59 protein-coding genes and 1 pseudogene (1 of these 60 only partly in view) are annotated in these 56934 nt (G+C 41.9%); 49 read left to right on the top strand and 11 right to left on the bottom strand.

Features of this window, described 5'->3' with window-relative positions; translation table 11 throughout:
* The 13 genes from HMPREF2704_RS09910 to HMPREF2704_RS09850 all read left to right on the top strand — a co-directional run.
* Positions 1 to 274 carry the end of a pyrimidine-nucleoside phosphorylase gene (locus HMPREF2704_RS09910; RefSeq protein ID WP_061590810.1) on the top strand. 1004 nt of this gene lie to the left of the window's left edge, so the window shows 274 of its 1278 coding nt (coding positions 1005–1278); its start codon lies beyond the left edge, outside the window; it ends in the stop codon at positions 272 to 274.
* 17 nt (positions 275 to 291) lie between these two features.
* Positions 292 to 954: a deoxyribose-phosphate aldolase gene (gene deoC / locus HMPREF2704_RS09905; protein ID WP_003001619.1), complete on the top strand. Its 663-nt coding sequence runs from the start codon at positions 292 to 294 to the stop codon at positions 952 to 954.
* Complete coding sequence (locus HMPREF2704_RS09900) at positions 941 to 1330, top strand: cytidine deaminase (protein WP_031573704.1); 390 nt, start codon at positions 941 to 943, stop codon at positions 1328 to 1330. The genes deoC and HMPREF2704_RS09900 overlap by 14 nt, the downstream gene beginning before the upstream one ends.
* Positions 1331 to 1405: 75 nt before the next feature.
* Positions 1406 to 2467 carry a BMP family lipoprotein gene (locus HMPREF2704_RS09895; protein WP_031573707.1) on the top strand — a complete coding sequence of 354 codons (1062 nt, stop codon included), beginning with the start codon at positions 1406 to 1408 and terminating at the stop codon, positions 2465 to 2467.
* A gap of 134 nt (positions 2468 to 2601) precedes the next feature.
* The gene (locus tag HMPREF2704_RS09890) at positions 2602 to 4137 is read left to right on the top strand and encodes an ABC transporter ATP-binding protein (RefSeq protein WP_070846523.1); all 1536 of its coding nucleotides are present in this window, start codon (positions 2602 to 2604) and stop codon (positions 4135 to 4137) included.
* Positions 4130 to 5191: an ABC transporter permease gene (locus HMPREF2704_RS09885; RefSeq protein WP_049485437.1), complete on the top strand. Its 1062-nt coding sequence runs from the start codon at positions 4130 to 4132 to the stop codon at positions 5189 to 5191. The genes HMPREF2704_RS09890 and HMPREF2704_RS09885 overlap by 8 nt, the downstream gene beginning before the upstream one ends.
* Positions 5191 to 6147: an ABC transporter permease gene (locus tag HMPREF2704_RS09880; protein ID WP_021153355.1), complete on the top strand. Its 957-nt coding sequence runs from the start codon at positions 5191 to 5193 to the stop codon at positions 6145 to 6147. Before HMPREF2704_RS09885 ends, HMPREF2704_RS09880 begins: the two co-directional genes overlap by 1 nt.
* A 275-nt stretch (positions 6148 to 6422) precedes the next feature.
* Entirely contained in the window at positions 6423 to 7025 is a 603-nt protein-coding gene (locus tag HMPREF2704_RS09875) for a hypothetical protein (RefSeq protein WP_070846521.1), read from the top strand.
* A gap of 21 nt (positions 7026 to 7046) precedes the next feature.
* Positions 7047 to 7682 (top strand): copper homeostasis protein CutC, encoded by a 636-nt coding sequence (locus tag HMPREF2704_RS09870; RefSeq protein ID WP_070846519.1) that lies wholly within the window; start codon positions 7047 to 7049, stop codon positions 7680 to 7682.
* Between the two features lie 103 nt (positions 7683 to 7785).
* Complete coding sequence (locus HMPREF2704_RS09865; RefSeq protein WP_070846517.1) at positions 7786 to 8451, top strand: MmcQ/YjbR family DNA-binding protein; 666 nt, start codon at positions 7786 to 7788, stop codon at positions 8449 to 8451.
* A 1-nt stretch (position 8452) separates the two neighbouring features.
* Positions 8453 to 10207, top strand: a complete 1755-nt coding sequence (locus HMPREF2704_RS09860; RefSeq protein WP_070846515.1) for an ABC transporter ATP-binding protein — start codon at positions 8453 to 8455, stop codon at positions 10205 to 10207.
* Positions 10194 to 11948 carry an ABC transporter ATP-binding protein gene (locus tag HMPREF2704_RS09855; protein WP_070846513.1) on the top strand — a complete coding sequence of 585 codons (1755 nt, stop codon included), beginning with the start codon at positions 10194 to 10196 and terminating at the stop codon, positions 11946 to 11948. Before HMPREF2704_RS09860 ends, HMPREF2704_RS09855 begins: the two co-directional genes overlap by 14 nt.
* 251 nt (positions 11949 to 12199) lie before the next feature.
* Positions 12200 to 12448 (top strand): hypothetical protein, encoded by a 249-nt coding sequence (locus HMPREF2704_RS09850; RefSeq protein WP_003001593.1) that lies wholly within the window; start codon positions 12200 to 12202, stop codon positions 12446 to 12448.
* Between the two features lie 18 nt (positions 12449 to 12466).
* On the opposite strand, the gene HMPREF2704_RS09845 is transcribed toward HMPREF2704_RS09850, so the two are convergent.
* From HMPREF2704_RS09845 to HMPREF2704_RS09835, 3 genes are all read right to left on the bottom strand, one after another.
* Positions 12467 to 13771, bottom strand: a complete 1305-nt coding sequence (locus HMPREF2704_RS09845) for an aminotransferase-like domain-containing protein (RefSeq protein WP_049485650.1) — start codon at positions 13769 to 13771, stop codon at positions 12467 to 12469.
* A 63-nt stretch (positions 13772 to 13834) separates the two neighbouring features.
* Positions 13835 to 14482 carry a PAQR family membrane homeostasis protein TrhA gene (locus tag HMPREF2704_RS09840; RefSeq protein ID WP_003011253.1) on the bottom strand — a complete coding sequence of 216 codons (648 nt, stop codon included), beginning with the start codon at positions 14480 to 14482 and terminating at the stop codon, positions 13835 to 13837.
* Positions 14457 to 14957 carry a DUF1836 domain-containing protein gene (locus tag HMPREF2704_RS09835; RefSeq protein ID WP_070846511.1) on the bottom strand — a complete coding sequence of 167 codons (501 nt, stop codon included), beginning with the start codon at positions 14955 to 14957 and terminating at the stop codon, positions 14457 to 14459. The genes HMPREF2704_RS09840 and HMPREF2704_RS09835 overlap by 26 nt, the downstream gene beginning before the upstream one ends.
* 66 nt (positions 14958 to 15023) lie before the next feature.
* On the opposite strand from HMPREF2704_RS09835, the gene yaaA reads away from it, so the two are divergent.
* Positions 15024 to 15749, top strand: a complete 726-nt coding sequence (gene yaaA, locus HMPREF2704_RS09830; protein ID WP_070846509.1) for a peroxide stress protein YaaA — start codon at positions 15024 to 15026, stop codon at positions 15747 to 15749.
* 120 nt (positions 15750 to 15869) lie between these two features.
* Here the strand turns inward: yaaA and HMPREF2704_RS09825 are convergent, their stop codons facing one another.
* Positions 15870 to 16316, bottom strand: a complete 447-nt coding sequence (locus tag HMPREF2704_RS09825) for a MarR family winged helix-turn-helix transcriptional regulator (RefSeq protein ID WP_070846507.1) — start codon at positions 16314 to 16316, stop codon at positions 15870 to 15872.
* A gap of 231 nt (positions 16317 to 16547) precedes the next feature.
* Between HMPREF2704_RS09825 and HMPREF2704_RS09820 the strand changes: the two genes are divergently transcribed.
* The 7 genes and pseudogenes from HMPREF2704_RS09820 to HMPREF2704_RS09790 all read left to right on the top strand — a co-directional run bounded on the left by HMPREF2704_RS09820 (position 16548) and on the right by HMPREF2704_RS09790 (position 25358).
* Positions 16548 to 17021, top strand: a complete 474-nt coding sequence (locus HMPREF2704_RS09820) for a cell wall elongation regulator TseB-like domain-containing protein (RefSeq protein ID WP_176745649.1) — start codon at positions 16548 to 16550, stop codon at positions 17019 to 17021.
* Positions 17022 to 17037: 16 nt separating this feature from the next.
* Positions 17038 to 18216, top strand: coding sequence for a pyridoxal phosphate-dependent aminotransferase (locus HMPREF2704_RS09815; protein WP_003007583.1), 1179 nt, complete (start codon positions 17038 to 17040; stop codon positions 18214 to 18216).
* 148 nt (positions 18217 to 18364) lie between these two features.
* Entirely contained in the window at positions 18365 to 19711 is a 1347-nt protein-coding gene (asnS, locus tag HMPREF2704_RS09810) for an asparagine--tRNA ligase (RefSeq protein ID WP_070846505.1), read from the top strand.
* Between the two features lie 68 nt (positions 19712 to 19779).
* Positions 19780 to 20517: pseudogene (locus HMPREF2704_RS09805) on the top strand (DUF1003 domain-containing protein).
* Between the two features lie 58 nt (positions 20518 to 20575).
* A complete protein-coding gene (locus tag HMPREF2704_RS09800; protein ID WP_049506464.1) occupies positions 20576 to 21775 on the top strand; it encodes an MFS transporter in 1200 nt (399 codons plus the stop codon).
* 116 nt (positions 21776 to 21891) lie between these two features.
* The gene (locus HMPREF2704_RS09795) at positions 21892 to 23619 is read left to right on the top strand and encodes an ABC transporter ATP-binding protein (RefSeq protein WP_070846504.1); all 1728 of its coding nucleotides are present in this window, start codon (positions 21892 to 21894) and stop codon (positions 23617 to 23619) included.
* Positions 23616 to 25358 carry an ABC transporter ATP-binding protein gene (locus HMPREF2704_RS09790; protein ID WP_070846501.1) on the top strand — a complete coding sequence of 581 codons (1743 nt, stop codon included), beginning with the start codon at positions 23616 to 23618 and terminating at the stop codon, positions 25356 to 25358. The genes HMPREF2704_RS09795 and HMPREF2704_RS09790 overlap by 4 nt, the downstream gene beginning before the upstream one ends.
* A gap of 339 nt (positions 25359 to 25697) precedes the next feature.
* Here HMPREF2704_RS09790 and HMPREF2704_RS09785 read toward each other — a convergent pair whose 3' ends face one another.
* Positions 25698 to 26438 (bottom strand): amino acid ABC transporter ATP-binding protein, encoded by a 741-nt coding sequence (locus HMPREF2704_RS09785; RefSeq protein ID WP_003007564.1) that lies wholly within the window; start codon positions 26436 to 26438, stop codon positions 25698 to 25700.
* Positions 26438 to 28621, bottom strand: a complete 2184-nt coding sequence (locus HMPREF2704_RS09780; RefSeq protein ID WP_070846499.1) for an amino acid ABC transporter substrate-binding protein/permease — start codon at positions 28619 to 28621, stop codon at positions 26438 to 26440. Before HMPREF2704_RS09780 ends, HMPREF2704_RS09785 begins: the two co-directional genes overlap by 1 nt.
* Positions 28622 to 28883: 262 nt before the next feature.
* On the opposite strand from HMPREF2704_RS09780, the gene HMPREF2704_RS09775 reads away from it, so the two are divergent.
* Entirely contained in the window at positions 28884 to 29822 is a 939-nt protein-coding gene (locus HMPREF2704_RS09775) for a CPBP family intramembrane glutamic endopeptidase (protein ID WP_176745648.1), read from the top strand.
* A gap of 102 nt (positions 29823 to 29924) precedes the next feature.
* On the opposite strand, the gene HMPREF2704_RS09770 is transcribed toward HMPREF2704_RS09775, so the two are convergent.
* Complete coding sequence (locus HMPREF2704_RS09770) at positions 29925 to 31001, bottom strand: sensor histidine kinase (protein WP_070846494.1); 1077 nt, start codon at positions 30999 to 31001, stop codon at positions 29925 to 29927.
* Positions 30986 to 31657 (bottom strand): response regulator transcription factor, encoded by a 672-nt coding sequence (locus HMPREF2704_RS09765; RefSeq protein ID WP_070846492.1) that lies wholly within the window; start codon positions 31655 to 31657, stop codon positions 30986 to 30988. The genes HMPREF2704_RS09770 and HMPREF2704_RS09765 overlap by 16 nt, the downstream gene beginning before the upstream one ends.
* A 158-nt stretch (positions 31658 to 31815) precedes the next feature.
* Between HMPREF2704_RS09765 and HMPREF2704_RS09760 the strand changes: the two genes are divergently transcribed.
* The 16 genes from HMPREF2704_RS09760 (at position 31816) to HMPREF2704_RS09680 (ending at position 46008) form a co-directional block, all read left to right on the top strand.
* On the top strand, positions 31816 to 32526 hold the full coding sequence (locus HMPREF2704_RS09760) for an ABC transporter ATP-binding protein (RefSeq protein ID WP_070846491.1): 711 nt from the start codon (positions 31816 to 31818) through the stop codon (positions 32524 to 32526).
* A gap of 1 nt (position 32527) precedes the next feature.
* Positions 32528 to 33361, top strand: coding sequence for a hypothetical protein (locus HMPREF2704_RS09755; RefSeq protein ID WP_070846489.1), 834 nt, complete (start codon positions 32528 to 32530; stop codon positions 33359 to 33361).
* Positions 33321 to 34010: a hypothetical protein gene (locus HMPREF2704_RS09750; RefSeq protein ID WP_070846487.1), complete on the top strand. Its 690-nt coding sequence runs from the start codon at positions 33321 to 33323 to the stop codon at positions 34008 to 34010. The genes HMPREF2704_RS09755 and HMPREF2704_RS09750 overlap by 41 nt, the downstream gene beginning before the upstream one ends.
* A gap of 253 nt (positions 34011 to 34263) precedes the next feature.
* Complete coding sequence (gene uvrB / locus HMPREF2704_RS09745; RefSeq protein WP_070846485.1) at positions 34264 to 36252, top strand: excinuclease ABC subunit UvrB; 1989 nt, start codon at positions 34264 to 34266, stop codon at positions 36250 to 36252.
* Between the two features lie 14 nt (positions 36253 to 36266).
* Positions 36267 to 36764 (top strand): GNAT family N-acetyltransferase, encoded by a 498-nt coding sequence (locus HMPREF2704_RS09740; RefSeq protein WP_070675545.1) that lies wholly within the window; start codon positions 36267 to 36269, stop codon positions 36762 to 36764.
* Between the two features lie 93 nt (positions 36765 to 36857).
* Positions 36858 to 37481: an NAD(P)H-dependent oxidoreductase gene (locus HMPREF2704_RS09735; protein WP_070675542.1), complete on the top strand. Its 624-nt coding sequence runs from the start codon at positions 36858 to 36860 to the stop codon at positions 37479 to 37481.
* A gap of 499 nt (positions 37482 to 37980) precedes the next feature.
* Positions 37981 to 38427, top strand: a complete 447-nt coding sequence (locus HMPREF2704_RS09725; RefSeq protein WP_070846482.1) for a hypothetical protein — start codon at positions 37981 to 37983, stop codon at positions 38425 to 38427.
* A gap of 11 nt (positions 38428 to 38438) precedes the next feature.
* Positions 38439 to 38906, top strand: a complete 468-nt coding sequence (locus tag HMPREF2704_RS09720) for an 8-oxo-dGTP diphosphatase (RefSeq protein ID WP_045759513.1) — start codon at positions 38439 to 38441, stop codon at positions 38904 to 38906.
* Positions 38907 to 39028: 122 nt separating this feature from the next.
* A complete protein-coding gene (locus HMPREF2704_RS09715) occupies positions 39029 to 39433 on the top strand; it encodes a PaaI family thioesterase (RefSeq protein WP_003016342.1) in 405 nt (134 codons plus the stop codon).
* Entirely contained in the window at positions 39408 to 40160 is a 753-nt protein-coding gene (locus tag HMPREF2704_RS09710; RefSeq protein ID WP_045759512.1) for an HAD family hydrolase, read from the top strand. The genes HMPREF2704_RS09715 and HMPREF2704_RS09710 overlap by 26 nt, the downstream gene beginning before the upstream one ends.
* A 128-nt stretch (positions 40161 to 40288) precedes the next feature.
* Positions 40289 to 40624, top strand: a complete 336-nt coding sequence (locus HMPREF2704_RS09705) for a zinc ribbon domain-containing protein YjdM (protein WP_003016288.1) — start codon at positions 40289 to 40291, stop codon at positions 40622 to 40624.
* Positions 40625 to 40668: 44 nt separating this feature from the next.
* A complete protein-coding gene (locus HMPREF2704_RS09700) occupies positions 40669 to 41304 on the top strand; it encodes a Pr6Pr family membrane protein (protein WP_045759511.1) in 636 nt (211 codons plus the stop codon).
* 262 nt (positions 41305 to 41566) lie between these two features.
* Positions 41567 to 42085 (top strand): bifunctional pyr operon transcriptional regulator/uracil phosphoribosyltransferase PyrR, encoded by a 519-nt coding sequence (pyrR, locus tag HMPREF2704_RS09695; protein ID WP_003001719.1) that lies wholly within the window; start codon positions 41567 to 41569, stop codon positions 42083 to 42085.
* A gap of 46 nt (positions 42086 to 42131) precedes the next feature.
* Positions 42132 to 43055 carry an aspartate carbamoyltransferase catalytic subunit gene (locus HMPREF2704_RS09690; protein ID WP_003007497.1) on the top strand — a complete coding sequence of 308 codons (924 nt, stop codon included), beginning with the start codon at positions 42132 to 42134 and terminating at the stop codon, positions 43053 to 43055.
* 125 nt (positions 43056 to 43180) lie between these two features.
* Complete coding sequence (locus HMPREF2704_RS09685) at positions 43181 to 44272, top strand: carbamoyl phosphate synthase small subunit (protein ID WP_024055662.1); 1092 nt, start codon at positions 43181 to 43183, stop codon at positions 44270 to 44272.
* Positions 44269 to 46008 (top strand): ATP-binding protein, encoded by a 1740-nt coding sequence (locus tag HMPREF2704_RS09680; RefSeq protein ID WP_070846480.1) that lies wholly within the window; start codon positions 44269 to 44271, stop codon positions 46006 to 46008. The genes HMPREF2704_RS09685 and HMPREF2704_RS09680 overlap by 4 nt, the downstream gene beginning before the upstream one ends.
* A 250-nt stretch (positions 46009 to 46258) precedes the next feature.
* Here the strand turns inward: HMPREF2704_RS09680 and pepT are convergent, their stop codons facing one another.
* Genes pepT through HMPREF2704_RS09665 form a run of 3 tightly spaced genes read right to left on the bottom strand, consistent with a single transcriptional unit; the run spans position 46259 to position 49055 of the window.
* Entirely contained in the window at positions 46259 to 47479 is a 1221-nt protein-coding gene (gene pepT / locus HMPREF2704_RS09675; protein ID WP_070466036.1) for a peptidase T, read from the bottom strand.
* A 2-nt stretch (positions 47480 to 47481) separates the two neighbouring features.
* Complete coding sequence (locus HMPREF2704_RS09670) at positions 47482 to 48303, bottom strand: Cof-type HAD-IIB family hydrolase (protein WP_070846478.1); 822 nt, start codon at positions 48301 to 48303, stop codon at positions 47482 to 47484.
* Positions 48300 to 49055: a LexA family transcriptional regulator gene (locus tag HMPREF2704_RS09665; RefSeq protein ID WP_049486142.1), complete on the bottom strand. Its 756-nt coding sequence runs from the start codon at positions 49053 to 49055 to the stop codon at positions 48300 to 48302. Before HMPREF2704_RS09665 ends, HMPREF2704_RS09670 begins: the two co-directional genes overlap by 4 nt.
* A gap of 195 nt (positions 49056 to 49250) precedes the next feature.
* Here HMPREF2704_RS09665 and HMPREF2704_RS09660 point away from each other — a divergent pair, with 195 nt between their 5' ends.
* The 11 genes from HMPREF2704_RS09660 to trmD all read left to right on the top strand — a co-directional run bounded on the left by HMPREF2704_RS09660 (position 49251) and on the right by trmD (position 56868).
* On the top strand, positions 49251 to 49688 hold the full coding sequence (locus HMPREF2704_RS09660; protein WP_070466032.1) for a GNAT family N-acetyltransferase: 438 nt from the start codon (positions 49251 to 49253) through the stop codon (positions 49686 to 49688).
* Between the two features lie 66 nt (positions 49689 to 49754).
* The gene (gene lepA, locus HMPREF2704_RS09655) at positions 49755 to 51581 is read left to right on the top strand and encodes a translation elongation factor 4 (RefSeq protein WP_070466030.1); all 1827 of its coding nucleotides are present in this window, start codon (positions 49755 to 49757) and stop codon (positions 51579 to 51581) included.
* 308 nt (positions 51582 to 51889) lie between these two features.
* Entirely contained in the window at positions 51890 to 52534 is a 645-nt protein-coding gene (locus HMPREF2704_RS09650; protein ID WP_070466028.1) for a hypothetical protein, read from the top strand.
* Positions 52535 to 52647: 113 nt separating this feature from the next.
* On the top strand, positions 52648 to 53292 hold the full coding sequence (locus tag HMPREF2704_RS09645) for a hypothetical protein (protein WP_070466026.1): 645 nt from the start codon (positions 52648 to 52650) through the stop codon (positions 53290 to 53292).
* Between the two features lie 84 nt (positions 53293 to 53376).
* On the top strand, positions 53377 to 53871 hold the full coding sequence (locus tag HMPREF2704_RS09640) for a YkgJ family cysteine cluster protein (protein ID WP_003001664.1): 495 nt from the start codon (positions 53377 to 53379) through the stop codon (positions 53869 to 53871).
* Positions 53871 to 54560, top strand: a complete 690-nt coding sequence (locus HMPREF2704_RS09635) for a pyrimidine 5'-nucleotidase PynA (protein WP_070466023.1) — start codon at positions 53871 to 53873, stop codon at positions 54558 to 54560. The genes HMPREF2704_RS09640 and HMPREF2704_RS09635 overlap by 1 nt, the downstream gene beginning before the upstream one ends.
* A gap of 123 nt (positions 54561 to 54683) precedes the next feature.
* Positions 54684 to 54956, top strand: coding sequence for a 30S ribosomal protein S16 (rpsP, locus tag HMPREF2704_RS09630; RefSeq protein WP_006596292.1), 273 nt, complete (start codon positions 54684 to 54686; stop codon positions 54954 to 54956).
* A gap of 19 nt (positions 54957 to 54975) precedes the next feature.
* Positions 54976 to 55215, top strand: a complete 240-nt coding sequence (gene kphA / locus HMPREF2704_RS09625; protein WP_003001620.1) for an RNA-binding protein KphA — start codon at positions 54976 to 54978, stop codon at positions 55213 to 55215.
* Between the two features lie 42 nt (positions 55216 to 55257).
* On the top strand, positions 55258 to 55590 hold the full coding sequence (locus HMPREF2704_RS09620; protein ID WP_049522796.1) for a MazG nucleotide pyrophosphohydrolase domain-containing protein: 333 nt from the start codon (positions 55258 to 55260) through the stop codon (positions 55588 to 55590).
* Positions 55591 to 55643: 53 nt separating this feature from the next.
* Positions 55644 to 56162, top strand: coding sequence for a ribosome maturation factor RimM (rimM, locus tag HMPREF2704_RS09615; RefSeq protein ID WP_049522797.1), 519 nt, complete (start codon positions 55644 to 55646; stop codon positions 56160 to 56162).
* A complete protein-coding gene (gene trmD / locus HMPREF2704_RS09610; protein ID WP_070846476.1) occupies positions 56152 to 56868 on the top strand; it encodes a tRNA (guanosine(37)-N1)-methyltransferase TrmD in 717 nt (238 codons plus the stop codon). The genes rimM and trmD overlap by 11 nt, the downstream gene beginning before the upstream one ends.
* Positions 56869 to 56934 lie beyond the last annotated feature (66 nt).

Raw genomic sequence — 56934 nt, 5'->3', positions numbered from 1 at the left:
AGATGGCGTCATTGCTGCTTTACCTGCCATGGAGTTTGGTTTGTTTGCTATGCGCCTGGGTGCTGGTCGTGCTGTCAAATCGGATCCCCTCGATTATGAAACAGGGATTGTGTTTGACAAAAAAGTGGGAGAGCACGTCAAAAAAGGGGAACGCATTGCTCGCATTTTCATGAATGAAAAAAATTCACAAGAAAGAGTTACAGAATTCAAAAAAAATGTTAAAATACTAGAAAGGGCTGAAAGCGTTAAAGAAATTATTGAAATAATATCTTAAGCAGCTCAGGAGATTGTATGAAGTTAAATAAATATATCGATCACACTCTTTTAAAACCAGATGCGCAACAAGAACAGATCGAAAAGCTGATCGAAGAAGCCAAGGCTTATGATTTTGCGAGTGTCTGTGTGAACCCGACATGGGTGAATTTTGCGGCTGAGGGCTTGCGCGATTCAGACGTTAAAGTTTGTACCGTCATTGGTTTTCCTTTAGGAGCAAATACACCATTTGTCAAAGCGTGTGAAACAAAAAATGCGATTCAAAATGGTGCCGATGAGATTGACATGGTCATTAATATCGGGGCTCTTAAGTCTAAGAATTTAGCACTAGTTGAGGAAGATATCCAAGCGGTAGTCGAAGCGAGCGGTGATAAGCTGGTCAAAGTCATCATTGAGACTTGTCTCTTAACCGATGATGAAAAGATCGTTGCTTGTCAAATTGCTAAGTTAGCTGGCGCAGACTTTGTGAAGACTTCAACTGGCTTCTCAACTGGAGGAGCAACGGTAGAAGATGTGGCCTTAATGCGTCAAACTGTTGGACCCGACATGGGTGTTAAGGCTTCTGGTGGTGCTCGCTCTTATGAAGATGCTCTTGCTTTTATCGAAGCTGGTGCGACCCGTATTGGGACTTCTTCTGGTGTAGCCATCATGGAAGGAAAGGTGGCTCATGGCGACTACTGAGTTGATTGACTTAGCAGTTGAAGTGAGTAAACAAGCCTATGTGCCTTACTCTCATTTCCCAATTGGAGCTGTACTGCTAACGAAGGATGGAGAAATCTATACAGGGGTCAATATAGAAAATGCCAGTTTTGGTTTAACCAACTGTGGAGAACGGACAGCCATTTTTAAAGCTGTTTCTGAAGGAGCTCGTGAGTTTCAAGAGCTCATTATCTACGGGCAAACAGAAAAGCCCATCTCTCCATGTGGTGCTTGTCGCCAGGTCATGGCTGAATTTTTTGAGCCAGACCTTCCTGTAACCTTAGTATCTAAAGATAAATCGACGGTCGTGATGACGGTCAAGGAATTACTTCCATATTCCTTTACAGACTTGACTTAATGGGTCTGTGAGGCGGTCTTTTGACCCTTTCAATACTTCGCAACAATGTTGCACAATAATTTAGGAGGTTCAGTAATGAACAAGAAACAATGGCTAGGCCTTGGTCTAGTAACTGTCGCTGCTATCGGACTTGCAGCATGTGGAAATCGTGCGTCTAAAAAAGATAGCGCTAACTCAGAATCTAAAACAGATTTGAAAGCTGCTATCATTACCGATACTGGTGGTGTGGATGACAAATCATTCAACCAATCTGCTTGGGAAGGTTTGCAAGCTTGGGGTAAAGAAAACGGTCTTTCTAAAGGGAACGGATTTGACTACTTCCAATCAACAGATGAATCTCAATATGCGACAAACCTTGATGAAGCTGTTTCTAACGACTACAAATTGATCTTTGGTGTTGGTTTTGCCTTGAGCGACTCTGTTAAAAAAGCTGCAAAAGACAACCAAGATGTGAACTATGTCATCATCGATGACCGTATTGAAGGACAAAAGAACGTAGCATCTGCTGTTTATGCCGATAACGAAGCTGGTTACCTTGCTGGTATCGCTGCTGCAAAAACTACAAAAACTAAACAAGTTGGTTTTGTAGGTGGTATGGAAAGTGAAGTTATCACTCGTTTCCGCGCTGGATTTGAAGCTGGTGTTAAATCTGTTGACCCATCTATCAAAGTTCAAGTAGACTACGCTGGTTCGTTCGGTGACTCTGCTAAAGGTAAAACAATTGCTGCTGCACAATACGCTGCAGGTGCAGACGTTATCTACCAAGTAGCTGGTGGTACTGGTGCAGGTGTCTTCTCTGAAGCTAAAGACTTGAACGAGAAGAAAAATGAAGACGAAAAAGTTTGGGTTCTTGGTGTTGACCGTGACCAAAAAGCTGAAGGTGAATACACTTCTAAAGATGGTAAAAAATCTAACTTTGTATTGGCTTCAAGCTTGAAGAAAGTCGGAGAATCTGTAAAAGACTTGGCTAAGAAAACTGCTGACGGTAAATTCCCTGGCGGTAAAGTGATTACTTATAGCTTGAAAGATGGTGGAGTTGATTTGACAACTGACAACCTTTCTGCAGATGCTAAAAAAGCAGTCGAAGATGCTAAAGCTAAAATCCTTGACGGGTCTCTTAAAGTTCCTGAAAAATAATATTTGATTGGATCGGCCCGACCTTCAAGGGCCGTTCCTTTTAATAAATTGAGACATTTTTGTCTCAGTAAAATCTATTAGCAACCCTAGTAGATTTTATTGAAATAAAAATAGATTTGAAAGGAAACACCCCCATGACACATGAATATGTCATCGAAATGCGTGAGATTACCAAAAAATTTGGTGACTTTGTAGCAAATGACAAGATTAATCTTCAGTTGCGCAAAGGTGAAATCCATGCACTTCTTGGAGAAAATGGTGCAGGGAAATCTACCCTGATGAATATGCTGGCTGGTTTGTTGGAACCAACTGGCGGAGACATCGTGGTAAATGGAAAAACTGTTAACCTAGACTCACCTTCAAAAGCAGCTTCTTTAGGAATTGGAATGGTGCACCAACACTTTATGTTGGTTGAAGCCTTCACTGTTGCTGAAAATATCATCCTTGGGTCTGAAACCACTAAACATGGTATTTTGGATCTTAAGAAAGCCAGTCAAGATATCCTTGATTTGTCTAAAAAATATGGCTTAGCAGTGGATCCAAATGCTAAAGTTGAGGATATTTCCGTCGGTGCGCAGCAACGTGTGGAAATCTTAAAGACGCTTTATCGTGGAGCCGACATCCTAATCTTCGATGAACCTACTGCAGTGTTGACACCAGCTGAAATCGAAGAATTGATGACAATCATGAAGAACTTGGCAAATGAAGGAAAATCCATTATCTTGATTACGCACAAGTTGGATGAAATCCGTGCTGTTTCTGACCGCGTCACAGTTATCCGTCGTGGTAAATCAATTGAGACAGTCGAGATTGGTGGAGCTACCAACCAAGACTTGGCCGAAATGATGGTCGGTCGTTCTGTTTCCTTTAAAACGGAGAAAGGTCCTTCTCAACCGAAAGAAGTCGTCTTGTCGATCGAAAACTTGGTTGTAAACGAAAACCGGGGAGTCCCAGCTGTTAAGAATTTGTCACTGGAACTTCGTGCTGGTGAAGTCGTCGGGATTGCAGGGATTGACGGAAATGGTCAGTCTGAGTTGATCCAAGCGATTACAGGACTACGGAAGGTAAAATCCGGTTCAATCAAGATTAAAGGCAAGGACGTTGTGGGACTTCGTCCACGTCAAATCACAGAAATGAAAGTAGGGCACGTCCCTGAAGACCGTCACCGGGATGGATTAGTCCTTGATATGATGATCTCTGAAAATATTGCCCTTCAAACCTATTATAAAGAACCTCTTAGCAAGAATGGTATTTTGAATTATCCAAATATTACCTCTTATGCTAAGAAGTTGATGGAAGAGTTTGACGTTCGTGCAGCCAGTGAAGTGGTACCTGCTAAGGCTCTCTCTGGAGGGAACCAGCAAAAAGCCATTATCGCTCGCGAAATCGATCGTGATCCGGATCTCTTGATCGTTAGCCAGCCGACTCGTGGATTGGACGTTGGAGCGATCGAATATATTCACAAACGTTTGATTCAAGAACGGGATAATGGAAAAGCTGTTCTGGTTGTCAGCTTTGAATTAGATGAAATTTTGAATGTTTCTGACCGTATTGCGGTTATTCATGATGGGAAGATCCAAGGGATCGTAACCCCTGAAACAACGAATAAGCAAGAACTTGGAATCCTCATGGCAGGTGGACAAGTAAAGGAGGGAGCATCAAATGAATAAGAATTTAAAACAAATTGCCGTTCCATTGGTGTCTGTCCTTTTAGGATTGGTCTTGGGTGCCATTATTATGTGGGCCTTCAGCTATGATGCCCTTTGGGGATATGAATTGCTGTTTAAAAAAGCCTTTGGTTCGATTAAGAGTTGGGGAAATATTTCCCGTGCTATGGGGCCACTGATTTTAGTTGCTCTTGGGTTTTCAGTAGCCAGCCGGGCCGGCTTCTTTAACGTTGGACTTCCTGGTCAGGCTTTTGCAGGATGGATCATGGCGACTTGGTTTGCCCTTTCCTTCCCAAATATGCCTCGCTTACTGATGATTCCGATGACCGTTTTGATTGCGGCTATTGCAGGTGGATTTATTGGAGCGATTCCTGGTTTCCTTCGTGCCTATCTCGGAACCAGTGAGGTCATTATCACCATTATGATGAACTACATTGTTCTCTATGGTGGGAATGCCTTGATTCATAGCTTCCCAGCTTCCTTGATGAAAAACAAGGACTCAACCATTGATGTGGGAGCCAACGCTGTCTACCAAACGGAGTGGTTGCGTAATTTGACAGACAAATCACAAATGAACATCGGGATCTTCTTTGCCATCATCGCAGTGGTGGTCATCTGGTTCTTGATGAAGAAAACAACACTTGGTTTTGAAATCCGTGCCGTTGGTCTCAATTCGAATGCGGCAGAATACGCTGGGATGTCTGCAAAACGGACCATTATCCTTTCTATGATCATTTCTGGTGCTCTTGCTGGTATTGGTGGGGTAGCAGAAGGTCTGGGTATTTACTCAAATGTCTACGTTCAAACCAGCTCGATGAGTGTTGGATTTAACGGAATGGCCGTAGCCCTTCTTGCGATGAATTCACCAATTGGTATTCCATTTGCTGCCTTCTTGTTTGGTGCACTTCAAATTGGGGGAGTTGGTATGAAGCCAGCTGCAATCCCTGAAGAAGTCGTTCAAATTGTGACAGCATCTATTATCTTCTTCGTATGTGCCCACTACATTATTGAAAAGATGATCTCGATGCGTTCAGCTAAAAAAGGAGGAGCAAACTAATGAGTATTGTAACGATTTTAAGTATTCTTGTTTCCTCTATGATTGTGTATGCAGCGCCGCTGATCTTCACAAGTATCGGAGGAGCATACTCAGAACACGCTGGGGTTGTTAACGTTGGTCTGGAAGGAATCATGGTTATGGGAGCCTTCTCAGGTATTATCTTTAACTTGACTTTTGAGCCTGAGTTAGGAAGTTTGACACCATGGTTGTCCTTGATCGTTGCTGCAGGGATTGGAGTACTCTTCTCCTTGATTCACGCGGTGGCAACCATTCATTTCCGTGCTGACCATATCGTCTCAGGTACAGTATTGAACTTGATGGCACCACCACTTGCGGTCTTCCTTGTTAAAGCGATGTATAACAAGGGACAAACTGATAATATCAAAGTTGCCTTTGGGAAAACATCGATTCCGGTCTTATCTAAAATTCCGGTCATTGGGGATATTTTCTTCAACAATGCCAGCATCATTGGTTGGGTTGCGATTCTATTTTCATTCTTTGCTTGGTTTATCATGTTCAAGACGAAGTTTGGATTGCGTCTTCGTTCAGTTGGGGAACACCCACAAGCAGCAGATACATTGGGAATCAATGTATATAGAATGCGCTACTTAGGAGTGATGATCTCTGGTGCCCTAGCAGGAATCGGAGGAGCCATTTACGCTCAGTCAGTTTCTGTTAACTTCGCCGTGACGACTATTGTAGGTCCTGGATTTATCGCCCTTGCGGCTATGATTTTCGGGAAATGGAACCCAATCGGGGCCATGCTTGCTAGTCTCTTCTTTGGAGCTTCTCAAAGTTTGGCTGTTATCGGGAATCAATTGCCTTTGCTTAAAGGGATCCCATCCATCTACTTGCAAATTGCGCCTTACGTTTTGACCATGGTTGTCTTGGCAGCCTTCTTCGGACAAGCAGTTGCGCCAAAAGCAGATGGTGTTAACTACATTAAATCGAAATAATGCACAGAGAGAGGTTGGGACAAAAGTCCTAGCCTCTCAATTGTCTTTGGATTGTCGAGCAAGACGCAGTGGTTGAGTGGGCTCTACTACGCTGATTTCATCAGCTTTTACAGCCCTACTCAACTGTGCGGAGGTGGGACGACGAAATCGAATTCTAACGAATTACCGATTTCTGTCCCACGCTCTCTTTTGCTTTGTAAAGGCCCCTCTTAGTCGCAATTTCTTTAGATTTAGGGTACAATAAGAATACAACTTTTCACGTATTGGAGGAGCAGATGTTTAAGTGGATGAAACGCCTGATTGGCATGGTGATCGTTTTATTTATTTTATTAGTGATCTTGTTGGTTCCTGGATCTATCCCTGAAGGAGAGCAACTGAGAAATGTGCAGGCAGGGAGTTCTTTGATTGAGTTGGCTCAAAATGCTGTTTCAAATGCCTCTGTGAGCACTGAAGGGCTCTCAACTGAGCTAAGTCTCAATTCAGTGCAATTGAGTCAGGTCGTAAAAACAAGTGCTGGATCCGCCCTTGACAATTCTGACTATCAAAAGATGGCATTAGGAATGGATGGCAATGACCTTCATGTCAAAGTTCCTGTATCATTAGGGCCAATCGATAGCTATCTAGATTTAACCATGACCGGTCAAGTTGAAAACAATGTCATGAATTTGACCGTGACCGGTGCTAAATTAGGGAAAATGCCCATTCCAAAATTCTTGGTTCTCAACTATTTGAAGGATCAATCCAATCAAAATGGAGGCGGCTTCACAGTGAATGGTGATCAAATCACCCTTGATATCCCTCAAGCAGGCTATAGCATCTCAAAAGCGAGAGTGGAAAATGGCAATGCTAAGGTAACTGTTAGTATATCCTTGTTTTAAGTCTTTGTAATTGGAGTTGTCATGCTTGTCTTTGAATTTTGTGCAGAGAATTTAACTTATATTGATAAGGCGATTGCTGCTGGGGCAGGTCGCATTGAACTGTGCGACAACCTGGCAGTAGGCGGGACCACACCGAGTATAGGTGTGATTAATGAAGCAATCAAACTGACAAGAGAGAAGTCCGTGGATCTATGTGTCATTATCCGGCCCCGTGGTGGCGATTTTGTCTACACTGATCTGGAAGTCCAAGCTATGCTGACGGATATTCGTGCTGCGAAAGAAATAGGGGTTACTAGTTTTGTGCTGGGTGCGCTGACGAGGGATCGAAAGTTGGATCAGAGAGTCATGCAGCTTTTACTAGCAGCCTGTGGAGAGGCAGAGGTGGTCTTTCATATGGCCTTTGATGAGTTAGCTCATACAGATCAGCTAGAAGCGATTGAGTGGCTTTCTGATCAAGGTGTGGCCCGTATTTTAACACGAGCAGGAAGTCCAGGTGACCCACTAGAGCAACGCTTTGCACACTATCATCGTTTATTAGATGCAGCTAAGGGAAAGATTCAGATCCTGCCAGGTGGGGGTGTGACCCTTGACAATCGTCAGCTCTTTTTGGAGCAATTGGGCGTTTGTCAACTGCATGGCACGCGCATCGTGTTTTAAAAAAGAAACGATCACTGCTTGAAGTAGTTTTGAGGATCCGTTATCAAGGTTGGGGACGTTGTTTCCAGCCTCTTCTAGTGCAAAAATGAATAAGGGAGAGAAAATGTTTTTAGAGCATTATTTTGACCGATACACCTTTCAGCCAGAAAAGGGATTGGCTTATGGATTTGAAAAGAGAGGGGCAGGCTATGAGTACCAGTGCCCCGTCTTATCGGACACTTTTCTCTTAAAGGTCCAGGTCTACGACCAGAAGATTTCTTTTCAGGTCTATGATCAGGATACAGGGGACGAGTATATCCAGATCCATCTGGAACAGCTACAGGGAAATTTCGTCGGCCAAGTCAGGGAAGCCTGTCAGGAAAGTCTTGAAAGGATCCGGCAAGCTTGTTTTGAGGTCGAAGAATTTCTCTATCCTCAAGCCAAGCGTCTCATGACCTATATTTCTCTGCACTATCAGGGAACGATTGAGTATTTGTGGGAGAGATCTCCGGAATCCGGTGCCATTCGCCACCGAGACACCCTCAAGTGGTATGGTGTCTTTATGACCATTGATTGGAAAAAATTGGATGCTAGCAAGTCTGGGAAAATAGAAGTTTTGAATGTCAAGTCTGATCAAGTAGCCTATTTCATCCAGCAGAAAGGGATTTATCCAGCCTTTCATATGAATAAAAAATATTGGGTGAGTATCCCCTTAGATGGAACAATTGCTGATGAGGACTTGTTTGCTCTGGTGGATAGTAGCTGGCACCACACCAAAAAGGGGAAATAAGATGAATCTGTTGAGGAAATTATCTTGGTTTTTTAATTTAGAGAAGAAGCGATACTTGATCGGGATAGGATCCTTGATCTTGGTTAGCTTTTTAAACCTCATTCCTCCAAGAATCATGGGACTTGTGATCGATTTGATCGATAAAAGAAGGCTGACACTAGGGCAGTTAGTTGTGGATATTGCCTTTTTGGTCCTCGCAGCTCTAGCCATGTATGGCCTTCGTTTTGTATGGAGACGCTATATTTTTGGGACGGCCAATAAGTTGGCTCGGATCTTGCGTTACCGTTTGTTTAAGCAATTTACGCTCATGTCTCCGTCTTTTTATCAGCGTTATCGGACAGGTGATCTCATGGCCCATGCTACTAATGATATTAATGCGGTAACCATGTTTGCTGGTGGCGGGGTTATGTCTGCAGTGGATGCTTCTGTGACCGCCTTGGTGACCCTAGTCAGCATGTTTTTCATGATTGATTGGCGCTTAACCCTCTTAGCTATTTTGCCTCTACCGGTTATGGTGGTAGTGACTTCCGCCATTGGACGCAAAAACCACAAAGCCTTCAAAGAGGCCCAAGAAGGCTTCTCAGAGCTGAACAACTTTGTTCAGGAATCAGTATCAGGGGTTAAGGTGACCAAATCCTTTGGCTTTCAGGCAGATGAGATTCAGGCTTTTGAAAAGACCAATCAAATGGTCTTTTCAAAGAATATGACTTCAGCCGGTTACAATGCTTTGTTTGATCCGACCACTCTTCTTTTTGTCGGTCTTTCCTATGTTTTGACGCTCTACTTCGGGGGGCTATTTGTTCAGGAAGGAAGCCTGACGGTTGGACAAATCGTAACCTTTATTACCTATCTAAATATGCTCGTCTGGCCCCTTCAAGCTATGGGCTTCTTGTTTAATATTAGTCAGCGTGCTAGCGTCTCCTATGATCGGATTGAGACACTTTTAGCAGAAATACCTGATATCCAAGATCCAAGTCAACCAGTCACAGACATCCAAAACGGCGATCTGGCATATGACATTAAAGAATTCGCCTATGAGAAAGAGCCTGTCCTTAAAAAGGTAGCCTTTCATTTAGAAAAAGGGCAAACCCTTGGGATTGTGGGTCCAACTGGATCTGGAAAGACCACCTTGTTGCGTCTCTTGCTTAGAGAGCACGACTTGGAGCAGGGAGATATCTTGCTCAATGGGATCTCTATTAAAGACTATCGCTTGGAAGATCTTCGAAGCCTGATCGGCTATGTCCCTCAAGATCAGATCCTCTTTGCCATGACCATTCGCGAGAATGTCGCTTTTTCAGATCCACAGATCAAGGAAGAAGAGGTGATGAAGGCTCTGAGAACTTGTGGAGTCTATGAGGATATTCTGGCCATGCCAGACCAGATGGAGACAGTGCTGGGAGAGCGAGGGGTCTCTCTTTCTGGCGGGCAAAAGCAACGGATTGCCATGAGTCGTGCTTTGGTCATGAATCCTGAGATCTTGATCTTGGATGATTCCCTGTCTGCAGTAGATGCTAAAACGGAGCACCAGATCATTGAAAATATGAAGCAGGAACGCAAGGGGAAAACAACGATCATCACAGCCCATCGCCTATCAGCGATCGTTCATGCGGATTTGATTCTGGTAATGGAGAATGGACAGATCAAGGAGCGCGGAAATCACGAGGAATTAATGGCTCAAAAAGGTTGGTACTATGAAACCTATCAAGCCCAACAATTATCAGAAGAAATGGAGGGAAAGCTGAATGAAAACATCTGAAGCTCATGTTATGAAGCGGCTCTTGACTTACATGTGGCGTTATAAATGGTTAACAGCCCTAGCCTTAGCCTTTACCTTCCTGACTAGTCTGTTATTGACAGCGATCCCTCTTGCAGCTCGCTGGTATATTGACCACCTAGTGGATCCAACAAAAGCCGGCTCTCCAGTCATGACAGCTTTTCAGTTTCTCATTCTCTACTATGGGTTATTCATTGGGCGTGTGCTGGCAACTTACCTGAGCCAGTTAACCTTTGCGCGTGTATCCAATTCCATCGTAAGAGATATCCGTCTAGATATTTTCAAAAATCTTCAAAGACTGGGTATGTCCTTTTATGACCAGACAGCAGCAGGTTCGATTGTTTCGCGTGTGACCAATGATACACAGGCAGTCGCAGATATGTTTTCTACGGTCTTTTCAAGCCTGGTTTCATCCTTTTTACTTTTTATAGTCACTCTTGTAACCATGTTTAGCTTGGACTGGCATTTGACCATTTGGATCCTGCCTTTTCTTCCCATCATTTGGTTTTCCATCCGTCTCTATCGCAAGTTATCCAATCGCTTGGTCAAGATGACCCGACAAAAATTATCAGATATCAATGTGAAATTATCGGAATCTATTGAAGGGATGCGGATCGTGCAGGCCTTTCGTCAAGAAAAGCGCTTGACGGATGAATTCGAACAGATTAATGGGGAACATTTGGATTACGCCAACCGATCTGTAGATGTCAATTCCCTCTTTTTGAGGCCAGCAATGACCCTGTTACAGGTTCTGGCTTATGCGGTTATTCTAACCTTTTTCGGCCTAAATTGGCAGTCCTCAGGCTTTACAGCCGGTCTTATCTATGCCTTTATCCAGTATGTTAGCCAGCTTTTCCAGCCCTTGATTGATGTTACGCAGAACTTTGCTACCTTGCAGACCTCAACCATTTCTGCAGGTCGTGTCTTTGAGATGATGGATCGAGACGACTACGAGCCCAAGCAAGCTGGTAGCCTGAAAGAAATTGAGCGGGGAGATATTCGTTTTGAGCATGTATCTTTTTCTTATGATGGCAAACGGGATGTTCTAAAAGATATCTCCTTTGAGGTCAAAAATGGACAAACCATCGCTTTTGTTGGTCATACTGGTTCTGGTAAATCCTCTATTATCAATCTCTTCATGCGATTTTATGAATTTGATCGTGGCCAGATCTTGATTGATGGACAGGATATCAAGGACTACAGCCAGGAAGCCTTGCGTAAGTTCATCGGTTTAGTGTTGCAGGAACCCTTCCTCTATCATGGAACCATTGCTTCTAATATCCGGATGTACCATGAAGAACTGACAGATGAGGAAATCCGACAAGCAGCTGCATTTGTGGATGTGGCAGACTTTATTGAGAGTCTACCTGGTGGTTATGATCATTCGGTAACAGAGCGGGGTTCTACCTTATCGACTGGTCAGCGTCAGCTTCTGGCTTTTGCCCGGACCATTGCTGCCCAGCCTAAGATCCTCATTTTGGATGAGGCCACTGCCAATATCGACCAAGAGACGGAAGAGATGATCCAAAATTCTCTGAAGAAGATGCGCCAAGGGCGGACAACCATTGCCATTGCCCATCGCCTTTCTACCATCCAAGATGCCGATTGCATCTATGTTCTCGATAAAGGAAAAATCATCGAATCGGGCAATCACGATCAACTCATTGCTCTAGGAGGAACGTATAAGAAAATGTATGACCTCCAGGCTGGTATGATGAAATAAGGAAAACAAGGAGAGTGGGACAGAAATCGGTAATTTGTTAGAATTCGATTTCGTCGTCCCACCTCCGCACAGTTGAGTAGGGCTGTAAAAGCTGATGAAATCAGCGTAGTAGAGCCCACTCAACCACTGCGTCTTGCTCGACAATCCAAAAACAATTGAAAGGCTAGGACTTTTGTCCCAGCCTCTTGTTTTTCTTACTTGAAAGCTGTAAAATAAAGAAAAGAAAAGAAAAGAAAAAGGGAGCATACACCATGTCAAACGATCTGATCCTGATGGGAGTTGTCATTGTCTTATTTGGACTTTATTTCACTCTTCAAGTTGAGCTCAATAAAGTCAGAAATCAATTCACTCACTATCTTCTTAAACCAGGTAGCATCTCCAAGGAACAAAGAGAGAAGTACCTCAAAGAACCAGAGATGGAAGCGATTCGCCTAATTCGCCTCGATTATCGGATCGGCCTTCAAAATGCTAAACTTATCTATGAGCAATTAAAGAAATAAGAAAGACCCTCGTATAGTCTATATGAGGGTTTCTCTTTCAAAAAAAGGCGTAAGCTTTGGTAAAACAGTGGCCACATCTGCAGATTTGATCTTGGCGAGTTGATAAGGACAAGTAGTAATGTAAGCTGCTTCAAAGAAATCAAGCGGGAGTCCACTGTGTTTTAAGGCAGCAAGGGATTGAACTTGACTGAGTTCTAGAAGGATCCCATCGTGGGTCAGGGTCAGATGAGGGAGAAGAGAAGACTGATCCATCAAGGTATTCAATCTTTCTTCTTCCTCTTTTTTTCTGGCTAGGAGTCGTTTTTTATTGGTCAGATACATACCGTTATCAATGTAGAGACTCAAAGCCTTTTGCATGATCAGATTACTATCATAGTCCAGAATCGTCTTATAGGTCAAGACCGGCTTAAGAAGGTCTTGGGGAAGGATCATGGAAGTGATGCGAAGAGCAGAAAAGAGATTGGTCGAAAAAGATTTGATATAGATGACTCGGTCCTTTTGATCCAAATAATGAAAAGATGGAGCATTGCTGCCATCAAGATCTCCAAGATAGTCATCCTCAACAAGGTAGACATCATATTGGTCAGCTAGTTGCAAGATCGCTTCTTTCTGCTTGGTCGAATAGCTATGACCAAGCGGATAGTGAAAACGAGGGATCGTGTAGAAGAATTTGATATGGCCACTTTTGAAAATCTCTTCAAGTTCCTCGAGATCAATCCCCGTTAAATTACGTTGAATGGTACGGTAGGCAAGTCGCTGCGAATCTAAGAGTTGGTTCATCCGATGATAAGTCGGTTGCTCGATCAAGATCTGCGATTTTTTATTGGGAAAGTCAATCTGGCTGAGGATATTGAGCGCCTGCTGGGTACCAGCAGTCAAAACAATCTGATCCGCAGTCGTATAAATACCTTCTTCCTTCAATAAGCCTTGAATCGATTGACGTACTTCGAGTAAGCCTGCTTGGTCCGAAAAGTTGTTGAAGAGATAATTCTCCCGTCCAATCAAGGTTTCATTGATACAGGTCCGGAAGTCCTCAAAAGCCTGGTTGCGGTCTTTCTCTAATTTTAGTGGAAGATCCTCATGTCGATTAGGTTCTTGCTCCAAAACATAGTAGCCACTTTGAGGCTTAGCATAGAGGAAGTGCTGGTAAGTCAAGTCCAGCAAGGCCCGTTGCACTGTGTCCTTACTACAAGAAAATTGACTAGCTAACTGGCGAACGGAGGGAATTTTCTCTCCAGTTTCCAGTTCTCCATCTTGAATGGCTTTTTTTAGTACATGAATAATTTGTTGGTATTTGCTCGTCTTCATCCTGACTGTCCCCATACAGTTTTTTTCTATTGTACAGAAAAAATCACAAAAAAACCACTCCGAAGAGTGGTGAGCGTATTACATAAAGTAAACGATGGCTAAATACTGAAGAGCAGAAGCTGCCAGGATGAAGAGGTGCCAAATCATGTGGAAGTATGGTTTTTTCTTAGCATAAAAGCCAGCTCCAACCGTGTAGCAAAGTCCTCCCATGAGCATGAGACCCCAGAAGATCGGATTGGTTTGGCTAACGATTTGGGGAATAATAAAGATGACCAACCAGCCCATGATCAAGTAAAGAGCGAGACTGAACTTTTCATTGACTTTTTTGGCAAAGATTTTATAGAGAATACCAAAGATGGTGGTCCCCCATTGGATCAAGATAATGCTGTAGCCCATCCAGTTGTTCATCAAGGTAAGGACAACGGGTGTGTAACTACCTGCGATCGCAATGTAGATCATGGAATGGTCGATAATACGAAGCACATACTTTTGAGGTGAATCGTAAGACATGGCATGGTAGACGGTCGAAGACAGAAACATCAAAAAGAGACTGATCACAAAGATAGAAGTCCCAAAAGCACTGAGCAGACCGTGTTGCTCAAAGCTATAGACTGCTGAGATTGGAAGCAAGATCAACATGAGGAGGGCGCCAACAGCATGGGTTACGCTATTTGCGATCTCTTCTCCAAAGGATAATTTTTTACTTAGTTTCATGGTGTAATTCATCAGTTTCTTCCTCCGTTGTTGCTGGTTGAATATAAGATAGGGTTTCAAGATAAAGTTGAACTGTCTGACAGGCAGAGCGAATGATGGGAGCGATCGGCTCTTTTTGCTCATTGAGATAAGCGACAAAGCTATTATAGAGAAGATCTGAACTCGCCTGGTCCTGCAAGAAATTTAAGGTAGAAGCGATCTCCTGAATAGAAAAGACCGTTTTTAAGGTTGTAATAGCGATCAAGCGAGCCACCTGTCTACGCTGGTATTTCTTCTTATCTGGTTTTTCGACATAGCCATGTTTTACGTAATTGTTGATCATGGCAGCCGTCAAGCCCTTGTCTGAAGAAGAGAGAACAGGTGCACAGGTTTTATTGACATAAAGTAGGACCTGATCGAGATAGAGGTCTAGCTCAGGCAGTTGCTCCCACGTTGGATAGGAAAAAGTGGACACTAAATCTTCAGCTTTCTTTAATCTAGTTTTCATAACTAGATAATAACATTAATAAAAACTCCTGTCAAGAAAATTTGAAAAATATGGTACAATAGACCTATGAAACTATTAATTCCATCCGCCAAAGAACTGAACGAACAGGCTCGTATCGTCGAGCCCCAACCCTTGTCAGAGAACACAAAAACCATCCTCCAAGCTTTGAGGGCATTCTCCCTAGAAGAATTAGCGACCTTTTACGGGATCTCAGAGGAAAGAGCTCTAGTAGAAAAGGAAAGAATTGAGGCTCTGTTAGCTGGGAGTGCCAAGACCTATCCTGCTTTGGAACTGTTTGATGGCCTTATGTATCGTAGTATTGAGCGTCAAGACTTATCCCAAAAAGAGCAGACTTATCTGCAGGAGCATTTGTTGATCACGACTGCTTTATACGGTGTGCTACCTGCCTATAAAGGGATTGCTCCCCATCGCTTGGATTTTATGATGAAGCTAAAACCAGCTGGAAAATCTCTAAAGGAATTCTGGAAAGAGGACTATGATCAGGCAGTAGAAGGTGAAGAACAGATCTTATCCCTTTTGTCTTCTGAGTTTGAACAGGTCTTTTCAAAAGCCATTCGTGAACGAATGATTCGGATCAAATTCATGGAGAATCGTGGTGGGACACTAAAGATTCACTCGACGATTTCAAAGAAAGCACGTGGGGCTATGGTGACAGCCATGATGAAGGAAGAAATCACCCATCTAGAAGATCTGAAATCACTAGAAGTAGCAGGTTTCTCTTATCGTGAGGATTTATCGCAAGAGAAAGAATGGATCTTTGTGAAAGAATAAATAAAAATATTCCTGAGAAGCGTCAGGAATATTTTTTTTGATCTGTTAGATAAAGAGAATGCACGATGAAAACTCCAAAATAGAGGATTTTGGAGTCAGAATCGACTTGAGCAGTAAGGCTTAGGCGATATGTTTGAATTTCTTCAAGAGTTCTGTCAACTCAGCTTGCTCGCCACTATTAAAGACTTGCATCAAGCGTTGAATATTTTTGATATGATCTGGAAGAGCTTCTTCGATCTTTTTACGACCGGCATCTGTAATAGATACAAGATAAGCACGGCGGTCTTCTGGATCGGTTTCGCGTGTAATCCAACTATCGCGGACCATATTGCGAATAACCACAGTCATATTTCCAGAGGTCGCAAGAATGCTATCAATCAGATCTTGAATGCGGAGATCGCCTTTGCTGTACAAGGTCTCAAGTACAGAGAATTGAGTTGGTGTCAACTGGTGCTTTTTAAAGATATGAGCCTCAGAGGCACGGATCAATCGTTCTGCCTTGTGGAAGACGATCATGGTTTTTAAATCTACGTTTGCTTCTTTGAATAATCTCTTTAAATTTTCCATATCTATATTTTATCAATAAATAGTATTTCTGCCTTTTAATTTTATTTTCAAATTAGTTACAGAATTGTGACAAATTTATTAAACTATGAACAAATGATAGTAAAGGTGTTAATTTTAGTTTGTTTATCAAACAATTTTATACTAAAACATTGTAACAGGTATGAAATATTAGTAACAATTCTTTCTTGAAAATCTATAGAATTCTAGGTGGCTTTGGTGTATAATGAGGGAGTGAAACAGAAAAATTATCTTTTTATCATATGGCAACATATAATAGGAATCTGTGTCTTAGTTCTGACGGTCCTTTTTTCTTGGCTATTTCTTGCTGAAAAAACTTCTGATCGCTTGCAGGATCAAATGGCGCAAGCAAGAAAAATAGCTCTGTCTCACTCTTCGATTGCGACCATTGAGACGGAGAGTTTCTTTCATGGCAAAGAAGCGTATCTTTCCTTTATTGGCAAGGACCAAGAGGGGCAAGAACTAGCGGTTTTGGTGGCGCAGGCGGATGATGCAGTCTATACCTACCCTTTGAAAGAAGGAGTTAGCTCCAAAGAGGCAGCTTCCGTCGTCAAAGAGAAGAGTCAGGACGCGATTGATCGTGTCACTTTTGGACGCTTTAAAGGCAAACCGATCTGGGAAGTTAAGGCTGGGAGCTCTTATTATGTGGTGGATTTCAAGACTGGAAAAGTCACCGGTGTTTTTTAAGATTTGAGGAGGAAATATGAAATTATCAAATCGTGTATTGGAAATGGAAGAAAGTGTGACCTTGGCTGCAAATGCGCGTGCCAAAGCTTTGGCAGCAGAAGGTCGTGATATCTTAAGTTTGACCCTGGGTCAACCTGACTTTGCGACTCCAAAAAATATTCAAGAAGCAGCAGTCGCATCGATCGAGGATGGTCGCGCTAGCTTTTATACGGTAGCATCTGGACTTCCAGAATTGAAGGATGCCATTAGCGACTACATGAAAGAGTTTTATGGCTATGCAGTGAATCGAAATGAGGTTGTGGTCGGTACTGGTGCTAAGTTTATCATCTATGCCTTCTTTACTTCTGTCATCAATCCAGGTGATGAAGTCATCATTCCAACCCCTTGCTGGGTTTCTTATGTAGACCAGGTGAAGATGGTAGAAGGCACACCTGTTACTTTCCAAACAACAGAAGAAAATCACTTCAAGGCAACGGTAGAGCAATTGGAAGCAGCACGGACAGACAAGACCAAGGTTGTCTTGCTGAATTCGCCATCCAATCCAACAGGAATGATCTACAGTAAAGAAGAACTCGAAGCAATCGGAAACTGGGCTGTCGAGCATGATATCTTGATTTTGGCAGACGATATCTATGGTCGATTGGTCTATAATGGCAATACCTTTACGCCCATTTCTAGCTTATCAGAAGCGATTCGCAAGCAAACCATCGTGATTAACGGAGTTTCTAAAACCTATGCTATGACTGGTTGGCGGGTTGGTTTTGCTGTAGGAGATTCTGAGATTATCGGAGCTATGGCCAAGGTGATCAGCCAAACAACTTCCAACTTAACAACCGTTTCCCAATATGCCGCAATCGAAGCCCTCACAGGAGACCAATCTTCTATTGAGATCATGCGTCAAGCTTTTGAGGAACGCTTGAATACTATTTATCCTTTGTTGAATGAAGTACCTGGTTTTGAAGCCATCAAACCTCAAGGAGCCTTCTATCTCTTCCCAAATGTCAAGAAGGCCATGGAGATGAAGGGCTATACGGATGTGACGGAATTTACCACTGCAATTTTAGAAGAAGCAGAGGTTGCTTTAGTAACGGGAGCTGGCTTTGGTGCCCCTGAAAATATTCGCTTGTCTTATGCGACAGATTTGGACACCCTGAAAGAGGCTGTTCGCCGACTCAAGGCCTTTATGGAAAAATAAAATCGCAAGATCCTTAGTAATGAGCTGAGGATCTTTTTCTTTAAAAAAAATCTGGTTTTCACAGGTAGAGCCTAGCACTGAAAGCCTTTTTATGATACAATTAAGAAGATAATGTCTTCGGACAAGTTTAACGAGAAAAGGAAGATGAATGATGACAAAACGGATTACTATCATCGAAGTAAAAGACTACGTTGGTCAAGAAGTGACCATCGGTGCTTGGGTGGCCAACAAATCAGGTAAAGGAAAAATTGCTTTCTTGCAATTGCGTGACGGTACTGCTTTTTTCCAAGGTGTGGCTTTTAAACCAAACTTTATCGAAAAATTCGGCGAAGAAGTGGGGCTTGAAAAATTTGATACCATCAAACGCTTGAGCCAAGAAACATCAGTGTTTGTGACTGGTATTGTCAAAGAAGACGAGCGTTCTAAATTTGGTTACGAATTGGATATTACAGACATCGAAGTGATCGGTGAATCTCAAGATTACCCAATCACTCCTAAAGAACACGGGACAGACTTCTTGATGGACAACCGCCACTTGTGGTTGCGTTCACGCAAACAAGTTGCCGTTATGCAAATCCGTAATGCCATTATCTATGCAACTTATGAGTTCTTTGATAAGAATGGCTTCATGAAGTTTGATAGCCCAATTCTTTCAGGAAATGCGGCGGAAGATTCAACTGAATTGTTTGAAACAGACTACTTCGGTACTCCAGCTTACTTGAGCCAATCCGGTCAGCTTTACCTTGAAGCTGGTGCTATGGCCCTTGGTCGCGTCTTTGACTTTGGTCCAGTATTCCGTGCTGAAAAATCAAAAACTCGTCGTCACTTGACTGAGTTCTGGATGATGGATGCGGAGTACTCTTACTTGACACACGATGAGTCACTTGATTTGCAAGAAGCTTATGTAAAAGCCCTTCTTCAAGGTGTTTTGGATCGTGCTCCTCAAGCCTTGGAAACCTTGGAACGTGATACAGAGCTCTTGAAACGCTATATTGCGGAGCCATTCAAACGGATCACTTATGATGAAGCCATTGATCTCTTGCAAGAGCATGAAAATGATGAAGATGCGGATTATGAGCATTTGGAACATGGAGATGACTTCGGTTCACCACATGAAACATGGATTTCAAACCACTTTGGTGTGCCAACATTTGTCATGAACTACCCAGCAGCTATCAAGGCCTTCTACATGAAGCCAGTTCCTGGGAACCCAGATCGCGTGCTTTGTGCAGACTTGCTCGCACCAGAAGGCTACGGAGAAATCATCGGTGGATCTATGCGTGAGGAAGACTACGACGCCCTTGTTGCGAAGATGGAATCTCTTGGCATGGATCGTACAGAGTATGAATTCTACCTTGACCTTCGTAAATACGGTACAGTTCCACACGGTGGATTTGGTATCGGTATCGAGCGTATGGTAACCTTCGCAGCTGGTACTAAACACATCCGTGAAGCCATTCCATTCCCACGTATGTTGCATCGTATCAAACCTTAATAGACGAAAAAACGCCATTAGGCGTTTTTCACTTTTATCTGCTTCAAAAAACTATGAAAGGAATTTCAATGCTGAAAAAAGACATCATCGATGGGAAAGAATACGAAGATGGTCAGGGGTCTTTGATCGCAGATCTAGACCATAGCATTCAACAGATGCTCAAGACCTCCTACCCGGAAAGTCAAATGGATGATTTTATCACGTATAAAAATTTGAGCCAGTATTGTATGGATTATCTTGGACAGATTATTGAGCGTGCCAATGATAAAAACGAAGCCATTAAACAGCAGGTGACAGGTGTCATGCCCGAAAGCGAGCGCCCCTTTAACGTTTAAGACCGCTTGACAGCCAGCTATACCTTCGGTCAGCGGGTAGCAGATTCGGTTGCACACTTTGGTGGGTCATGGACTTTTATCATTAGTTTTATCCTGATGATGGCTATTTGGATGCTGATCAATGTCCTGCATCCTTTTGGCTGGAATTTTGATCCTTATCCTTTCATCTTGCTGAATCTAGCACTTTCTACGATTGCGGCGATTCAAGCTCCTTTGATCATGATGAGCCAAAACAGGGCAGCAGATTATGATCGCCTGCAAGCGCGAAATGACTTTAACGTCAATATGGAGTCTGAACGGGAAATTCGTTTGTTGCATACGAAAATTGACCATATGGTGCAGCAAGACCAGACGGATTTGCTGGAAATTCAAAAGTTGCAAACCGAATTGTTGGTATCCTTGTCTAATCAAGTGAGCCAATTGCGTCAAGAACTGAATCAAGAAAGAATGAAAGAGGTGGAGAAAATGTAGGCAACTCTAAGTAAGTCTTTTAGAAACACTCAAATAATCTATTGAAAGAGGAAAAACAATGTTTAAAAGAACTTACAAACGCAATATTTCACTCCTAGCAGGTCTGGAATTGACATCTTATTTTGGAATCACCAGTTTTTGGATTCTCTTTTTTATTCAAAATGGTCTTTCTTTGCTTCAGATTGGTTTATTAGAGAGTATCTTTCATGGGACGAGTCTCTTGTGTGAGATCCCATCGGGAATGCTAGCCGATCGATTTAGCTACAAGACCAATCTCTACTTGGCTCGCTTGTCCAGTATTGGATCTTCGATCTTGATTTTATTTGGTCAGGGGAATTTTTGGATCTATGCCATTGCCATGATGGTCAATGCTTGGTCTTATAATTTTGACTCGGGGACCAGTACAGCCTTCTTATTTGATTCAGCAGTAGAAGCGGGCCAAAAGGACCGTTATCTTCAGATTTCTAGCTTTTTGTCTGGGGTGGCCGAAGTCACCCGAACGTTAGGTACAGTGGTGGCAGGCTTCTTGATTCACGGAGCATTGGCTTGGACCTATTATATTGCTATCGGGCTATCCTTGATTTCCATTCTTTTGATCTTTCTAATGAAAGAGCCAGAGAGCAAGAGTGATGAAAGAAGTCACTTGACCTTAAAGCGGATATTGGAGGTAGTGAAACAAGAATGGCAGGAAAAACCAGTCTTGTTTTACTGGATGCTCACCTATCAGTTGGTAGGGACCATCATGTGTATGTTTTATTTTTACTACCAACAGAAAATCAGTGACTTAGCCAGTTGGCAAGTTTCGCTCATCATGTTAATTGGTAGTGGATTCAATCTCCTGGCGGTTTATTTGGCCAGTCAAATCGGGAAAAAATGGAATAGTAATCAAGTCTTTCCGATTCTGGTTGCACTGACAGGGTTGGCCTTGTTTTTGGTAGGTGCGAAGACTCCATTCGCCTATTTGAGTGTCTATCTCTTAACCAATGCTCTTTATGCCGTTTATCAACCCATCTACTACAATGATTTACAAGCTTATCTGCCTTCCAGTGTGCGAGCAACCATGCTGAGTATCAATTCGATGATGTTTAGTCTATCTATGATTGTCATTTTCCCACTGACCGGTTGGTTCATTGATAGCTTTGGCTTTGTAGCAGTCTTTCTTGTATTAGGCCTTATAACGCTTTTCTCTTTCCCTCTCTTGATGTTTGGGTTGGGGAAAATGGGCAAGACCTTAAGCAAGGTAACAAAGAAGGAATAAGATTTCTGACCTTCATCTGGTCAGTATTCAACTCTCTCTGCTCTGCAGGGAGAGTTTTTTCATCTTAAGAATTTGTGGTAAAATATGTATATCCATTAAAAAAAGAATCGAGTCGTATGAAATCATTATTGAAGTATTTTAAGGGCTATCTATGGGAAACTTTTCTAGGGCCCGCGTTTAAACTTTTAGAAGCTATTTTTGAATTGTGTGTCCCCTTAATCATCGCCCACTTAGTCGATCAGGTCATTCCGAAAAAGGAAACGAGCGCAGTGGTGATGACGGTCGGTGTTTTGTTTTTATTTGCGAGCTTTGGGGTCGTCGTAGCCATTACGGCCCAGTATTTTTCTTCTAAAGCAGCTGTCGGCTTTACCCGCGAGATGACCAAAGATTTGTATGAGAAGATCTTATCGCTTCCAAAGGACAAGCGCGATAGGATCGGTACTTCTAGTTTGGTAACCCGTCTTACTTCTGATACCTATCAAATCCAGGTTGGGATCAACCAATTCTTGCGCCTCTTTTTGAGAGCACCGATTATTGTCTTTGGTTCTATCATCATGGCCTTCACCATCAGTCCTAAACTCACTCTTTGGTTCTTGGGGATGGTGGCGATTTTAACCCTGATTATTGTCATCATGTCTCGGATTGTCAATCCTCTTTTTGCCAAGATTCGTAAAATTACAGACCGAATGGTCACGGTGACGCGTCAGCAATTTCAAGGGATACGGGTGATTCGGGCCTTTGGACAAGATGCTAGTGAATTAGAAGATTTTAGAGAGGTCAATCAGGACTACAAGATCTGGCAAATTCGCGCTGGTATCTGGTCTAGTTTGGTGAGTCCCTTGACATTCCTTGTGGTCAATACGACCTTGGTTTGTGTTATTTGGCAAGGACAATTGAATATCTCTGCTGGCCTTCTAACCCAAGGGATGTTGGTCGCTTTGGTCAATTATTTATTACAAATTTTAACAGAATTGATCAAGCTGGCTATGCTGGTCACGTCTTTAAATGTCAGCTATATTTCAGCCAAGCGTGTCCAAGAGATTTTTGATTTGAAGGAAGAAGACCTCCTAGAAGCTTTGCCGGAAGAAACTGCAAGAGAGCAAGAAGCGATTAGCGCAGAGAAAGTTTCTTTCACTTATCCAACGGCTTCAAGCCCAGCTCTAGAAAATATTTCCTTTGATCTGGATCATGGACAGATGTTGGGGATTATTGGTGGTACTGGTTCTGGGAAGTCTACCCTTGTTCAGTTATTGAGTCATTTGTATGCCGTTAGTCAGGGGAAATTAGCCCTCTTTCATCAAGGTCGCTCTCCTAAAACTCTCAAGGAGTGGCGGGACTGGGTAGCTCTTGTCCCACAGAAAGCAGAGCTCTTTAGAGGGACTATCCGCTCGAATCTCTTACTTGGAATGGAAGAAAATCTATCGGATGATGATTTGTGGTGGGCGCTAGAAACAGCTCAGGCGGCTGATTTTGTCCGTGAAAAAGAAGGACAACTTGATGAACCAGTGGAAGCCTTTGGTCGAAATTTCTCAGGTGGCCAACGCCAGCGGTTGACCATTGCGCGTGCCCTTTTGAAGAAGGCTCCTTTCTTAATTTTGGATGATTCAACTTCCGCCTTGGATTATTTGACGGAAGCTCGTCTCTTAAAATCGATTAAAGAAGAATTGAGTGATACAAGTTTGATCTTAGTATCTCAACGAACCAATAGTCTCAAGTCTGCTGATCAGATTTTGGTCTTGAACAAGGGACATCAAGTAGGACTGGGAAATCATGATTTCCTCTTGTCTACCAATGAGATTTATCAAGAAATTCATTATTCACAACACGGGAGGGAGGAAGCATGAGTCAAAAACGTTCTAGTTATGTAAAACGTCTGTTTAGAGATTTTGCTCACCATCCCGTGCTCCTGATTCTAGCTAGTCTCGGAACCATCGCTCAAGTGGCCTTAACGGTTTTGTTACCGATCCTGATCGGACATGCAGTTGATTTAGTCATCAATCCTCAAGGGATGACAGTCTTATGGCCCGTTTTGATCCAAATGGTTCTGGTCATTGTGGCCAATACCCTGATCCAATGGATCAATCCTCTTGTCTACAATCAATTGGTCTATCGGTTTAGCCAAAGCCTAAGAGCAGAAGTGATGGAAAAAGTACACCGATTGCCCTTGTCTTATCTAGATAAACAAGGGAGCGGGGACTTTGTCAGTCGTCTTACGACCGATGTAGAGCAACTCAACAGCGGTCTTCTGATGGTCTTTAACCAGTTCTTTGTTGGCCTCCTAACCATTCTTGTCACCATCGTGACCATGGCAGAATTGGATTTCTTTATGATGGTGGCGGTTCTGGTCTTGACCCCTCTATCCCTGTTGATTGCTCGTTTTATTGCCAAGCGTTCTTATACGCTTTTCCAAAAACAGACCAAGGCGCGTGGTCTTCAAACTCAATTGATCGAAGAGTCTTTGACCCAGGAAAGTTTGATCCAGTCCTTTAATGCTCAGGATCAATTCCGTGAGGCTTTTAAGGGGACGAATGAAAGCTATGCCAATTATTCCCAATCCGCTGTATTTTATTCTTCAACTGTCAACCCTGCCACTCGCTTTGTGAATGCCTTGATTTATGCAGTAGTGGCTGGATTTGGTGCTGTACGCATTATTTCGGGATCTCACTTTACTGTCGGTCAATTGGTGACCTTCCTCAATTATGTCAACCAATACACCAAGCCTTTTAATGATATCTCCTCTGTCTTGTCAGAACTCCAAAGTGCCCTTGCCTGCGCAGAGCGCTTGTACAGCGTCTTGGATCAAGCTGAGGTCGAAGAGACAGGCCATCAGATTCTGGAAAGTCAGGATGTCAAAGGTGCGATTGGTTTTGAGCATGTCTCATTTGGCTATGATTTGGGGCGGACTTTGATTAAAGATCTAAGCATTCAGGTTCCAGCCGCCAGTAAGGTTGCCATTGTAGGGCCTACAGGAGCAGGAAAATCGACCTTGATTAATCTGCTCATGCGTTTCTACCCTGTTAATTCTGGAGAGATCACGATTGATGGAGTGCCAATTACGGACTACACCCGTGCTTCTTACCGCCAACAGTTTGGTATGGTTTTACAAGAAACTTGGCTTAAGGTTGGGACGATTCATGAAAATATCGCCTTTTCTCGTCCAGATGCAACTAGAGAAGAAGTCATAGAAGCAGCCAAAGCGGCCAATGCAGATTTCTTCATTCGGCAGTTGCCACAAGGGTACGATACCTATCTTTCAGATGCTGGAGAGTCTTTGTCTCAAGGACAACGCCAACTCTTAACGATTGCGCGGGTTTTCCTTTCAGTTCCTAAGATTTTGATCTTAGATGAGGCTACATCCTCCATCGATACTCGGACTGAGGTCTTGATTCAAGATGCTTTTAATCAGCTCATGAAGGGACGGACTAGCTTTATCATTGCACACCGCTTGTCGACCATTCAAAATGCTGATATGATCCTTGTAATGGTAGATGGCGATATTGTTGAGCATGGCACTCATGAAGAGCTAATGGAAGCGCAAGGTGTGTACTACAAGATGCAGACAGCTCAGCAACAGATTAGTTAGAATGTAAACAAACCATTTTTAATGTAAAATAAGTATAGTGATTCTGCAAAGAAATAAATATCTACCCAATTTGTATAACGAATTAAGAGAACATTAAAACTTTCCGCTGTGAGAAAAGTGCCTGAAACAATTTAGTTTCAGGCACTCGGAATTATTGAGACTTTAGGCTCAATAATTAGTCTTGGAACTTCGCAGATGTTCGCTGACGTCCGTACTCACCTAAGGAAAGTTTTTAATATGTCTTTATCTTCAATCTAAGCATTTTCAGGTTTGAAAATGCTTTTTTCGTCTAAAAAAACATCTAGCAAAATTGCTAGATGTTTCAGAAACTTTATCTTTTTAAACGTTTAGAACCTTATCCAAGAATTCTTTCAAGCGTGGGTGTTGGGGGTTGTCGAAGATTTGGTCTGGTTTACCGTCTTCGAGGAATTCACCGTCTGCGGTGAAGATGACGCGGTTGGCTACTTGGCGGGCAAATCCCATCTCGTGGGTAACGATGATCATGGTCATTCCTTGCTCTGCCAACTCTTTCATAACGTTCAATACATCTCCAACCATCTCAGGGTCAAGGGCAGAAGTCGGTTCGTCAAAGAGCATAATATCTGGATTCATGGCGAGTCCACGGGCAATAGCCACACGTTGTTTTTGACCACCGGAAAGGCTGTTCGGATTGGCATCGGCTTTATCTGCGAGTCCAACTTTTTCCAACAATTCCATCCCCACTTTTTGAGCTTCTTCACGGGTCATTAGTTTGTGCTCTACTGGTGCAAACATAATGTTTTCAAGGACGCTCATGTGAGGGAAGAGGTTGAAGTGTTGGAAAACCATCCCGATATTTTCACGGACCAAATCAACATTGGTTTTTGGATCGGTTAGATCATATCCATTTACGGTAATTTGACCTTTAGTAACTTCTTCGAGGAGATTGAGACTACGAAGGAAGGTCGATTTACCAGAACCGGACGGTCCGATAATACAGACCACATCCCCTTCGTAGAATTTTGTTGAGATTCCTTTTAAGACCTCATTTTCACCGTAGTATTTGTGGAGGTCATGGACATCAATTTTTAATTTAGCCATTAGTTAGCCCTCTTTTCTAATTTTTTTGCAAATCGTGTTAGCAAGGTGATAATCACGAGGTAGAAGATGGCAAGGATCGCATACATCTTGAAACTTTGGTAGTTTCGAGCGATGATGATCTTACCAGTTTGGAAGAGTTCTACCAATCCGATCGCAGAAACGATCGTCGTATCTTTCAGGGCAATGACGAATTGGTTAACAAAGTTTGGAAGCATGAGTTTGGTTGCTTGTGGCAAGATGATCTTGCGCATGGTCTTGCCATAGGAGATTCCCAGGCTTCGGCTGGCTTCCATCTGTCCAATCGGTACAGCTTGGATCCCCCCACGAACAATTTCTGCGATATAGGCAGCAGCATTGAGGGAGAGGGCGATGGTACCTGCGACAAAGTCGTTGATTGGGGATTGATGACCTGTGACCGATTCAATCAAGTTTGGAATTCCCCAGAAGATGAAAGCGGCGAGGATCATGAGTGGGATCCCACGAATAACATCGACAAAGATCTCAGCAGTCCAGCGGAGCCATTTATAAGGGCTAACACTAAACATCCCAAAGATAACACCGATCACCATAGCAATCGCGAAAGAGAGAAGCGCAAGGGCAAGAGTAACACCCAAACCACTTAACAATTGTTTGTAGTTGTTTTGAAGTAAGCCCCAGATCGTTGTTTCATCTGCTGTTGTACTTGAAGTACTTGATTTGCTATCTGATTTAAGGTATTTATCAAGAATCTTTTGGTATTGGCCACTTTTCTTCAAGTTTGCAAGCCCGTTATTGAACATTTCGATCAATTCAGGATTTTCACCTTTTTTAACGGCAAATGCTAGTTGACCACTTGGAGTACCTTCGATAGGTGTTTTGAATTTACGTCCTTGTTTAATGGCGTATTTGATAACAGGTTCGTCATCCATGATCGCTGCAACAGAACCAGAATTCAAACTGTCATACATAGAAGCTCCGTCAGAGAACGTTTTGATCTTGTAACCATATTTCTTTTGGTTTTCTTCAAGGAAGTTTTGTGAGGAAGTACCGTTTTTAACACCGACTGTCTTTCCTTTTAGATCATCATATGAATCAATCTTGCTGCTTTCTTGAACAGCTAGAATAGAATTGGCCGTGTAGTATGGTTCAGAAAAATCAAATGTTTCTTTCCGAGCATCTGTCACAGTCATCCCTGCGATCATTCCTTGCGCATGACCGGACTGGACATCACTTACCGCAGCATCAAATCCAGGATTGTCAATCTCGATAGTAAATCCTTGGTCTTTGGCAATAGCCTTGATCAAGTCCATATCAATCCCTGTGTATTTATTTTTTCCATTTTGGAAGACAAATGGTGCAAAAGATGAGTCACTTGAAATGCTATATTTTGATTTTTTAGGAGTTGCTTTTTGACCGGCAGGAGTAGTGGTTTCTGGAACGGCACTGTTACTTGATGATTGGCTTTCACCTGTCCATTTCTTGATGATCTCATCAAGTGTCCCGTCAGCTTTCATTTGAGCGAGGGCCTTGTTAAATTCAGTGATCAACTTTTCATGATTTCCACCTTTTTTAACACCAAAGGCAAAGCCACCGACTGCTTCTCCGTCCATATTGATAGCTAGGTCCTGACCCTTTTGAATGGCATATTGAATAACAGGTTGGTCATCCATCACCGCATCAACCGCACCAGCTGATAAACTGTTGTACATGAGATCGCCAGTATCAAAAGTCTTGATCTTGTATCCGTACTTGTCCTTGTTTTTATCGAGGAAGCGTTGGGCTGCAGTTCCGTTTTTGACACCGACTGTCTTCCCTTTTAATTGGCTGTACTTCGTGATTTTATCGGCTTTCGTAGTCGCGATGACAACTTTTGTATCGTAGTAAGTATCAGACATGGTGAAGACTTTTTCACGTTCTGTTGTTTTGGTCATACCGGCCATGATGGCATCCGCTTGACCAGCTTGAACTGCATTGACCGCTGCATCAAATCCTGGGAAGGATTTGTCCAAATCCCAGCCATTGATTTCAGCGACCTTGTCCAAGATCTCTACGTCAATTCCTTTATAGGTTTGATCTGAATCCTTAAATTCAAACGGTGCATATGCTGTGTCGAAAACGACCTTGATCGTTTCAGCATGAGCATGACCAGCGAATGCAACGATTGGAAATAAGAAAAGCAAACATGCTAGTAATTTTTTCTTCATTTCTGTCTCCTTTTAATTCTTTTCTCTTTGGGTATTTGACCCATGAGCACATTGACCAAAGGATGGCCTAAAAAAAACAAATCATTCATACCAAAACGAGTATGAATGGTCTTATGTTTTTCTACAAGAGCTATTATATCAGAAAAAAGTTTGCTTTGCAAGAAAAATCAGGTTTTCATGTTAGGTTTTCTAACATGAAACGATATTGCAGCTCTAGATTTTCTTTGCTACAATGGACCTATCAGATAAATGGAGGTTGATCATGAAGAAAGGAAAGATCATTCAGGATATAAAAACAAACACATCTATGCCAGTTCTTATTTCTACACTATTCTATGTATTTTTAGCCTCCCTCTTATTAGAAGGGGGACTATGGCTTGGTAGTGAATTGGTGGGACCATTTTCCTTAGTGATAGGTTTTCTGGCGGAGTTCTTTTCACCAGGAAATGGGACAGCAAGTATTCAAGATTTTTTCTACCATTATCTTCTCTATTATGAGCTTTTCAGTTTTGTAATCATACTATTTCTCTTTATTTTTTGGGTGAAGGTCATAGAGAAGAATGCTTTATCAAGCTTAGGCTTTGTAAAAAGAAATTGGCTCAAGTATCTAGTCTGGGGGATCTTGCTTTCACTACTTCAAATGGGTGTCATTGCCCTTGTCTACCAGGTAGGGGGAATCGGGTCTTTTGAGCTTAATGAATTAAGTTTAGAACCCATCCTCTTTATTCTAGGTTTATTCCCATTTTGGCTTCTTCAAGGAGGGACTGAAGAAGTGGCGACGCGAGGTTGGCTTCTGACTCGGATTGCTGCAAGAACTAATCTGCCTTTCGCAATCGCGATTTCTAGTAGTCTCTTTGGCATTCTGCATATGGGAAATGCAGGAGTGACCTTCTTATCCGTTCTGAATATCATCCTCGATGGAGTACTGGCTGGTCTGCTTTTTATCTATACGGATAGTATCTGGCTAGTGGTCGCCCAACACGGAACTTGGAACTATGTACAAGGAAATCTCCTTGGTTTTCAAGTCAGTGGCACAGGCGCAGATGCGTCTATCTTTAGTTTTACCATGGGAGATGGACCTGACTGGTTGACCGGAGGGGCATTTGGAGCAGAAGGATCAATCATCACCACCCTAGTTCTTCTTGTATCCCTAGTGATTGTATATTGCTTAGGGGAGAGGAAAGAAAAGTTTGTTGACTAATCTCTGTGTAATGTCTGAAAGTCATATATGAAAAAGACAAACACCAAAAATGACGTTTGTCTGCATTCTGAGCCGAACACATAATGATGAGTTCGGCTTTTTCTATATAATAATGGGAATGATTAGCTTGACTTGTGCACCATTATGAATATTTTCTAAATGCATAGTTCCATTATGAAGTTTCATGACGCGTTTCACGAAAGATAAACCAAGTCCAAAGTGACTTTCTTGAGAGGGTGTTCTTGCTTGGTCCTCTTTATAGAAAAGATTTCCAGCATGTTGTAAAACATTTTTTGAAAAAGTAGATTGATTATTCCATATAGTTAGAACTAATCGATTATTTTCTTGTGACATTGTTAGTTGGATCTTTGCATCATTTTCTTTTTGATGTTGTATTGCATTATTAATAATATTTGTGATTGCTCGGAAAAATAGATTGGAATGAATGGCAATTTGTGTCGATGAAGTTACTGTGTTAGTAAAAACAAAATGTGTATTTCTAGGGAGTAAAGGAGTAATATGTTCCTTCAATTGATGAGTTACTTGTTTAATTGATATGTTCTCAAGTTGAATATCCTGGTCGTAAAAGGTTTTGGAGTATTGGATAAAGTGGTTAAAATAATCGTTTAACTGAATACTTGCTTGCTCAAGATCTTTTAGACATTCCATTACTTGAGGTGTTTGTTTGGTAGATTGTAGGAATTCAGCATTTCCTCTGATGACGGTTAGAGGAGTTCGAAGATCATGTGCAGCGCTAGATACTTGAAACATGAGTTCTTTTTTTTGTTCTTTTTCATTTTCAATCCTATTTTTTATATCAGATTGCATTTTTTCGATCAGATCATTTGTTTCAATAAATTCTTTAATCTGCAAATGGTGATGTTCATTTTTTGTGAAATATAGACCACTATGATAAACCATATTCATTTCTGTTTGAATCTCAGTTAATAATCGTCTAATATTTATTACAATGATAAAAATTAAAATGATGCAAAGATAAATCCAAGAACTGACGCTAAAAAATAAAGCAAAGCGATTGACATTTTTCTCATTAATTCCAGATACAGAAGATAGAAGAGCTGGAACTATGTAAAAAAGTATCAGACATAGAAGAAATTGCCACATGATTTTAAGGTAGGTACGCTTAATGAGTTGCTTGATTGTCAATTCTTTTTCCATTTGTATCCTCCTCCCCATACTGTTTTGATGGGATCAATTTGATGAATCTTAAATTTTTGTCTGATTTGATAGATGTATTCAGTAATGGATCGTAGTTGTGCATCAGAGTCTACAGGATAGAGGTAATTGTAAAGCTCTTCTATACTAAATATTCGGTTTTCATTTTTTGCTAAAAGATAAAGTAAATCAAACTCTCGCTTAGTTAATGAAATTCTCTTTGATTGATAATAAACTTCTTGACTATCTCGATAAAAAGTTATATTTGAATCCATCTCTTCTTTAGAGGCATGATGTGATCTTTCTTCTCTACGAAGATGCATTTGAATTCTTGCAATTAATTCTTTAATGCTGAATGGTTTTGTGATGTAATCATCTGCCCCAGCTTGAATTCCTTTTAGTAAATCTTCTTCAAAATCTTTAGCGGTTAGAAATAGGATTGGAGTAGTAATTTGTGAACGAATGGAACGACAGATTTCTAAACCAGAAATAGGCATCATGACATCAAGTAAAATTAGATCAAATCCAGTAAAGTCGCAGATATTGATTTCTTCTATATATTTACGAGTTTCCACGTGGAAGTTGTTGGCTTTTAATGCATTCTCTATTAATCGTAAGATTTTTTCATCATCGTCAATGGCTAAAATTTTATACTTCATAGTTCCTCCGATTATATGTGCATATTATAGCAAATCTAGAATGCAATTTGTTAGAAATGAAGAAAATAATTATTCTGATAATTTCCTGATTTTCTCCTGTTATACTTGCTCCAAGTGAAGGTGGAATTTCACTAAAAGTTAGAAAGGAAAAAGAATGAATGATAACAATTCAAAAGCTACATAAGGAATATAATAATAAAATTGTCCTTCAAAACGTGTCTTTCAAAGCCAAAAAAGGTGAGATTACTGGATTGATTGGACCGAATGGATCTGGAAAATCAACTTTAATTAGAATTTTGCTTGGTTTAGAAAATAGTCAAATAGGAATGGCGTTGATCGATGGGAAAAAATACTCTCAATTGGGAGATAATCCTTTTTGTATTGTTGGATCATTCTTAGATAGTTGTCAACCTTATCCAACTAGAACAGGATTTCAGCATCTTCGGTGGATTGGCTTGGCTTGTGGCGTTGACAAAAATAGGTGCAACGAATGTTTAGAGTTGGTGGGGTTAAGTGAAGCTAAAAATAAAAAAGTAAAAGACTATTCATTAGGAATGAAGCAACGTCTTGGGTTAGCAACAGCCTTATTAGCAAATCCTGACATCTTAATTTTAGATGAACCAATCAATGGACTAGATCCAGAAGGAATACGCTGGGTACGCAATTTTTTGCAGTCTTTTGTCAATGAAGGTAAGACTGTCTTAATGACAAGTCATTATATGAGTGAGTTAGAATTAACTGTAGATCATTTGGTTGGTATTTCTAATGGGAAAATTGTTATTGATGCTCCTACAAAAGATATTTTGAAACAGTTTGGATCTTTTGAGGAAGCATATTTTAAGGCGCTCGAAGGGAAAGAAGGTGAATAATATGTTGAAGCGTTCCTTTTTTAGTGACCTTTATAAATATTGTAGTTTACCTACTTTTAAATTTACTTTTTTTCTTATTTTGGGAGTCAGCATATTTTTTTCAATTCAAAATATCCAGGTGATAAATGCTTTAGTGGAAGGAAATGGCCAAGCAGTTAACCTTGATCCGTCTATGTTATCATCGAATCCAGTCTATACAGTCAGGGATGCCCTCTTATCTTCACCCTACCAAGCAAGTGTTATTTTCTTACCAATCTTGGTTTCACTTGTTTATTCAACTCATTACCAATTTGGTGATGATAATTTTACTCAGTTATTGATTCCTAACTGGAAAGTTCGTCTTACTGGTTTTATTACAAGTTCGATTGTCTTATCGTTACTTGCTACTTTAGTATTTTCTATAGTAAATGCTGTTATTTTACTCATTTTTCTAGATTCAACTTTAAAGAATTATTTAGAATTGACATTGTTCTTAGATGTCACGGTAAGAGTTATGATATTTGCAATCGTTCTTACTTTATTAGCTTTACTTTTCGTAATAGTAACGAAAAAATCAATGACTTCATTAATTGCAGATGTTTTATTATTGGTAATCACTTTATCAGGTGTTCTAAGAGGACTTTCTTCTAACATAGAGAATCTATTGCCTTTGATTGGAGCAAAGTCATTTGCTTTTGGCCGAATTGAAGGGACTCAAACGAGCCAATTGTATGGATTTACACTTTTAGTAGTAGAAGGGAACTTGTTCTTGGTGTTCATAATGGTTGTAGAAAAGATTCGAATGGGGAGGAAGAATGGCAAAAGTATTTTTCAGTCTTATCGTCAAAAAATATAGTTTAAAACCCGTGAAGTACCAGATAACCATACAGTCATTTTTGATAGGTTTTGTGTGTCTCTTAAGTATTTTACCAGTTGCAATCAATGATACTGTTGTACAATTATCTATAAAGCAAGCTCTTGTTTTTGCATCAATACTCTCAGTTAGTATTGGGTGTGTTAATGCATTTGTTGAGTTACAATCACACGAAACAAAACTAGTTTATTTGGTAAGTGGAAAAAGGATCTTAAGTTCAATTCGGATCCTGTTCGTAGAATTATGTGATGTAGTACTACAATCAACCTTGTATTTCATTGTACTGCTTGTATGGTTTCATTTTTTTAGTAGCGAAAATGGTGTCAGTTTAGAACTTTTCAGTTTCTATTTGATTGGCTCCATCCAATATTTTTTAATTTCTTACTTCTTAAGTTATTTTTTCAAAAGTCCAATGGGGAGTTTAGCTATTTTGCTGCTATTTCCTATTTTGGTACAACCATTCATAGAAAGAGTAGTGGAACCATTGACTAGTTATCTATTTTATAATATTGTTGCGGATACCATTTTAGGTAGTGCTTCCAATTTGCAACTCTGTATTTACGTTGTTGGATTTGTATGTTCACTTGGGGCAACTCTCTACCTCTTGGTAAGGAATCAAGAAGTTAAGTAGTAAATAAAAATGATACTGATGAGCAAACCTTGCTAATTTTGTATATCATGGACACTGATGTTTATTACGTATTGCATTGTTTTAGAATAAAAGACAAGACTTTCGAAGTAATTGCGAGAGTCTTGTTTAGTTTTCGCTCTAATGTGTGTCCAATTAATTATTTTGTAATATGTTGTTTTCCCTTTCATTCCTCATCTCAGAGAATTCTAGTGATTTATGGTAAAATAAGGTCTATATATGTGAGGTCAAAGAGATGATTAATCGAGTAACTGAAAACAAATTTAAACTAGTATCGAAATACCAACCGTCTGGGGACCAACCGCAGGCCATTGAGCAGCTGGTGGATAACATCGAGGGTGGTGAGAAGGCGCAAATCCTGATGGGAGCGACTGGTACGGGGAAGACCTATACCATGAGCCAGGTCATTGCCCAAGTTAATAAACCGACCCTGGTTATCGCCCACAATAAAACCCTAGCAGGCCAACTTTATGGGGAGTTCAAGGAATTTTTCCCTGAAAATGCGGTTGAGTACTTCGTATCTTACTACGATTACTACCAGCCAGAAGCCTATGTGCCATCTAGTGACACCTACATCGAAAAGGACAGCTCTGTCAATGATGAAATTGATAAACTACGTCACTCCGCAACATCAGCTTTGTTGGAGCGTAACGATGTCATTGTAGTCGCATCTGTTTCTTGTATCTATGGTTTGGGTTCGCCTAAGGAATATGCCGATAGCGTAGTCAGCCTGCGTCCAGGTCTGGAGATTTCTCGTGATAAACTTCTCAATGACTTGGTAGACATTCAGTTTGAGCGCAATGACATCGACTTTCAACGGGGAAAATTCCGTGTTCGTGGGGATGTGGTCGAGATTTTCCCAGCTTCGCGTGATGAGCATGCCTTTCGAGTCGAGTTTTTCGGGGATGAGATTGAGCGGATTCGTGAGGTTGAAGCTTTGACGGGCCAAGTTCTAGGAGATGTGGACCACTTAGCCATTTTCCCAGCCACTCACTTCGTGACCAATGACGACCATATGGAAGTGGCCATTGCCAAGATTCAGGCGGAACTGGAAGAACAGTTGAAGGTCTTTGAAAAAGAAGGCAAGTTGCTAGAAGCTCAACGTCTAAAACAACGGACCGAGTATGATATTGAAATGCTGCGGGAGATGGGCTACACCAATGGGGTCGAAAACTACTCTCGTCACATGGATGGTCGGAGTGAAGGAGAGCCTCCTTACACCCTCCTTGACTTCTTCCCAGAAGATTTTCTCATCATGATCGATGAAAGCCACATGACCATGGGACAGATCAAGGGCATGTACAATGGTGACCGCTCGCGCAAGGAGATGCTGGTCAACTATGGTTTCCGTTTGCCGTCGGCCTTAGATAACCGTCCACTTCGCCGTGAGGAGTTTGAAAGCCATGTCCACCAGATTGTCTATGTGTCAGCGACACCAGGTGACTATGAGATGGAACAAACCGATACCATCATCGAGCAGATCATTCGTCCGACAGGTCTACTCGATCCTGAGGTGGAAGTGCGTCCGACCATGGGACAAATGGACGACCTCTTAGGTGAGATCAATGCGCGTGTAGAACGTGGAGAGCGGACCTTTGTTACCACCCTGACCAAGAAGATGGCAGAAGACTTGACCGACTACTTCAAGGAAATGGGGGTCAAGGTCAAATACATGCACTCGGACATTAAGACCTTGGAGCGGACGGAGATTATCCGTGATTTGCGTTTGGGCGTTTTTGATGTCTTGGTCGGTATCAACCTTCTTCGGGAAGGGATTGACGTACCGGAAGTGAGTCTAGTTGCCATTCTCGACGCGGATAAGGAAGGTTTCCTCCGTAACGAACGGGGGCTGATCCAGACCATTGGTCGTGCTGCTCGTAATAGCGAGGGTCACGTGATCATGTATGCGGACACCATGACCCAGTCTATGCAAAAAGCCATCGATGAAACAGCCCGTCGTCGGAAAATCCAGATGGCTTATAATGAAGAGCATGGTATTGTACCACAAACCATCAAGAAGGAAATCCGTGACCTGATCTCTGTTACCAAGGCGGTGGCCAAGGAAGAGGACAAGGAAGTGGATATCACTAGTCTCAACCGCCAAGAGCGCAAGGAACTGGTCAAGAAACTGCAAGGCCAAATGCAAGAAGCCGTCGAAGTGCTTGATTTCGAGCTTGCAGCGCAAATCCGCGATATGATGTTGGAAGTGAAGGCCTTGGATTAGAAAGGATAAAGCGAATGAAGATTATCATTAAAGCAATGGAAACTCCTGAAGAGATAGAAGGAAAATCTCTCGTTCATTGGCAAACGTGGAGAGAGGCTTATGACGATCTTTTACCCGCGGATTTTCAGGAGACGATGACATTAGAAAAATGTCGATTCTTTAGTCAAAAATATCCAGAAAATACCTTGATTGCGATGGATGGAAAGAAGGTCGTTGGATTTATCAGCTATGGAAATTACCGTGATGAGACCATTCAAGCTGGTGAAATCATTGCCTTATATGTTTTAAAAGATTACTATGGAAAAGGTGTGAGTAAACAGTTAATGCATGCTGCATTTGTTGCTCTTGATCCATTCTCTGAAATTTATTTATGGGTATTGAAAGATAATAAGCGAGCCATTGCTTTCTATCAAAAAATGGGTTTTACTTTTGATGGCCAAGAACAAATACTTAAACTTGGAAAACCTGTTAAGGAATTGCGGATGATGTGTTCTTCAAATAAAAATTCCTAAAGGACGTATCTATCAATCTTTGAACCATTATCAATTAATCAAGTAAAAATATAAAAGAGATAGAATGAACCAAAGAGATGAAGGAGAAGACGAATGAAAATTTTAGTCATCAATGGGCATCCCGATAAGGAAAGTTACTGTCAGGCTATTTTCCAAACCATTGTCGAAAATATTGACTCAGGTCGCCATGAACTTGAAGTCATTAACCTTAATGAAGAGGACTTTGATCCGGTTCTTCGCTATGGCTATCGAAAGCGGATGGAGGAAGATCCTTTTATTCTTCGTTCCCAAGAATTAATCCAGTGGGCAGATCACCTGATCTTTGTTTATCCCATCTGGTGGAGTAGTATGCCGAGCCTTATGAAAGGCTGGATCGACCGGGTCTTTACACCGGGGATTGCTTACTCGGCCAATGATCAGGGAAGTTTTATCTGGAATTACCTCAGAGGCAAGCAATTCAAGAAGTTGCTTAAAGGCAAAACGGCCAGTATTTATGCGACCTCCATGGCCCCCACTTGGTGGTATAAGATCTTTTCAGGCCCTCTCAACATTCCAGATAGTTATGGCATCTCTGTTTTGAAAAATGCCGTCTTGAACCACTGTGGGATTAAAACCAAGCGTGTCAGCATTTTGGGAGAAGTCGGCCGGGATGTGAATACCGCTAGCATGCGGGAACAGCATCTCCAAAAGGTAGCAGCAGAAGTGAAGAAACTTTGACCCTGTTCTTGTCTTTGTTGGACATTTCTAGACAAGCGGTTGTATTCTTAATGGATGTTGGATAAAATAGAATTAAAATCCATGGGAAATAGGGTAAATAAATATGTTTCTGTTTATGTATATGATCTATGTCATCTATTTCATTTCAAAACTGAAAAAAGAAGATAAAAGGGTCTCTCTTTTTACGAAGATTGTTGTTTATGGTTTATTGGTTTTATCATTGATTAAGATCTATTTCGGCTTAGTGGCATTTATATTTTCCCCTTTACCACTAATTGGTTCAATAGTTTCTTTTGCTCTTGGCGGTATGAGATTGGTTCTTAAAATAGTTATAGCACTTAGCTTACTTTTATTATCGCTAAGTCTATTCTTAGACAGCAAAAAAAGTGATCCGGATACGCCCCTTATAGAACATTGGCTCCGGTTAGGTTATCATATTCTGTTGATGTTACTTTAGGAGATCCAGTTTAAACCAATTAGTAAGAAAGGGAGATCAAACATGAAAGAGTATCTGAACCTGTTTCGGATCTTGTATCTTATTCTTTTACTTTTAGTTTTTGCGAACTTTTTATTAGGCTACAATGGTTACGCCTTTACTCCGCTCCTCTGGAATCCTTGGTTGTATCTAGGAGCTGTGACAGTTTTTTGTCATATCTGGTATCGCTTTTATCGAACTCACACAGTCAATTGGAAGAATGTAGTGGGGCTACTTTTTAGTTTCTTTGCTAGCTTGATCTTAGTATTATTCATTGTGTTTTTCTTTAGTTTTGATGGTCATGGTTCGGTAACGATTCACTCGGAATATTATTTAAAAGAGAAGTCAATTGTCTTTCAGAGAGGCTCTCTTTTGGATGCCTATGATGAATACCATGAGCTGGTAAATCCCTTTGTGATGAAAAAAGAGATAAAGAAAAAAGTTTATATTGATTCATTGTCAACATATTAGAAAGGAAATTTATGTCACGCGAAACATCTACCATTCTAACAAATCTATGTCTGATCGAAGACTGTTCAACGAATAAAGTAGTCCTCCAATACCGCTCACCTGAAAAGACTCACTGGGCTGGCCATGCTTTTCCAGGTGGCCATATCGAAGAAGGAGAAAGCCTTGTAGAATCCGTCATTCGTGAAGTCTACGAAGAGACAGGACTGACAATTGCAGATCCAAAACTGGTCGCAGTCAAAGACTGGGAGCCAGATGAGGGAGGCCGCTATATTGTCTTTTGCTACAAAGCGACAGAATTTACAGGCCAGCTCAGATCATCTGAAGAAGGAGAAGTTTCTTGGGTTGAGAAGGACCAATTAGAAAAGTTGGACTTGTCCTACGACATGCTTCCTCTGCTGGAAGTGATGGAAGACCCGGATTTGTCCGAGTACTATTATCGCAAACGGACAGACGACGACTGGGAAAAATTAAGATTTTAAACAAAGGGCTAGAGGTATCTAGTTCTTTTTAGCTCTAAGGAATTGCCCCTTTGCTTGTATCTGCTTCTTAATTGTAGTATGATAGAGGAGTTGAAAAGATGCTAGAAAAGGTGGCAAGTAATATGAAAGATTTTCACTTTGATGCAATTGCTGCATTTGAAAATTACGAAATCGAAAAGATGAGAGATGGCCATGTGGTGGTGACAACCAAGGTCGTGGAATCATCGCTCAATTATTATGGAAATGCGCATGGAGGCTATCTCTTTACCCTGTGTGACCAAGTCAGTGGTTTGGTCGTGGTTTCTCAAGGTGTCGATGGGGTGACCTTGCAATCCTCGATCAATTACTTGAAAGCAGGACGTCTGGGTGATGTCCTTACGATACATGGCGAATGTGTCCACAGTGGACGGACGACTCGAGTTGTGGATGTCGATATTACCAATCAAGACGGGGCCAATGTCTGCAAGGCAACCTTTACGATGTTTGTTACGGGAGTGAGAGATGAATCCGCACAAGTACGCATTTAAAAACTATATTTTTGATTTTTATGGAACCTTGGTCGACATCGAAACGGATGAGTCGAGCCCCATTTTATGGGATACCATGGCTCAGATCTACCAATCCTACGGGGCAAGCTACACAGGAGAAGGTCTGCGCCTGCGTTATAGAGAGTTGGTGCAACAAGCCGAAGAAGACTTGTCTAAGGAAAAACACGTTGCCTATCCAGAGATTGATCTGACGGTCATCTTTGTGCAATTGTATTTAGAAGGTCATCCAAGTGGGGATAGTGTTGCCCACCTCAAAGAGTGGGGACGTTTGATTGCGAGGACTTTCCGTGTCCTTTCTCGCAAGCGGTTGGAGCTCTATCCTCACACGAAAGAAGTGTTAGAGGATATGAAAGCTGCAGGTTGCCGAATCTTTCTTTTATCCAATGCCCAAGCAGATTTTACCAATCCGGAGATTGATTTGGTTGGTTTGAGAGAGCTTTTCCATGCCATTTACTTGTCGTCTGACGCAGGTATTCGCAAACCTCAGCCAGAGTTCCTCTTGGAAGTGATGAAAGAACACCAGTTGAACCCTGAGAAAACGGTCATGGTGGGGAATGACTTTACGACAGATGTCGCTGTTGCCCAAAGTATCGGGATGGAGAGCATCTTGATCAATACCTTCCCATACTCTGATGCTGAACTGCGCGAGAAGAATCAAGCAGGTGTGCGCGTGATTCGAGATATTCAAGAATTGCAGGAAGATTGAGAAATATGATCTATGTAGGGAGGCCAAGTCGCCTCCTTTTTTCTTGAAAATGCTACAGTCGAGCAGGATTTGTCAAATTTTCGCTTTCATGGTATACTATGAAAGTTAATTTGAATAAGGAGATAAAAATGAATAACTTACCAAACTGTCCAAAATGTAACTCTGAATACGTCTATGAAGATGGAGCGCTCTTGGTGTGCCCAGAGTGTGCGTATGAATGGAACCCAGCTGAGGTCGAAGAAGAAGAGGGTGTCGTAGCGATTGACGCCAACGGAAACAAATTGGCTGATGGCGATACAGTGACTTTGATCAAAGATTTGAAAGTTAAGGGTGCACCGAAAGATTTGAAACAAGGGACGCGCGTGAAAAACATCCGTATCGTTGAAGGAGACCACAACATCGATTGTAAGATTGATGGCTTTGGTGCAATGAAACTAAAATCAGAATTTGTGAAGAAAATCTAAAGAAAAGAAGGAGGGCCTTGCCTCTTTTCTTTCAGGAGAATACTATGAAATTCAAATTATTATTTAGCTATCGTTTTCTATTGTTTATCTTAAGTGTTATTGGCGTTTATCTGCAACTCACCAAGCATGGTGGCTTTGGCATGATGCTCTATTACACCATTTTATCCAACATGTTAGTCATGTTCTTTATGGGAGACATGGTTTGGCGCATGGTTCGAGGTCGTTCGACCCAGACTCAGGGTTACCTTCGTATGAAAGGCGCAGTTACCATGTCCATTATGATTACCTGTGTCATCTACCACTTTATGTTGGCGCCTCTTGCGACACCAGAGAAGTTTTATCGTTTGGAAAACTTCCTCTGTCATTACATCGTTCCTTTGATGTTCTTCTTTGATACCCTAGTGATTGATAAAGCCAAGCAATACCGTAAGCTCGATCCTTTCTTTTGGACCTTGATTCCACTGGCTTACATGCTCTTTGCTCTTCTCAATGGGTTGGTCTTGAAGTGGCCAATTCCAGGTGCAAAAGATAGTCCCTTTGCCTATTTCTTTATCAATGTGAATAAATACGGCTGGGCCTTTGTTGGAAAATGGGTGGTGATCATCTTTATCGCTTACCTCTTGGCTGGCTATGTGCTCTATGGGATTAAAAATATCAAGCGGAAATCGGCTGTTTCTTAGTAAAAACCGAACATTATTCGGATGAAAAGTCATGTTTTTAAATTTTTTTGAAAAATGTTGAGTTTTTTCTTGCATGTCGTTTGAAACTGTGATATAGTTATTTCAATTAAATAAATCCTTTAATCCTGTCCCGTGAGGCAGGCAAGGAGACTGTGAAAAACAATGGCTAGGACCATAGAGCGAGACTCTATCCTCTTAGACCATTCATTTGCTGAACCTCCTTGAAAAAGGAGGTTTTTCTTTTACAACTAAGGAGGACTGAATGAAAACCAAAGAAGTCGTTGATGATTTGACGATGAAACGGGCCATTACCCGCATCACCTACGAAATCATTGAACGAAACAAAGATTTGAGCCAGATTGTGCTGGTGGGGATCAAGACGCGTGGCGTTTACATCGCTCGCCGGATCCAAGAACGCCTCTCTCAGCTGGAACAAATCGATGTCCCTGTAGCAGAACTAGATACCAAGCCTTTCCGAGATGACATGAAGGCGACAGAAGATACAACGGTCTTACCAGTTGATATCGCTCATAGAGAAGTCATTTTGATCGATGATGTCCTCTATACAGGTCGCACAATACGCGCTGCCATTGACAATCTGGTCAGTCACGGTCGTCCTGCTCGAGTGAGTCTGGCGGTTCTAGTCGACCGTGGGCATCGGGAGTTGCCGATTCGTCCGGACTTTGTTGGGAAAAATATCCCGACAAGTAAGTCAGAGGAAATCATTGTCGAGATGGTGGAGCTAGACGGTCAAGACCGCGTCCTCATCAAAGAAGCTTAAACAAATTGTAAACTATTTGCATTCACATTATAAAAGGAGAATCAACATGTCTGAAAATCAAATCGCTCTTAAAAACCTTGTCTCAATGGAAACTCTTACCAATGAAGAAGTAATGGCATTGATCAAACGTGGGATTGAGTTCAAAAACGGAGCTAAAGCATCCTACGAAGACCAACACATCATCTCAAACCTTTTCTTTGAACCTTCAACTCGTACCCACAAAGCCTTTGAAGTGGCAGAGTTGAAATTGGGATGTGATCTCCTTGACTTTGATGTGAAGACAAGCTCTGTGAACAAAGGGGAAACACTTTACGACACAATCTTAACCATGTCAGCTCTTGGAGTAGATGTCTGCGTCATCCGTCACCCTGAAGTGGACTACTACAAAGAATTGGTTGAAAGCCCAACGATCACAGCCTCTATCGTCAATGGTGGGGATGGTTCAGGTCAACACCCAAGCCAAAGTTTGCTTGATTTGATGACTATCTACCAAGAATTCGGTCACTTTGATGGCTTGAAAGTTTGTATTGCTGGGGACTTGGATCACTCACGTGTGGCAAAATCAAATATGCAAATCTTGAAACGTTTGGGAGCAACCCTCTACTTTGCAGGTCCAGACGAATGGAGAAGTGCGGAATTTGAAGACTATGGAACCTTCGTCACTATCGATGAAGTCATTGAAGAAGTAGATGTGATGATGTTCTTGCGTGTGCAACACGAACGTCATGATTACGAATCACTCTTCTCTAAAGAAAACTACCACCGTCTTCATGGTTTGACACAAGAACGTTATGACCGTATGAAAGATACAGCAATCTTGATGCACCCAGCACCAGTCAACCGTGACGTTGAAATTGCGGACCACTTGGTAGAAGCTCCTAAATCACGCATCGTAGAACAAATGACCAACGGTGTCTTTGTCCGTATGGCCATCATTGAAGCCGTCCTTAAAGGTCGCGGTGCAAAATAAGATAACTGACAATTCATTGAAAGGAAAGAAAGAGGACAGAGTAGACAGCTACATGGAATCTGACTTTCCTTTTTTTGAGGAACTATGATAAAATTGGATTAGTGTAAAAAGAAGGGAGGGGTTCGATGAAACGATTATTGGTCCTAGAGGATGGGACTGTATTTGAAGGAGAAGCCTTTGGTGCAGACTTATATGTGACTGGTGAATTGGTCTTTACGACAGCCATGACAGGCTATCAAGAATTGATCACGGATCAGGCTTTTAGTGGCCAGATCCTCTCCTTTACCTTTCCAGTTATTGGCGCAACAGGGATCAATCGAGATGATTCTGAATCGATTACGCCCACTTGTTTAGCAGTAGTCGTTCAGCATCTAGTGGAGATGCCGAGCAATTGGCGGCAGCAGATGACCTTGGATGAATTCTTGAAGCGAAAAAAAATCCCTGGTATTGTAGGGATTGATACGAGACAGGTGGCAAAAATTGTCCGCAAGTATGGACGGATGAAGGCGACTGTCATTAACAAGGGGGATTCGATCGAGCATATCTTGGATCAGTTGCGAGCAACGGTCCTTCCCAAAGACCAAGTGCGTCAAGTTTCTACAAAAACGGCCTATGCTGTACCAGGTTTTGGAAAGAGTATTGCCTTGATTGATCTAGGGGTCAAGCACTCTGTCTTACGCCAGCTGAGTCAAAGGGACTGTAATGTGACAGTTTATCCCTATGATATCTCTTATGATGAACTGATGGAACAGCAGCCCGATGGCGTTATTTTATCCAGTGGGCCTGGCGATCCCCATCAGGTGAAAAAACTCTGCCGCTTGATCAAAAAGCTCAATGGTCAGATTCCAATCTGGGGTATGGGCTTGGGAGCACAGGTATTGGCTCAAGCTTACGGGGCTGAGCTAGCTCCCATGGAAGTTGGGCATTTCGGTTTAAATATTCCCGTCCGTGAAATTGCGACAGGGAAAATCGAGATAACGAGTCAAAATCACTTGTATAGTATCGCACGCGATAGCCTACCCCATGATTTATTGGTCACGCATGAAAACGTCAATGACCATAGTATCGAAGCTTTTCGCCATCGTTACCAACCGATTTTAGGGGTTCAATTCCAAGTGGATGCGAGTCCAGGGCCAAGGGAAAATCTCTATTTTTACGATGAATTTTTAGAATTGATTGATGCCAAAATTCACGAAAGTAGAAGGGAGAAGGAATGATGAAAGAAAACCAGAAATTGCTTCTCCTATGTGGAGATTCTTATCAGGATATTAGCCTCTTGGCTGCGGTAAAGGAAGCACAAAAACTTAATGCCAAGGATGGGAATGCTCTGGTCCTTTATCTGGGCGAAGAAAATACTATCACCCAAGAAGCTGGAAAACAGGTTGTAGTCAGTAAGCTTAAGCTGGATGCTCTTAGGACGATTCTTCTTTCTTATACTCGATCTCGCTTGCTCCTAACCTTTGCGGATAAACAGATTTTGAACCTCTTGTTTCGATTGGAAGAAACTGGATTTTTCAAAGACGCATCGATTAGAATTATCGGACCGAGCCTTCAACGCTACCGCACCTTTTATCAGCAGGCGGATCAACGACGCCTCTTTCAAGAGTTGGGCTACCAGGTACCCGCTTCCGCACTGGTTGGTTCTGTTCGAGAAGCCATTGAGTTTTCTGAAGGCATTCAATTTCCCATTATGATCTGGCCGGTAGCGAGTAAGCAAGGGCAGGGGCGAAAGATTGCTCATAATCTAGATGACTTGTGCGAAGCAGTAGAAACGGGACTTTCGGTCTCTCCAAGTCAGCAGTGTTTGCTAGAGTTTTCGACCTATGGCTTTAAGGAATTGGATTTTGTAGTCATGCGCGATCGCGAAGACAATCACTATCTGGCGGCCTCTATTGAAAGCATTGATCCTGTCGGGATCCACTCTAGTGACTCTTATCAATTTATGCCAGCGGTCACCCTGACAGACCGGGAGTTTCAAAATCTTCGTGAAGCAGCGATCCACATCAGTCGCTATTTGAAGCTGACAGGAGCCATTTCGATCAAGTTTGCTTTGGATCCGACGAGCTATGCTTTTTATATCCTAGAAGTTAATCCATTTGCTTCAGATAGTATCTCGATGGCCTCTATGGGCTTGGGCTATTCCTTGTTTGAGCAAGGCGTGCAGCTGCAATTGGGGCGCTCTCTCGAGCATTTGCCTCATCCCTTATTAAAGGATTTAAGGGCCGTTTACGAACCGAGTTTGGACTATATCTTCTTTAAGATCCCGATTTTTTCTGATGTTGCTAAAAATGCCCGCCTCAATACCCAAATTCACTCTTATGGGGCAGTTTATGGATTTGGAAAGAGAATCGATGAAGCTTATCAACAAGCCCTAGAAACCATTAAAGACAAGAACTTGCTGACCATCCTTCCTGAGGAAATGAGCGATGATGAATTAATCCAGAAAATTGCTCGTCATATGCCCCACCGGCTCTTCTATATCTTAGAAGCTTTGAAACGTGGTTTTGAGTTTGAGGAACTCTTGGATTTAAGTAAATTAGCACCGATTTATTTGCAGGTTCTAGCCAACCTTGTAGAAATGGAAAAAGTAGTAGAAGCTGAAATCAAACCAGCCTTTCTTCCAGTTGAACCATCAGCTGGTTTATATGAGGTCAAAGAGGGAGCAGCCTATTATCTGACCCAAAATGGAACCAATGAATCGTTAGGTTTGGACGCTGCTTGTGTCTTGGTGGATGATCTAGAAATCGGTGATGAGCGTTTTTACCAAAAGGTAAGAAAGCAAGTGAAAGAGCTGAAAGAAAAAGGACAACAGGTGATCTTACTCACGAATCGTCCTTTTACAGAATCTTTGGCAGATAAAGTCTATTATCTTCCTATTAATGAGACAAGCCTTCACCTGATTCAGACCATTGATCAGGTCAAAGATATTGTCAAGCTTTCTAATCTACAATAAAGGATCCGGACAATCAATCCGAATCCTTAGATTGAAAATAAAATTATATTTTAAAACTTTCCTTAGGTGAGTACGGACGTCAGCGAACTTCGAAGAAGTTCCATGACTTAGTTTTGAGCCTGAGGTCTCAAAACTCCCGAGTGCTAGAAACAAGTGTGTTTCTAGCACTTTTCTCACAGCGGAAAGTTTCGGTACATTCTCAATGATATTTAAAGGATTTGGATGTATAATCCGAATCCTTTTTTGTTTCTTATTTTTTGGTCACAATACCGATAATGGTATCAACTGCGCGTTCCATGGTTTGGAGACTTACGTATTCAAAGCGACCATGCATGTTTTCGCCACCGGCAAAGATATTAGGTGTTGGAATCCCCATAAAGGAAATTTTAGAGCCATCTGTACCACCGCGGATCGGTTCAATGATTGGAGTGATTCCAAGATCTTCCATGACTTCCTTAGCAAGGGTGATTGGTGTCATATCTTTTTCAATCACTTGCTTCATGTTGTAATACTGATCTTTGAGGGTGAGGAGAACGCGTTCGCTACCGAGCTCCGCATTCATCTGATCGGCAATAGATTTCATAAGGTCTTTGCGTTTCTCAAAGCTTTCTGTTTCAAAGTCCCGAATGATATAGCTAGCACTTGCTTCCTCGACAGTTCCATCGATGTTCATCAAGTGGTAGAAGCCTTCATAGCCTTCGGTTAATTCTGGACGTGCTCCTTCAGGGAGTTTGTTATGGAAATCAATGGCCAATTGAAGAGCGTTGATCATTTGACCTTTGGCTGTACCTGGGTGGACATTGCGTCCTTTGAAGGTGATTTCAGCCCCAGCTGCTGAGAAGGTTTCGTATTGAAGCTCTCCGAGAGGACCACCATCAACAGTATAGGCAAAGTCTACATCAAAATCCTCTGCATCAAATTGATCTGCACCGACTCCGATTTCTTCATCTGGACCAAAGCCGACACGGATTTCTCCATGTTTGATTTCAGGATGAGCTGTCAGGTATTCAATAGCTGTCATGATTTCAGCGATACCTGACTTATCGTCTGCACCCAGAAGAGTAGTACCATCCGTTGTGATCAAGGTTTGTCCCTTGTAGTTGTTCAAATGAGCAAAATCAGCTGGATCGAGTGTGAAACCAGAGTCACCAAGGGTAATGACACCGCCATCATAATTCTCAACAATTTGTGGATTGACATTTTCGGCATTGAAGTCAGCGGTATCCATGTGAGAGATAAATCCAATCTTGCGAGTAAAGCTTGGATCGTTAGCTGGAAGTGTTCCAATAGCATAGCCGTTTGGCAAATAGTAGACGTTTTGAAGACCCACGCGTTTCATTTCAGGGATCAAGACGTTTGTTGCAAAATCAACTTGTGATTGGGTACTTGGAGTGGTTGTAGAATTTTCGTCTGAACGTGTGTTAACCTTTACATAGGTAATAAAACGGTCCAACAAATTTTGGTATTTCATGATCATTCTCCTTTTTCAGTTTCAATTAATTTGTGAATAGCATGGGCCACGCCATCCTCATCATTGGTCAGGGTGATGAAATCTGCGATTTCCTTGACAGCAGCATTGCCATTTCCCATAGCGACGCTGTAACCAGCAAAACGTAGCATTTCAAGGTCATTGTTTGCATCTCCAAGAGCCATGACCTGGTCTCTCCTGTAGCCTAATGTTTGGCTTAATGCTTGAAGAGCAGAAGCTTTGCTCGCACCTTTTGGCAAGATTTCAAACAAGATATCCTGTGAACGAACAGTGTTAAACTCGGCCTCTAATGCAGCCTCGTTCTGAGCTTGGAAGGCATCAATAGCAGAAGGATCTCCTACGTACATGGCTTGAAAAATAGGAACAAGGTTGGGCAGATCCTCTTCAGAGACAAGTGTCGGTTTAGAATTAACAATGCCCGCATCCATCGTGACAAGTTCACTGGCTTCAGGTGCGACCACTAGGTAGTGATCTATGTCAAATAAGGTTAGCTGGACATCTGTATCTTCCGTCAAAACTTGCAACCGGTGCATGTCCTCAAGGCTCAATTCTTCCTTGCCAATGATTTCCCAAGTCTTAGTAGACAAGGTTGTACACCCGTTATTGATAATCATATAGTAGTTGCCATCAGGGAGTCCAATCTCTTCAAAGATAGGACGGACACCCGCTAAGGGACGCCCCGTACAGATCACAATGTCATAGCCGGCTTCATGGGCCCGGTGAAGAGCTTCAATATTGCCTTTAGATAGAGTCTTATCCTCATGCAAAAGAGTTCCGTCCAAGTCAATCGCGATTAATTGAATCATTTGATTTCCTCCAAATCAAGAGGAACAAAGCCATCAATCACTTTTCCAATCACCCCAGGTTCCTCATCTAGTGGAATGATTTGATCACTATATTTCTTATTAAGGGAAACCAGTCGAATACCGTTGGCCTCACGAAAGACACGTTTGATCAACGTTTGTCCATCAAAATCAATGGCATAAATAGCCCCTGCTTGATCATAATAGGTTTGCTTGATTAACACAACGGCCCCTTTTTCGTATTTAGGCTCGAGGGAATCCGTATGAATCCAAAAAGCCAAATCGTAAGGAATCTTTTGATCAAACCACACGATATCAGCTTGCTTCTGATTTTGGTATGCTGCAAAAGAATCATAGACAGAATAAGAGTGGTATTGCTTTTCAATCTTCTGTCTTTCTTTTTGATGGGTCAAGAGACTTTTTCCATAAGAGAGAAGATTTTCTTGATTTCCTTCATCGAGCTGTTTATATAATCGTTCAATCTCTGAATCAATGACTACAAAATCATTGCGCAATCGAGGGTCAATATCAGCAACTGCTACCTGGAAAAAGGCTGCAATCTTCTCTAAATTTTCGGGAACGGGAAGAGAAGTTCCTTTTACATATCCAGTCAGGGTACTTGCAGGGATTCCAGTAATACGAGATAATTCGATCTGCTTTTTCCCTTGTTCTTTCAGTAATTCTCTAATCTTTTCCGATATAATCCGTAATGCCTCTTTGTCTTGAGGGCTTGCTTTTCCACGACCTCTGGCCAACGTACTCACCTCCTTGTATTTACCCTTACTATTATAATGAATTAAATCGAAAAAGTAAATAGAAATCCCTGAAAAATGCGAAAAAAGATGAATTTGATCTAAATCGGATTTTCATTTTGAATTTTATCAGATATTCCTTTACTTTTTGAGGAAAATGATCTAAGATAATACCATAGGGTTCATGGAGGTGAAGGTATGATTCGTACTGTTCAAGTCAAAGATGCAGGTCAAATTAGAGATTTATGTCACCAAGCATTGGGGTATGATTCGACCCTGGAGAAAGTGGCAGCTCAGATTGATAAATTTAATTCGCCAGATTCGGATCATTTTTGCTTTGTTTATGAAGAGGACCAAACAGGCCATATTCTTGCCTATGTGGAGGCAGAAGTCTATGAAAGTCTCTATAGTGACGCTGGTCTAAATATTTTGGGTCTAGCGGTTTTTCCATCTGCTCAAGGACGTGGGATTGGTCGCCAATTGATGGAGAGAGTTGAAGAACTTGCCAAAAGCAAGCATTATGCTTTTATCCGTTTAAATTCCGCCTCTCATCGAAAAGAAGCCCATCTCTTTTACGAACGAATAGGTTATGAGGGAAATAAAACGCAGAAGCGATTTTTGAAAATAATGAATTAAGATAGGCAAAGGCCTATCTTTTTTGTTATAATGAAGAGTACGATTAAATTTACTAGGAAGATGATTATGCCAAACTTTGAAGAATTAAAAAAACGACAAGAGAAGATTCGGAACTTCTCGATCATCGCCCATATTGACCATGGAAAGTCAACCTTGGCCGATCGAATTTTAGAAAAAACCGAAACCGTGTCTAGTCGGGAAATGCAAGCCCAACTTTTAGATAGTATGGACTTGGAACGGGAACGTGGGATTACCATCAAGCTGAATGCCATCGAGTTGAACTACACGGCTAAAGATGGGGAAACCTATATCTTCCACTTGATTGACACACCAGGACACGTGGACTTTACCTATGAGGTTTCGCGGTCGCTTGCTGCCTGTGAGGGAGCCATTCTTGTGGTGGATGCCGCTCAAGGGATTGAAGCTCAGACCCTGGCCAACGTTTACTTAGCACTGGACAATGATTTGGAAATCCTTCCAGTCATTAATAAGATTGACTTGCCAGCTGCAGATCCAGAACGTGTGCGCACAGAAGTAGAAGATGTCATCGGCTTGGATGCTAGCGAGGCAGTCCTAGCCTCTGCCAAGGCTGGTATTGGGATTGAAGAGATTTTGGAGCAGATCGTTGAGAAAGTTCCAGCACCGACGGGTGATGTTGAAGCCCCTCTTCAAGCCTTGATTTTTGACTCTGTATATGATGCCTATCGTGGGGTAATCCTTCAGGTCCGAGTGGTCAATGGAATGGTTAAACCAGGCGATAAGATCCAGCTCATGAGCAATGGCAAGACCTTTGATGTCACAGAAGTTGGGATCTTTACTCCTAAAGCAGTCGGCCGTGATTTCCTTGCGACTGGAGACGTTGGCTATATTGCGGCCTCTATCAAGACCGTTGCGGATACCCGTGTCGGGGATACGGTAACCCTAGCGACCAATCCAGCAAATGAGCCACTACATGGATACAAGCAAATGAATCCAATGGTATTTGCTGGTCTTTACCCGATTGAATCCAACAAATACAATGACCTTCGTGAAGCCTTGGAAAAATTGCAATTGAATGACGCCAGTCTTCAATTTGAACCGGAAACTTCTCAGGCCCTCGGTTTTGGTTTCCGTTGTGGTTTCTTGGGTCTCCTTCATATGGACGTTATCCAGGAGCGTTTGGAGCGTGAGTTCAATATTGACTTGATTATGACGGCACCGTCTGTTATCTACAAGGTTAATTTGACAGATGGAGAAGCACTGGATGTCTCCAACCCATCTGAGTTCCCAGATCCAACCAAGATCGCTTCGATCGAAGAACCGTATGTCAAAGCCCAAATCATGGTGCCACAAGAGTTTGTTGGGGCTGTCATGGAATTAGCCCAACGCAAACGTGGGGACTTTGTGACCATGGACTACATCGATGAAAATCGGGTGAATGTCATCTATCAAATCCCACTAGCTGAAATTGTCTTTGATTTCTTTGATAAATTGAAATCCTCTACTCGTGGCTATGCGAGCTTTGACTATGAGTTGTCTGAATACCGACCTTCTAAATTGGTTAAAATGGATATCCTTCTCAATGGCGATACTGTCGATGCCCTCAGCTTTATCGTTCACAAGGACTTTGCCTATGAACGTGGTAAGTTGATCGTTGAGAAACTCAAGAAGATTATCCCTCGTCAACAGTTTGAAGTGCCTATCCAAGCGGCGATCGGTCATAAGATCGTGGCCCGTACAGATATCAAGGCCCTTCGTAAGAACGTCTTGGCTAAGTGTTATGGTGGGGACGTCTCACGGAAACGTAAGCTTCTTGAAAAACAAAAAGCTGGTAAGAAACGGATGAAGGCAATTGGATCTGTAGAAGTACCACAGGAAGCCTTCTTATCTGTCTTGTCAATGGATGAAGAATAACAATTAGAGAGTGGGACAGAAATCGGTAATTCGTTAGAATTCGATTTCGTCGTCCCACCTCCGCACAGTTGAGTAGGGCTGTAAAAGCTGATGAAATCAGCGTAGTAGAGCCCACTCAACCACTGCGTCTTGCTCGACAATCCAAAAATAATTGAGAGGCTAGGACTTTTGTCCCAGCCTTTTGTTTTAGGTTCAAAAGAAATAGACTGAATGAGAAAGGTTCCATCAGATGTGACACTTATCCTATTTTAAAATACCCACTTTCATGGTAGACTAGAAGAAAGAAAACGTTATCAAGGAGGTTGAGCATGAAACACAAATTATTGACCGCATCACTGACGATTCTTTCTATCTGCACACTAATGGCTTGTAGTCACACCACTCAAAAGGACACAGCAGCTTCTTCTACAAAAGAAAGTAGCAGCAAAGTCGAAAAGCAAACAAGCAGCTCTTCGTCAAAGGATACTGCTTCTACAAAGAAAACCACTTCCAGTCAAGAAACCAAGCGGATTGGAAATGCAGATTATGGATACATCGATATTCCAAGTAAATGGTTCAAGTTCACGGATATCGATGGGACAGAAGCTGTCCAGTATACGGATGGGAGCGGCTATAATATTGTCACCTTGAATAGCTTTACGCGGGAAAAGGCCAAAGTTCCTGCGGATATCGAGTTTAATGCAGAATTTCTAGCTAAGAAACTGGCCGTAATGTGGCAAGATAACCAGGATGTTGATAAGATGACGGGAGCGCGGACTAAAGTCGCAGGTCTGGACGCTTACCAGCTTCAAATTATCATGAAATCTGGTCAATACCTGATTACTTGGGTCTTCCAGAAGGGTGAAAAAGTGTATACCATTTCTTTTGAAGGGGATGCAGAAACCTTGAAAACCTTTATCCCATACATTGAAGACACTTGGAGCCTAGATGGAACAGGCGCTGTAACGGATTGATGAAGAGAGGCTAGAATCATTTCTAGTCTCTTTATGCTATAGAAATCGCACTTTCAAATCCTAGAAAATCATGGTAGACTAGAGGAAAGTAAATACATCATTGAGGAGAGAATATGAAAAATAAGTTCCTACTCGCGTCTGTTACGTTTTTGTCTGTTGTAAGCCTTTCTGCTTGTACTAGTCCAAAGAAAGCGTCTAGTAAATCATCGGTAGCATCTAGTTCCGCTAATGTGGTGAGAGAGACAACAAATTCAAGTAGTAATGTAGAGAAAAAAATTCCAGATAGTGATAAGGGGAATGTGAAAACGAAACGAATTGGATCAGCAGATTATGGCTATGTCAATATTCCAAGTGACTGGAAAAAGAATGATAGTATCCAAGTCGGAGATAATATTCAGTATACAGATAAAAACGCCTTCAATATTATTGTTTTAAATGCTGCCACTAGAGAAAAAGCAAATGTCCCTGAAGGAGTGGAATTTAATGCAGAGCTAATAGCTCAAAGATTGGAGAGTAGGTGGAATGATTATAAAATTGTTGAGAAAATGACAAAATCTACGACGACTGTTGGAGGAAATGAGTCGCTTAAAATACATATTTTTCTCAAGTCAGGCCTGCAGGTTGCTGGTTGGGTATTCCAAAAAGATGATAAGGTTTATTTGATTGTTGTTGAAGGATTTGAGAAAACAATAACTCAATTTACTCCTTATGTCGAAAACACTTGGAGCCTAGATGGAACAGGTGCTGTAACCGATTAATTAAGTGAGATAGATCGCAAGATCTATCTTTTTTCACAGTCTTTGTGGTATAATGCTTCTATTGTTTAGAAGAGGAAATAGAGGATGACACAGGAAATTGATATTGAAAAATACCATCAGTTAGCTCTCCAAAAGCAAAAGGAGCACCGCAAGGTATTGGCGAATCTCAAGAAGAAGCCACCTAAGAATTTAGATAAAATAGCGCAAGAAATCCACGATGAAGTTTTCCAAGAAATCGATTGTACGGCTTGTGCTAATTGCTGCAAAACCTTAGGGCCCGATTTTAAGGAAGCGGATATCACGCGGATCGCCAAATATTTCAAGATGAAGCTTCCTGCCTTTGAGGCAGAATTTCTTCAAGTTGACGAAGATGGGGACAAGGTTTTTAAATCCATGCCTTGCCCCTTTCTTGGTGGGGACAATCTCTGTTCCATTTATGATGTACGCCCAAAAGCTTGTCGGGAATTCCCTCACACCGATCGCAAGAAGATCTATCAGATCAACCATCTGACCATCAAAAATACGCTCACTTGCCCAGCTGCTTATTTATTTGTAGAAAAATTGAAAGATCGTTTGTAATGGCATATAAATTTTTACTTTTTGATTTGGACCATACCTTGTTGGACTTTGAATCTGCTGAAGAAACAGCCTTGACGCAGATGTTAGAAGACATGAATTTTTCAGATGTAGAGGCCTTTAAAGATTACTACAAACCTATGAACCAAGGGCTCTGGAAGGATTTAGAACAAAAGAAGCTCACCAAACAAGAACTCGTGGATAGTCGGTTTGCGATTGGGTTTGCCCACTTTGGGATCACGGTTGATGGGGCCGAGATGGCTCTTCGCTACCAAGATTACATCAGTCTTCAAGGGAAGTCATTCCCAGGGGCGGAGGACTTACTGGCACGACTTGAAAAAGCAGGTTACCAGCTCTATGGTGCAACGAACGGAGTGACTGCCATTCAAGAAGGACGCTTAGCTCATTCTTCCATCGCGCCTTATTTTAAAGAGGTCTTTATCTCTGAACAGCTTCATACTCAGAAACCAGAACCTGCATTTTTTGACAAAGTAGGCCAACTGATTCCAGATTTTAGCAAGGAAGAGACCCTCATGATCGGTGATTCTTTGACAGCTGATATCGCAGGAGGGAATGCTGCGGGGATTGCTACCGTTTGGTATAATCCAGATCACAAGGAAAATACCAGCCAAGTAGTGCCAACTTATGAAGTTAGCACCTATCAAGAAATCGTCGATTTACTGATAAAATAAAAAATTTTAAATACTGTCAAGTTTTTTTCTTGACAGGTCTATGAAATGTGTTATAATAGATCATGTGCTAAATAGCTTGTCTATTTCACCGAAAATTAAAATATAGAAAAGAGACTTATAAAAATGGCAGTTAAAATTCGTTTGACTCGTATGGGTTCTAAGAAAAAACCTTACTACCGTATCAACGTAGCAGATTCACGTTCACCACGTGATGGTCGTTTCATCGAAACAGTTGGAACTTACAATCCACTTGTTGAAGAAAACCAAGTAACTTTGAAAGAAGACCGCGTTCTTGCATGGTTGGCTGATGGAGCTCAACCTTCAGATACAGTTCGTAACATCCTTTCAAAAGAAGGTGTTTTGAAGAAATTCCACGATTCTAAATTCTCAAAATAATCATAAAGTAGGTTGATGTATGGATACGATTGAAAATCTTATTATTGCAATTGTGAAACCCTTGATTTCACAACCGGATGCCTTAACCATCAAGATCGAAGATACTCCGGAATTCTTGGAGTACCACCTTGACCTTGATCCTAGCGATGTTGGTCGTGTAATCGGTCGAAAAGGTCGCACCATTTCTGCGATAAGAACGATTGTCTACTCTGTCCCAACTGAAGATAAAAAAGTAAGAATCGTTATTGACGAAAAATAAAAAGGCGGGACTTGGTCCCGTTTTTTGTTGGAAGGAGAAAGAATGAAAGAAGTGACCATTGGCCAGTTACAAGCCTATTTACAAGAACATTACCAGAATACCCGGACGGAAGAAGGTTTGTTTATCAAGCTGGTTGAAGAGGTTGGCGAAGTAGCCGAGGTGTTAAATGGACGTTCTGGACGGAAAGCGGGTGTCCAAGATTCAAATGAGGAATTGGCTAAAGAACTAGCTGATATGATTCACTACACGGTCGCTATCGCGGCCATTAATGAAATCGACCTTACTAAAACTATCTTTGAAAAAGATAAAACAGCAGCCGTAAAATACCAGCACGAGCGGGATTTGGAGCAGTTTCTAGCAGATAAGTCCATTTGAGAAAATCTCTTGAACGTGATAAAATAGAGTGAATAAACTACACTGGAGAAATCATGAATTACTTTAATGTTGGGAAAATTGTCAATACCCAAGGCTTACAAGGGGAGATGCGGGTCTTGTCTGTGACAGACTTTGCGGAAGAGCGCTTTAAAAAAGGAGCGGAGTTGGCTCTCTTCGATGAGAAGGATCAGTTTGTCCAAACAGTGACCATTGCCAGTCACCGTAAGCACAAGAACTTTGATATCATCAAGTTTAAGGATATGTACCATATCAATGCCATCGAAAAGTTCAAGGGTTTTAGTCTCAAGGTTTCCGAGGAAGACTTGACGGATTTGGAGGAGGGTGAATTTTACTACCACGAGATTATTGGCCTTGATGTTTATGAAAATGACCAGCTCATCGGTCAGATCAAGGAGATCCTTCAACCAGGTGCCAATGATGTCTGGGTGGTCAAACGCAAAGGTAAACGAGACCTTCTCTTGCCTTATATCCCACCAGTGGTCCTCCATATTGATATTCCAGGAAACCGAGTGGATGTAGATATCTTGGAAGGGTTAGACGATGAAGATTGATATTTTAACCCTCTTTCCAGAGATGTTTTCACCCCTGGAGCACTCCATCGTCGGAAAGGCTCGTGAAAAAGGTCTATTAGAGATCAACTACCATAATTTCCGCGAAAATGCAGAGAAGGCGCGGCATGTGGATGATGAACCCTATGGTGGCGGGCAAGGCATGCTTTTGCGAGCTCAGCCGATTTTTGATGCCTTTGATGCCATTGAGAAGAAGAATCCGCGCGTGATCCTGCTGGATCCTGCTGGTCGGACCTTTGACCAAGCCTACGCAGAAGAGTTGGCTCAGGAAGATGAATTGATCTTTATCTGCGGTCACTATGAGGGCTACGATGAGCGGATCAAGACCTTGGTAACGGATGAGATTTCACTGGGGGATTATGTCCTGACGGGTGGGGAACTTGCTGCCATGACCATGATTGATGCGACAGTCCGCTTGATTCCAGAAGTGATCGGCAAAGAGTCTAGCCACCAGGATGATAGTTTCTCTTCTGGACTTCTAGAATACCCTCAATACACACGGCCTTATGAATACAGAGGAATGACAGTTCCAGATGTTCTCATGAGTGGGCACCATGAAAATATCCGTCAATGGCGCCTTTATCAGAGTTTGAAAAAGACCTTGGAGCGTCGCCCTGACCTGCTAGAAAACTACGAATTGACAGCAGAAGAAGTGAAGATGTTGGAACAAATTAAACAAGAAGACTAACAGCGTCAGCTGTTTCAGATTGAAGACAAAGTCATATTAAAAACTTTCCTTAGGTGAGTACGGACG

It is taken from the genome of Streptococcus sp. HMSC076C09, from assembly GCF_001837905.1.
GTDB classification, from domain to species: domain Bacteria; phylum Bacillota; class Bacilli; order Lactobacillales; family Streptococcaceae; genus Streptococcus; species Streptococcus parasanguinis_I.
The sequence above is the reverse complement of the archived record's forward strand: the minus strand, read 5'-3'. Positions and strand labels throughout refer to the sequence as shown.

Bases quoted from the DNA above. Each gene is read 5' to 3' on its own strand.
- deoC (WP_003001619.1), top strand. From the start codon at position 292: ATGAAGTTAAATAAATATATCGATCACACTCTTTTAAAACCAGATGCG.
- HMPREF2704_RS09900 (WP_031573704.1), top strand. From the start codon at position 941: ATGGCGACTACTGAGTTGATTGACTTAGCAGTTGAAGTGAGTAAACAA.
- HMPREF2704_RS09895 (WP_031573707.1), top strand. From the start codon at position 1,406: ATGAACAAGAAACAATGGCTAGGCCTTGGTCTAGTAACTGTCGCTGCT.
- HMPREF2704_RS09890 (WP_070846523.1), top strand. From the start codon at position 2,602: ATGACACATGAATATGTCATCGAAATGCGTGAGATTACCAAAAAATTT.
- HMPREF2704_RS09885 (WP_049485437.1), top strand. From the start codon at position 4,130: ATGAATAAGAATTTAAAACAAATTGCCGTTCCATTGGTGTCTGTCCTT.
- HMPREF2704_RS09880 (WP_021153355.1), top strand. From the start codon at position 5,191: ATGAGTATTGTAACGATTTTAAGTATTCTTGTTTCCTCTATGATTGTG.
- HMPREF2704_RS09875 (WP_070846521.1), top strand. From the start codon at position 6,423: ATGTTTAAGTGGATGAAACGCCTGATTGGCATGGTGATCGTTTTATTT.
- HMPREF2704_RS09870 (WP_070846519.1), top strand. From the start codon at position 7,047: ATGCTTGTCTTTGAATTTTGTGCAGAGAATTTAACTTATATTGATAAG.
- HMPREF2704_RS09865 (WP_070846517.1), top strand. From the start codon at position 7,786: ATGTTTTTAGAGCATTATTTTGACCGATACACCTTTCAGCCAGAAAAG.
- HMPREF2704_RS09860 (WP_070846515.1), top strand. From the start codon at position 8,453: ATGAATCTGTTGAGGAAATTATCTTGGTTTTTTAATTTAGAGAAGAAG.
- HMPREF2704_RS09855 (WP_070846513.1), top strand. From the start codon at position 10,194: ATGAAAACATCTGAAGCTCATGTTATGAAGCGGCTCTTGACTTACATG.
- HMPREF2704_RS09850 (WP_003001593.1), top strand. From the start codon at position 12,200: ATGTCAAACGATCTGATCCTGATGGGAGTTGTCATTGTCTTATTTGGA.
- HMPREF2704_RS09845 (WP_049485650.1), bottom strand. From the start codon at position 13,771: ATGGGGACAGTCAGGATGAAGACGAGCAAATACCAACAAATTATTCAT.
- HMPREF2704_RS09840 (WP_003011253.1), bottom strand. From the start codon at position 14,482: ATGAATTACACCATGAAACTAAGTAAAAAATTATCCTTTGGAGAAGAG.
- HMPREF2704_RS09835 (WP_070846511.1), bottom strand. From the start codon at position 14,957: ATGAAAACTAGATTAAAGAAAGCTGAAGATTTAGTGTCCACTTTTTCC.
- yaaA (WP_070846509.1), top strand. From the start codon at position 15,024: ATGAAACTATTAATTCCATCCGCCAAAGAACTGAACGAACAGGCTCGT.
- HMPREF2704_RS09825 (WP_070846507.1), bottom strand. From the start codon at position 16,316: ATGGAAAATTTAAAGAGATTATTCAAAGAAGCAAACGTAGATTTAAAA.
- HMPREF2704_RS09815 (WP_003007583.1), top strand. From the start codon at position 17,038: ATGAAATTATCAAATCGTGTATTGGAAATGGAAGAAAGTGTGACCTTG.
- asnS (WP_070846505.1), top strand. From the start codon at position 18,365: ATGATGACAAAACGGATTACTATCATCGAAGTAAAAGACTACGTTGGT.
- HMPREF2704_RS09800 (WP_049506464.1), top strand. From the start codon at position 20,576: ATGTTTAAAAGAACTTACAAACGCAATATTTCACTCCTAGCAGGTCTG.
- HMPREF2704_RS09795 (WP_070846504.1), top strand. From the start codon at position 21,892: ATGAAATCATTATTGAAGTATTTTAAGGGCTATCTATGGGAAACTTTT.
- HMPREF2704_RS09790 (WP_070846501.1), top strand. From the start codon at position 23,616: ATGAGTCAAAAACGTTCTAGTTATGTAAAACGTCTGTTTAGAGATTTT.
- HMPREF2704_RS09785 (WP_003007564.1), bottom strand. From the start codon at position 26,438: ATGGCTAAATTAAAAATTGATGTCCATGACCTCCACAAATACTACGGT.
- HMPREF2704_RS09780 (WP_070846499.1), bottom strand. From the start codon at position 28,621: ATGAAGAAAAAATTACTAGCATGTTTGCTTTTCTTATTTCCAATCGTT.
- HMPREF2704_RS09775 (WP_176745648.1), top strand. From the start codon at position 28,884: ATGAAGAAAGGAAAGATCATTCAGGATATAAAAACAAACACATCTATG.
- HMPREF2704_RS09770 (WP_070846494.1), bottom strand. From the start codon at position 31,001: ATGGAAAAAGAATTGACAATCAAGCAACTCATTAAGCGTACCTACCTT.
- HMPREF2704_RS09765 (WP_070846492.1), bottom strand. From the start codon at position 31,657: ATGAAGTATAAAATTTTAGCCATTGACGATGATGAAAAAATCTTACGA.
- HMPREF2704_RS09760 (WP_070846491.1), top strand. From the start codon at position 31,816: ATGATAACAATTCAAAAGCTACATAAGGAATATAATAATAAAATTGTC.
- HMPREF2704_RS09755 (WP_070846489.1), top strand. From the start codon at position 32,528: ATGTTGAAGCGTTCCTTTTTTAGTGACCTTTATAAATATTGTAGTTTA.
- HMPREF2704_RS09750 (WP_070846487.1), top strand. From the start codon at position 33,321: ATGGCAAAAGTATTTTTCAGTCTTATCGTCAAAAAATATAGTTTAAAA.
- uvrB (WP_070846485.1), top strand. From the start codon at position 34,264: ATGATTAATCGAGTAACTGAAAACAAATTTAAACTAGTATCGAAATAC.
- HMPREF2704_RS09740 (WP_070675545.1), top strand. From the start codon at position 36,267: ATGAAGATTATCATTAAAGCAATGGAAACTCCTGAAGAGATAGAAGGA.
- HMPREF2704_RS09735 (WP_070675542.1), top strand. From the start codon at position 36,858: ATGAAAATTTTAGTCATCAATGGGCATCCCGATAAGGAAAGTTACTGT.
- HMPREF2704_RS09725 (WP_070846482.1), top strand. From the start codon at position 37,981: ATGAAAGAGTATCTGAACCTGTTTCGGATCTTGTATCTTATTCTTTTA.
- HMPREF2704_RS09720 (WP_045759513.1), top strand. From the start codon at position 38,439: ATGTCACGCGAAACATCTACCATTCTAACAAATCTATGTCTGATCGAA.
- HMPREF2704_RS09715 (WP_003016342.1), top strand. From the start codon at position 39,029: ATGAAAGATTTTCACTTTGATGCAATTGCTGCATTTGAAAATTACGAA.
- HMPREF2704_RS09710 (WP_045759512.1), top strand. From the start codon at position 39,408: ATGAATCCGCACAAGTACGCATTTAAAAACTATATTTTTGATTTTTAT.
- HMPREF2704_RS09705 (WP_003016288.1), top strand. From the start codon at position 40,289: ATGAATAACTTACCAAACTGTCCAAAATGTAACTCTGAATACGTCTAT.
- HMPREF2704_RS09700 (WP_045759511.1), top strand. From the start codon at position 40,669: ATGAAATTCAAATTATTATTTAGCTATCGTTTTCTATTGTTTATCTTA.
- pyrR (WP_003001719.1), top strand. From the start codon at position 41,567: ATGAAAACCAAAGAAGTCGTTGATGATTTGACGATGAAACGGGCCATT.
- HMPREF2704_RS09690 (WP_003007497.1), top strand. From the start codon at position 42,132: ATGTCTGAAAATCAAATCGCTCTTAAAAACCTTGTCTCAATGGAAACT.
- HMPREF2704_RS09685 (WP_024055662.1), top strand. From the start codon at position 43,181: ATGAAACGATTATTGGTCCTAGAGGATGGGACTGTATTTGAAGGAGAA.
- HMPREF2704_RS09680 (WP_070846480.1), top strand. From the start codon at position 44,269: ATGATGAAAGAAAACCAGAAATTGCTTCTCCTATGTGGAGATTCTTAT.
- pepT (WP_070466036.1), bottom strand. From the start codon at position 47,479: ATGAAATACCAAAATTTGTTGGACCGTTTTATTACCTATGTAAAGGTT.
- HMPREF2704_RS09670 (WP_070846478.1), bottom strand. From the start codon at position 48,303: ATGATTCAATTAATCGCGATTGACTTGGACGGAACTCTTTTGCATGAG.
- HMPREF2704_RS09660 (WP_070466032.1), top strand. From the start codon at position 49,251: ATGATTCGTACTGTTCAAGTCAAAGATGCAGGTCAAATTAGAGATTTA.
- lepA (WP_070466030.1), top strand. From the start codon at position 49,755: ATGCCAAACTTTGAAGAATTAAAAAAACGACAAGAGAAGATTCGGAAC.
- HMPREF2704_RS09650 (WP_070466028.1), top strand. From the start codon at position 51,890: ATGAAACACAAATTATTGACCGCATCACTGACGATTCTTTCTATCTGC.
- HMPREF2704_RS09645 (WP_070466026.1), top strand. From the start codon at position 52,648: ATGAAAAATAAGTTCCTACTCGCGTCTGTTACGTTTTTGTCTGTTGTA.
- HMPREF2704_RS09640 (WP_003001664.1), top strand. From the start codon at position 53,377: ATGACACAGGAAATTGATATTGAAAAATACCATCAGTTAGCTCTCCAA.
- HMPREF2704_RS09635 (WP_070466023.1), top strand. From the start codon at position 53,871: ATGGCATATAAATTTTTACTTTTTGATTTGGACCATACCTTGTTGGAC.
- rpsP (WP_006596292.1), top strand. From the start codon at position 54,684: ATGGCAGTTAAAATTCGTTTGACTCGTATGGGTTCTAAGAAAAAACCT.
- kphA (WP_003001620.1), top strand. From the start codon at position 54,976: ATGGATACGATTGAAAATCTTATTATTGCAATTGTGAAACCCTTGATT.
- HMPREF2704_RS09620 (WP_049522796.1), top strand. From the start codon at position 55,258: ATGAAAGAAGTGACCATTGGCCAGTTACAAGCCTATTTACAAGAACAT.
- rimM (WP_049522797.1), top strand. From the start codon at position 55,644: ATGAATTACTTTAATGTTGGGAAAATTGTCAATACCCAAGGCTTACAA.
- trmD (WP_070846476.1), top strand. From the start codon at position 56,152: ATGAAGATTGATATTTTAACCCTCTTTCCAGAGATGTTTTCACCCCTG.